Here is a 56,411-nt window from a genome sequence, read left to right as displayed (position 1 = left end):
CCGCTTCGCCATCCGCACCTCCCTCGCCGCTGCCGCCACGATCGGCCTGGCCGGCCTCGGCGCAGGCGCAGCCTCCGCCCACGTCCACGTCAATCCGGACAGCACCGCCGCGGGATCCAGCTCCGTGCTCGGCTTCGACTTCGCCCACGGCTGCGAAGGGTCCCCCACCACCAAGATCGCCATCACGCTGCCCGAGCAGCTGGACGACGCGACGCCTACCGCCCATCCCGGCTGGACCGTGGAGAAGGTGACCGAGAAGCTGGACGCACCGAAGAAGGTCGAGGGCGGAGCCTCCATTACCGAACGCGTCAGCCAGATCGTCTATACGGCGAAGGAGCCGCTCGCGGACGGCGTACGGGACGTGCTCTCGCTGAAGGTTCAGCTGCCCAACGCCGAGGGCGAGACGCTGGCCTTCCCCGTGCTGCAGACTTGCGAAAAGGGCTCCACCGACTGGGCCCAGGTGGCCGAAGAGGGACAGGACGGCCACGAGCTCGAATCCCCGGCGCCGACCCTGACCGTCACCGCGGCGCAGGCCGAAGAACACGGCCACGCCGCGGCGGCGCCCGCCGCCCAGGAAGGCGCTGGTACCGGCACCGAGGCGGCAGCGTCCACCAGTCCGGCGGGCGACGGCGGAGCCGGCGCCGCGGGCTGGGTCGGGCTCGGCGCCGGCCTGCTGGGGCTTGCGGCCGGCGGCACCGCGCTGGCACGGACCCGCGGGCTGAAGAAATAATCCTCTCTTTCGGCGCGTCCCGGGTCCGCGTCCGTTGACTCGGGCCCGGGGCGCGGTAAGGGTGGAGGCATGGTGAAACGAGTTATTGCGCAGGCATCAGCCGCGGTATCGGTAGTCGGTCTGGCCCTCCTGCTCGGCGGCTGCGGCCAGCCTCAGGAAACCCCGGCCGAGACGGCTCCGGCATCGTCGCCTGCCTCCGCTCCTGCGGGGTCCGCCTCGTCCTCCGCGCCGGCCACCGAATCCGCCCCCGGCACGACTGCCGCCGCCCCGGAAACCACCGCGGCCGCTCCGGAAACCACCTCGGCGGCGAAAACCGGCGAGTGCAAGGCCGGCCAGCTGGCGGCGGAAATCCGCACGGAGCCGGGCGGCGGCGCGGCGGGCAGCGTCTACCGCAGCCTCGTCGTCACCAACACCGGCTCGGCCGACTGCACGGTCCGCGGCTATCCCGGTGTCTCCTATGTGGGGGCCGCGGACCAGCAGATCGGCGCCCCCGCGGACCGCGATCCGGCGGCCCAGCCGGTGACCGTGCCGCTGGCCCCCGGCGCCTCTGCCGTGGCCCAATTGCAGCAGACCAACGCGGACAACTACGGCCCCGAGTGCGACCGGACGGACGTCGCGGCGGTGCGCGTCTACCCGCCCAACGACACAGCCTGGCTGGAGGCGGCGCAGCAGACGGTCGGCTGCGCCAATGACGAGATCGTGCTGATGACCGTGGGAACCTTCCAGCCGGCCTGACCCGCCATGCCGCGCCGCCCCGGTTCTCCCGCTGCCGGCGTCCGGGAGAATCCGGATACTGTCGGTCCCCGGGCGTAGGCTGGGCACGATGGGACAGCAGTCAGCCGCCGCAACGGTCTTGGACCGTTTCACGCCGGCCACCCGCGAGTGGTTCGCCGGCGCATTCCGCGCGCCCACGGACGCCCAGGCCGGCGCCTGGCAGGCCGTCTCCGCCGGTTCGCACGCCCTGGTCGTGGCGCCCACCGGTTCGGGTAAGACCCTGGCCGCGTTCCTCTGGGCGCTGGACACGTTCATCGCGAAGGCGGAGGTTCCGCCCGAACTGCCGCTGGAGGACCTCAAGCCCGCCCGGAAGAAGCCGTCCAGGAACACCGGGACGCGGGTGCTGTATATCTCGCCGCTGAAGGCCCTCGGCGTGGACGTCGAACGGAACCTGCGCGCCCCGCTGATCGGCATCACGCAGACCGCCAAGCGCCTCGGCCTGCCGGCTCCGGACATCACCGTCGGCGTCCGCTCCGGGGACACCCCGGCCAATGAACGGCGACGGCTGCTGACCCACCCGCCGGACATCCTGATCACCACGCCGGAGTCCCTGTTCCTGATGCTGACCTCCAAGGCGCGGGAGACTTTGGCGGGAGTGGACACCGTCATCATCGACGAGGTCCACGCGGTCGCCGGCACCAAGCGCGGCGCCCACCTGGCGGTGTCCCTCGAGCGGCTGGACGCAATGCTGCCCGGCCGCGCGCAGCGGATCGGGCTCTCCGCCACCGTGGAACCGCTGGACACCGTCGCCCGGTTCCTCGGCGGCAGCGCGCCGGTGGAAATCGTCGCGCCGCCGGCCACCAAGTCCTGGGACCTGACCGTCACGGTTCCGGTCGAGGACATGACGGCCCTGGCCGCGCCGAGCCAGGAAGAACTCGGCCCGGGCGCCCAGCCGGCGTCGATCTGGCCGCACGTCGAAGAGAAGATCGTGGACCTGATCGCCGCCAACCGGTCGACGATCGTCTTCGCCAATTCCCGCCGGCTGGCCGAGCGGCTCACGGCCCGGTTCAATGAAATCTGGGCCGAGCGGCTGGCCCCCTCCGTCTGGGACGAGGCTGCGCCGCCCTCCCCGGACGGGGCTGCCGGGGACGGAACCGCCCCGGTCCCTGCTCCGGCCAAGCCGCCGGCGCAGATCATGGCCCAGGCCGGTTCGACGTCGGGCGCCGAGGCGGTGCTGGCGCGGGCGCACCACGGCTCGGTCAGCAAGGACCAGCGCGCCCAGATCGAGGATGACCTGAAGACCGGGCGGCTGCGCTGCGTGGTGGCCACATCCAGCTTGGAGCTCGGTATTGACATGGGCGCCGTGGACCTGGTGGTGCAGGTGGAGTCCCCGCAATCGGTGGCCAGCGGCCTCCAGCGCGTGGGCCGCGCGGGGCACCAGGTCGGCGAGACCTCGCAGGGCGTGCTCTTCCCGAAGCACCGCCAGGACCTGGTCAACACCACGGTCACGGTGGAGCGGATGCTCGCGGGCAAGATCGAGCCGCTCTTCATCCCCGCGAACCCGCTGGACATCCTCGCGCAGCAAACCGTGGCGGCCACGGCGCTGGGAAGCATCGACGTGGAGGAATGGTTCGACGTCGTACGCCGCTCCGCGCCCTTCGCCACCCTGCCGCGCTCCGCCTATGAGGCCACCCTGGACCTGCTCGCCGGCCGCTACCCCAGCGACGAGTTCGCCGAGCTGCGCCCGCGGATCGTCTGGGACCGCGTTGCCGGCACTATCGCCGGCCGTCCCGGGGCGCAGCGGCTGGCCGTCACCTCCGGGGGCACGATCCCGGACCGCGGGCTCTTCGGCGTCTACCTGGTCGGTTCGGAGGACCCGGGGACGGTCGGCACCTCCAAGAGCAGGGGCGGCCGCCGGGTCGGCGAGCTCGACGAAGAGATGGTCTATGAGTCCCGGGTCGGCGATGTCTTCGCGCTCGGCGCCACCAGCTGGAAGATCGAGGACATCACGCACGACCGGGTGCTGGTCTCCCCCGCGTTCGGCCAGCCCGGCAAGCTGCCGTTCTGGAAGGGCGACTCCCTCGGCCGCCCGGTGGAGCTCGGCCGGGCCCTCGGCGCTTTCGTGCGGGAAGTGACCGCCGCGGCGCCGGAGCCCGCGCTCGAGCGGCTGCGGGCCAGCGGGCTGGACGACTGGGCCGCGGACAACCTGACCGCCTACCTGGCGGAGCAGCGCCAGGCCACGGACGTCATCCCGAGCGACCGCACGCTGGTGGTGGAGCGGTTCCACGACGAACTGGGCGACTGGCGGGTGGTGCTGCACAGCCCGTTCGGCCTGCCGGTCCACGCGCCGTGGGCCCTGGCCGTGGGCGCCCGGCTCCACCAGCGTTACGGGATGGACGGCTCCGCCATGGCCGCGGATGACGGGATCGTGCTCCGGGTGCCGATGATGGAGGATGAGCCGCCGGGCGCGGAACTGTTCCTCTTCGACCCGGAGGAGCTGGACGCCATCGTGACCGCCGAGGTCGGCGGCTCGGCGCTGTTCGCCTCGCGCTTCCGCGAATGCGCCGCCCGCGCCCTGCTGCTCCCGCGGCAGAACCCGGCCAAGCGCACCCCGCTGTGGCAGCAGCGCCAGCGGTCGGCCCAGCTGCTGGACGTCGCCCGGAAGTACCCCACCTTCCCGATCGTGCTGGAAACCGTGCGCGAGTGCCTGCAGGATGTCTACGACCTGCCGGCGCTGAAGGACCTGGCCGCGGCGATCGGGCGGCGGGAGCTGCGGATGGTGGAGACGGCCACGCCGCAGCCCTCGCCGTTCGCCCGCTCGCTGCTCTACGGCTACGTCGCCTCCTTCCTCTACGAAGGGGACTCGCCGCTGGCCGAGCGCCGCGCCGCCGCGCTCTCCCTGGACCCGACCCTGCTGAACGACCTGCTGGGCCGCGCGGAACTGCGCGAACTGCTGGACGCCGGCATCATCGCCCGGACGGAGCGGGAGCTGCAGCGGCTCACGGAGGACCGGAAGGTGCGCGGCGCGGAGGGCATCGCGGACCTGCTGCGGCTGCTGGGACCGCTAACGACGGCGGAGGTCGCCGAGCGCGTCCGGCCTCCGGAGGCTGAGGTGGCGGAAGGAGCCGGGCCCGGCGGGCCGGAGGCGCTGGAAGGAACCGGCCCCGGGGACATCGGGCCGGAGGCCGCTTCCGCTCCGGCTGGCGCCGCCCATGCCGCCCTTGCCGACGTGGAACCGCTGCTGGCGGAACTCGCGCAGGCCAACCGCGCGCTCAAGGTGGGCATCGCCGGCGTCGAGCGGTGGGCCGCCATCGAGGATGCGGCCCGGCTGCGCGACGCCATCGGCGTCCCGCTGCCCATGGGCGTGCCCCTGGCCTTCATCGAGCCGGTCGCGGATCCGCTCGGCGACCTGGTGGGCCGGTACGCGCGCACGCACGGTCCGTTCACCGCGCCGGAGTGCGCCGAGCGGCTCGGGTTGGGCGTCGCCGTGGTGGACACCGCGCTGCGGCGGCTCCTCAAGGACGGCCGGGTGGCGGACGGGGAGTTCCGGCCGCCGGACAGCGAGCGCCCGCCGCAGCCCGGCGTGACCGAATGGTGCGACGTGGAAGTCCTGCGCCGGATCCGCCGGCGTTCCCTGGCCGCGCTGCGCCAGGAAGTGGAGCCGGTGGAGTCGGCCACGTACGGGCGGTTCCTGCCGGTGTGGCAGAACGTGGGCTCCGGCCTGCGCGGGCTGGACGGCATCGCCACCGTGGTGGACCAGCTCTCCGGGGTGCCGATCCCGGCCTCGGCCTGGGAGCCGCTGGTCCTCGGCTCCCGCGTGGCGAACTACGCGCCGGCGATGCTGGACGAGCTCATGGCCACTGGCGAGGTGCTCTGGTCCGGCGCCGGCTCGCTCCCCGGCAACGACGGCTGGATCAGCCTGCAGCTGGCCGAGAACGCCCCGCTGACGCTGAACCCGCAGCCCGACTTCGAGCCGAGCGTGCTGCAGTACGAGCTGCTGAACGTGCTCTCGGCGCAGGGCCAGTACGGCGGCGGGGCCTTCTTCTTCCGCCAGCTCGCCGACGCCCTCGCCGCTGCCGGCACCCAGGCCCCGGACACCGACGTCGTTACCGCCCTCTGGGAACTGGTCTGGGCCGGGCGGATCACCAATGACACCTTCGGCCCGGTGCGTGCGCTGCTTTCCGGCGGGAGCACGGCGCACCGGCAGCGGCCGTCCGCGCCGCGGGCACGCTCCGCTCGGCTGGGGCGGATCGGGAGGATGCACACGCTCGGCGGGTCCGGGCTGCGGCCGGGCCAGGCGGGCGGCCAGGCGCCGCGGGGGGCGCCCCCGCTGGCCGGCGGGCGCTGGTCGCTCCTGCCCTCCCCCGAGCCGGATACGACGGTCCACGCCCACGCGACCGCCGAACTCCTGCTGGACCGTTACGGCGTGGTGACCCGCGGGTCGGTCGCCGGCGAGGGGGTCCCCGGCGGCTTCGGGCTGCTGTACAAGGTGCTGGCGAAGCTGGAGGAGACCGGGCGCTGCCGCCGGGGCTACTTCATCGAGCACCTCGGCGCCGCGCAGTTCGCGGTCCCGGCCACGGTGGACCGGCTGCGGTCCTTCAATCGGGACGCGCAGCTGGCCGAGCAGCCGCGGGCAGCCGTCGCGCTGGCCGCCACGGACCCGGCGAACCCCTACGGTGCCGCGCTGCCCTGGCCGGCGCAGGACGGCGGGCACCGGCCCGGCCGCAAGGCGGGCGCGCTGGTGGTGCTCGTCGACGGCGAGCTGGTGCTCTATGTGGAGCGCGGCGGCAAGACGCTGCTGACCTTCACCGAGGATCCGGAGGACCTCTCGCTCTGCGCCGCGGCCCTGGTGGCGGTGATCCGGCGCGGGGCCGCGGACAAGATGGCCGTGGAGAAGGTCAACGGCGTCCCGGTGCTGGACACCGAGGTGGCGCGGGCGTTGACCGGCGCCGGTTTCTACACCACGCCGCGGGGACTGAGGTTCCGTGCCTGAAGGAGACACCGTCTGGCGAACGGCGCGGGTCCTGCACCGTGCCCTCGCCGGGCAGGAGCTGACGGCGTCGGACTTCCGCGTGCCGCGTTATGCCACGGCGGACCTGGCGGGCAATACGGTGGACGAGGCGGTCTCGCGCGGCAAGCACCTGCTCATCCGCACCAGCGGTCCGGCCGGCGCCCTGAGCATCCACTCGCACCTGAAGATGGAGGGCAGCTGGCGGATCTACGCGCCGGACCAGCGCTGGAACAAGCCGGCCTTCCAGGCCCGGATCGTGCTGCGGACGGCGCAGGCCACCGCCGTCGGCTTCCTGCTGGGGATCCTGGACCTGCTGCCCACGGCGGAGGAAGGCAGCGCCGTGGGACATCTGGGACCGGACCTGCTGGGCCCGGACTGGGACGCCGCGGAGGCGCTGCGCCGGCTGGTGGCCCGGCCTGAGCGCGCCGTCGGCCTGGCCCTGCTGGACCAGCGGAACCTCGCCGGGATCGGCAATGTCTACCGCGCGGAGCTGTGCTTCCTGGCCCGGGTCCATCCGCTCGCCCCGGTCGGCCGGGTGGCGGAACTGCCCCGGATCGTGCAGCTGGCCAAGACCCTGCTCGAGGCGAACAAGGACCGCAGCCGCCGCAACACCGTCGGTGGGCCGGGCGGCCGGAATGCCAGCCCGGTCTGGGTCTATGGGCGGGCCGGGAAACCCTGCCTGCGCTGCGGGACGCCCGTGGTCCACACCCTGCTGGGGGACACGGAGCTCACCGAGCGCGACCTGTATTTCTGTCCGCGCTGCCAGCCCGAGACCATATGATGAGCAGCAGAAACGTACGAGGGGGACAATGACCTGGGTCGAGACCATTCCGGCCTTTGTGGTGGCCGTGGTGCTCATCTTCGGCCCCGGCCTGCTCTGGGGCGCGGTCCTCGGCCTGCGCCGCCTGACGCTCGTGGCGCTGGCCGGGCCGTTCAGCGTCACAGCGATTGTCGTGGCGGCGGAGCTGGGCAATGCGACCGGGCTGCCCTGGTCCTGGCCGCTGGTGCTGGCCGTCACCGTCCTGGTGGCCGCCGCGCTCTGGCTGCTACGGCGGCTGATGCGGCACCGGCTGCACCACGCCCACGCTGCCGCCGCGAGCCCGGCTCCGTGGCGGACCGTGCTCATCACCTGGGGCGTCTCCGCCCTCCCGCTGGCCGCCTACATGCTGTGGATCATCGGGGCCCCTGAGAACATCGCGCAGTCGCACGACAACATCTTCCATCTGAACGCCATCCGCTACATCGCGGACACTGCCAATGCCTCCTCGCTGGAGCTGGGCTACCTCGGCGCCACCGACGCGGGCATCTTCTACCCGGCCGGCTGGCACGACGTCGTCTCGCTGGTCATGATCACCAGCGGCGCGCCGATTCCGGTGGCCATCAACGTGACGAACCTGGTCATCATCACCGGGATCTGGAGCACCGGCTGCCTCTTCATCGTCAGCCGGCTCACCGGCGAGCGCATGATGCCGCTGCTCGTGGCCGCGGTCCTCAGCACCGCGTACAGCAGCTTCCCGTACCTGCTGCTGGAATTCGGCGTCGTATATCCGTTCATGTTGTCGATTGCAATGCTGCCGGTGGCGCTCGGCCTGGTCATCCAGCTGCTGCGCCTAGGCGTGCCGTCGTCCATTTCGGTGGAGGGCAACCTCGTCCTGCTCGCCGGCCTGCTGCCTGGCCTGGCGCTGGCGCACCCTGCCACCGTCATGGGGCTGCTGGCCCTGGCCACGCCCATGGTCATCGCCGCCGCCTACGGCCTCTACCGCGGCGGCAGCCGCCGGGAGAAGCGCAACGCCGCGCTCGGTGCCGTCGCGTACCTGGTCGTCGCCGGCTTCCTCTGGGGCGTGCTGCGCCCGGCCCGGAGCAGCTCCACCAACTGGGACGACATGGGCAACGCCCTGCGGGCGCTGTACGAGGTCGTGTTCCATGCCCCGCTCGACCACCCGATGGCCATCCTGGTGACCGCGCTGACCATCGTCGGCGCCGCTGTCGTCCTCAACGTCCGCAGGCACCGCTGGACCATCGGCGTCTACCTGGTCGCGGCCGTGCTCTTCGTCGTGGGGAACTGGAAGGAAGCCCCGGAGTTACGCTGGCTCGTCTCCGGCATCTGGTACAACGATTTCTTCCGCATCAGCGCCATGCTGCCGGTGGCCGGCATCCTGGTCGCCGCCCTCGGCGGCGTCGCCCTGGCCGGCACCGCCCGGTCCTTCTTCCGCGCCTGGCTCGCACGCCGCGACAGGAAGCAGCCCCCGTGGCTCCGGCCGGTGGCCGCCGCGGTCCTCACCGTCGTCGCGCTGGCGGTCGCTCCGCTCTTCGCCGCGCAACGCAGCATCCAGGACGCGGAATTCAAGTACCGCTTCACCGGCAACTCGTACCTGCTGACCACGGACGAACTCACCCTGATCAAGCGCATCCCCGAACACGTCCCCCCGGGCGCCGTGATCGCGGGCAACCCGATGACCGGCGCGTCCCTCTCGTACTCCTACACGGACCGTCCCGCCCTGGTGCCCTCCGGCCAGAGCTCCCCCACCCCGGAGGGCCAGCTCATCATGGGCCGGCTCGACGAGATGACCAGGGACCCGGCAGTCTGCAAGGCCGTCCGGGACCAGGGCGTCCGGTACGTCCTGGACTTCGGCAACAGCTCCGTGCACCCGGGCGAGACCTCCGTCGCCCCCGGGCTGCAGGACCTCACCGAGGCCAATGGTTTCAAACTCATCGATTCCCAGGGCCGTGCCGCCCTGTACCAAGTGGTCGGCTGCGGCTAAAGCGCGCGGGCCGAGCCGGTACCCTTGATGGGTGATGGAATCCCCGCTTCCCGTGCGCGATGGCGTCAATGCCACCCGCCTGCGCCTGCCCGCAGCGGGTCCGTGGGAGACGGCGCTGGACTACATGCTGCACCGCTGGGGCCACGTCGACCCGGAGGGGATCCGGGACCGCTTCGACCGCGGCGAGATCGTCGGCGAAGGCGGTGTCCGGCTCGACCGCACCACGCCGCTCGAAGCCCATACCTTCATCTGGTACTACCGCACCCTGCCCGCCGAGGAGCGCCTGCCGGTGGAGCTGGGCATTCTGCACCAGGACGAGAACATCCTCGTCGTGGACAAGCCGCACTTCCTGCCCACCACCCCGGGCGGCACCTACATCCAGGAGTCGGCGCTCGTCCGGCTCCGCCGCCAGCTCGACCTGCCGGACCTGATCCCCATGCACCGGCTGGACCGGCTGACCGCCGGGGTGCTGCTGTTCTCCACCAACCCGGCCACGCGCGGCAAGTACCAGGTGCTGTTCGAGAAGCGCCAGGTTGCCAAGGAATACGAGGCGATCGCCCCCGTCGCCGAGGAGCTGGAGTTCCCGCGGATCGTCCGGAACCGCATGGTGAAGTCCCGGACCTACCTGCTCGCCGAGGTCGTCGACGGCGAACCGAACGCCGAAACCCGCCTGGAACTCACCGCCGAGCACCAGGGGCTGGGCCGCTACCGGCTGCTGCCGCACACCGGCAAGACGCACCAGCTCCGCGTCCACATGGCCTCGCTGGAAATCGGCATCCTCCACGACCCGTTCTACCCGGTGCTGCTGGACAAGGCGCCGGACGACTTCGCCCGCCCGCTGCAGCTGCTGGCCCGCGGCATCGAATTCACGGACCCGCTCACCGGGCGCGCAACCGGTTTCCGCAGCCGGCTCGAACTCTCCGAGTGGACCCGGGCCGCCACCCCGGAGCCTGCCCTGGCGGGCTGACCCTCAGGGGCTGCCGACGCTCAGGGGCTGCTGACACTCAGGGCAATAACGACGGCGGCCCCCGGCCTGGGTGCCGGACGTGCCGGACGTGCCGCGACAGCGGGTATCGCACCACGAGCACCCGCGTGCAGCCGGGGGCTAAGTGGCAAGCTCGGCGTGCACCGAGCGGAATACCTCGGCCAGCCCGGCCGAAAACAGCACGAACTCCACGACCTGCACGCCGCCGTCGTACGCCAAAACCTCCGTCAGCCCGACCCGCGCCACGGTTTCCGGCTGCCAGCCGTAGATGCCGGCACTAATGGCCGGGAACGCGACGGACAGCGCGCCGAGCCGGTCCGCGACCTCGAGGCTGCCGCGGAAGCAGGAGGCGAGCAGCGCCGGATCGGTCTCGCCGGCATGCCGGTTGGGCCCCACGGTGTGGATGACCCAGCGGGCCGGGAGGTTGAACGCGTCCGTGTGCACCGCGCCGCCCGTGGGCAGGCCCCGCGGATAGGCGCCGGTCCGCAGTTCGCGGCAGGCGGCGAGCAGTTCGGGCCCGGCGGCGCGGTGGATGGCGCCGTCCACTCCCCCGCCGCCGAGCAGCGACGAGTTGGCTGCGTTGACGATTGCGTCCACGCGCCGCCGGGTGATGTCGTCTTCGAGGATCCGGATCTCCACGCTCCCCAGTCTGTCACCGTGCCGGGCCGCGGGGTAGATTGTTCGGGTGGAGATCCCCGAAGGGCCGTGGCAATGGCTCTATTACCCGATGACCCTGGTGCTGGTCATCGCGGACGCGCCCGTGCCGGCGTCGCCCTCGGAAGTCCTGGTGATCGGCGGCGGCACGCTGCTGGCCCACGGCGAGCTCCTCCTGCCGCTGGTGGTGCTGACCGCCTTCGCGGGCAGCTTCTGCGGCGACGCGCTGCTGTTCCTGCTGTTCCGGGGCGGCCTCAATACCTGGCTCAACCGCTGGCGTTGGGGCCGGCTGATTGACCGCGGGGTGACCGCGGCACTGCAGAAGGGCGGCGAGTCCTCCACCTACGCCGCCATCGTCGCGGCGCGCTTCATTCCCGGAGGCCGGACCGCGTCGGTCGCCGCCGCCGGGCTGGCCGAGGTGCCGCTGAAGCCGTTCCTGATTTCCTCGGCCTCCGGCTCGGCCATCTGGGCTGCGTGGATGACCGGGCTGGGGCTCGCGAGCGGGCTCGCAACCGACCTGCCGCTGTGGGCCAATGTTGCTCTGGGGACGCTGGTCGGCATACTGGCGGGCACGATCCTTGCCGCCGTCATCCGCCTGCGCCGCCGGCCCGCTGCCCTGCGGGCGGTGCCGGCCGAGGCTGCCGCCGGCGTGCCCGCCGGCCCTGCCACCGTCCCTTCCTCCGGATCCGCCGCCGAGCCGCGGTAGCCGCTTCCGCCGTGTTCCGCCTAGCCCTCGACTCCGTGACGCCCTCGTTCCACCGGCCGGGGGCGTCCTGGCCACGGACAACGTCCGCCGGGCGGCCGTGTCGCTGGGCCTGGTGCTCTGCCTGCTGGCCGGCGCCCGCGGTTCCGGGCTGCTCGGCGGAAGCCCGATCGCGGAGGCCGCGGAGGGAGCCTACGCCGCTGGCTTCACCGTGCTGGCGCCCAACAGCCAGGCGTTCCTGATCTACCTCGGCCTGCTGGCCTTCACCGTATTCCAGTGGCTGCCGGGCCAGCGGACCAGCCTGCGGCAGCGAGCGGTCGGCTGGTATGCGGCCGCCGCGATGCTGCTCCACGCCGCCTGGGTGCCCGCCGCGATGGCAGGCCTGGTGGGCCTCAGCCTGCTCATCATGCTCGCCCTGGCCGCCGCCCTGGCCGGTGCCATCTCGGCTCTGAGCCGCCTGCCAGCGGCATCCCGGACCGAGGCGGTCTTCATGGATGCGCCCCTGGGACTCTACATCGGCTGGATCCTGCTCGCCGCCGGCGCCAACGCGGCGAGCTGGCTGACGGTGCTTGGCGGCGACCTGTTCGGCTGGGGTCCCCATGTCTGGGGCGTCCTCGCGACTGGCTTGGTCGCCTTCGCCGGCGCCGTGGCGGCGATGACCGGCCGCGGCCGGATGTCGGTCGCGGCGGCGCTTTGCTGGGGCCTGTTCTGGCTCGCCGTCGCGCGCGTGCTGGGCCAGCCGGCCTCGGTTCCGGTTGCGGTCACCGCCGGCTTCGGCCTCCTGTTCGTCCTGGTCTGCGGCGGGTCCCGCACGTTCCAGGTCGCCCACGAGGAACGCCGCGCCGTCCGGCGGGGCTACCTGCCCGAGGCCTGACGCCCCGCACCCGTGCGCGGGCCCGGGGCAGCGGCGTAGACTGCCGCGCATGTACACACCGGAGCCCTTTGCCGAGCCCTCCCCGCGCCGCATCCGCGTCCGGCTGGGCGGAACCCTGATCGCCGACAGTTCCCGCGCCCTGCTGCTGGTCCAGTACGGCAAGTCCGGCCTGCCGACCTACTACCTGCCGCTGGAGGATGTCCGTCCGGGCGCCCTGGCGGCGGAATCGACCGAGGGCGGCCAGACCCGCTGGACCGTCACGGCCGGGAACAAGCGCGCCGAGGCCGCGGCCTGGACGTACCCCGACCCGGACGGCCCCACCGCGGCGCTGGCCGGCCACGTCACCTTCTCCTGGCGCCAGCTGGAGTGGTACGAGGAGGACGAGCGCGTCCTCGTCCACGCCCGGGATCCGTACAAGCGCGTGGATACCCTGCGCAGCTCGCGCCGGGTCCAGGTGTACGCCGGGGACACGCTGATCGCCGACAGCGTCCGGCCGCTGCTGCTCTTCGAGACCCACCTGCCGACGCGCTATTACCTGCCCTTCGAGGACGTGCGCACCGAGCTGCTCGAACCCAGCGACACGGTGACCAGCTGTCCGTATAAGGGCGAGGCGCGCTACTGGTCCGTCCGGGCCGGGGACACCTTCGTCCGCGACGCCGCCTGGAGCTATCCGGCGCCGATCCCGGAGAACCCGAAGATCAAGGACCTGCTGGCCTTCTTCAACGAACGCTCCGACCTGGTGGTGGACGGCGAACGCCTCGAGCACCCGGACACAGCCTGGTCGCCGGCGCACTAACGACGGCGGCGCCGGGCTTCCGCCGGTCCCGGGGCGGGTCAGGCCTCCGTCAGGTCAGCGGATGCCAGCGGCCGCGGACCCGGCGCAGCACTGTCAGGTTCCCGCTGTGCGCGACCTCTTCCACGGCGTCCTGCAGATGCCGGGCAGCCCGGAGCGCCTGCCGGTTCTCGTCGTCGTACGCCCCCGGCTCCACCGTGAAGCGCACGGTGATCCGCGGGACTCCGCCCACGACGTCCAGCTGGTGCCCCTCCACCACGTGGGAGGAGCCGACGGCGGCCGTGGCCGCCTCCATAACGCTCGGCGGGGTGTAATCCGGGCGGAGCCCGGTGATATCGAGGCGGGCTCGGAAGGACGGCATGGGCCTACTGTAGCGAACGCCGGCGCCGTGAGCCTGGCGAACCGAGTAGACGGCCGAGCCGCCTGCGCCGTCGGGTCTGTCCCGTCCGCCCGGCGGCCACAACCCCATCGACTGTGCAGCCGACGCCCCTTTCGCGCCGGGAAAGGGCACCTGCTGCACAGTCAGGGGGTGCGGGCCGGCTACTTCCGGTGGATGGACTTGTAGCTCAGGTAGGCGTTCAGTCCCTCGATCCCGTATTCGGTGCCGAGGCCGGAATCGTGCCGGCCGCCGAAGGGTGCCGAGTGGTTCGAGGCGAAGAAATTGATGCCCACCGAGCCGGTATCCATCCGGTCCGCCACCGCCAGCGCCGCGTCCTCGTCCTTCCCGAACACGAGGCCGCCGAGTCCGAACTCCGTGTTGTTGGCGAGCGCGACGGCGTCGTCCACGCCGGAGTACTTCAGCACCGAGATCACGGGCCCGAAGATCTCTTCGCGGGAGATCCGCATGTCCGGGGTGACGCCGGCGAAGACCGTGGGCTCCACGAAGTAGCCGTGCTCCAGTCCGCCGCCGAGCCGGGCCGCGCGGCCGCCGGTGGTGGCGCGGGCGCCTTCGGCCAGGCCGGACTCCACGTACTCGAGCACCGTCCGGTACTGCGAAGCGGTGGCCGCCGGGCCGAAGACCGTGGCTGGATCCAGCGGGTCGCCCTGCCGGCCGGCGGCGATGGTCGCCGTGACCATGTCGACCACCTCGTCGTAGCGCCCGGCTGGCGCGAGGATGCGGGTGGAGATGTAGCAGGTCTGCCCGGTGTTGCGCATGCAGGAACGCACCAGCACCTGCGACATGGCGTCCAGGTCCGCGTCCGGCAGGACCACGGCGCTCGACTTGCCGCCGAGTTCCAGGGTGACCGGGCGCAGCAGCTCGCCGCAGGCCGCGGCGATCTTGCGGCCCACCGGGGTCGAACCGGTGAACGCCACCTTGTCCACGCCGGGGTGCCTGACCAGCGCGTCGCCGAGCCTGCCCGAGCCGGTGACCAGGTTGACCACGCCGGCGGGCACACCCGCGGCGGCCACGGCGTCGACAATGATCCGGAAGGACAGCGGCGTCGGGGACGCCGGCTTCATCACCACGGTGCAGCCGGCCAGCAGCGCCGGCGCCAGCTTGATCACCATCAGGTTGATCGGGAAGTTCCACGGAGCAATCAGCGCGCAGACGCCGACCGGATCCCGGCGGACCACCGACTCGCCCCCGCCGCGCGGGAAGGGCCGCACGTCTTCGCGCTCCAGGTAGTCCCCGAGCGAGGCGAAGTAGCGGAAGATGCCGGCGGCGTTTGCTGCGGCGTCGGAGGATTCGGAGACGGGCGAGCCGTTCTCGCGGCTGTTGGTCAGCGACAGCTCGGTGGCCCGCTTCTCCACCTCGTCCGCGATCCGCAGCAGGCAGGCGGCACGCTCCGAGGGGGCCAACCGCGCCCATTCGCCGTCGAAGGCCCGGCGGGCGGCCGCGACGGCGGCATCGATATCCTCACCGGTGCCGTCTGGCACGGAACCCCAGACCTGGCCGGTCGCGGGGTCGGTGACGTCGTTGCGGCCGGCGCCCGCCGCCGTCGTCCAGGCGCCGTCGATGAACATGTCGTCGACGTGGGTGTACGGCAGCGACAGCGCGGCGCGCGCGTCGATCGCCGGGCCGGAGAACGACGGCGCCTGGCCGGGTGCCGCGGGTGCGGTCTGCTTCGTGGTGGTCATCGGATTACTCCAGTCTTCAGCAGCGCGTTGGAGCGCGCCAGGTCCGCCGTGCCCATCTGCACCGCGGCATCGGTAATGAGTTCCGGGATGATTTCCGCGGCCAGCCGGTCCGTGTAGACGTCCGGGGTCATCCCGAACCAGGACGAAGCCAGCGCGATGCCGGCATGGTCGAACCGCCACAGCCGGTCGGCGTCGCGGACCAGGGCGTCCTCGATCGAGTACGCCACGTGGCGGGTGTCGTGCCCGTCGATGATCTCGCAGACCCGCTCGATGAATTCCGCCGAGTAGCCGAGGCCGGGCAGCACGCGCCGGGCGACCTTGCAGCCCTCGGCCTCGTGCTCGTACCGGATGGCCGCCTTGCGCCAGTCGCCGGTGAAGCCCTCGGACAGGATGCGCGACTCGTCCACGTGCGCCCAGCCGGTGTCGTGCAGCACGATCGTCACGCGCACCAGCTCCGCGTCCGCCTCCGGGTGGGCGCGGCAGAGGCGCTCGGCGTAGGCGAGCGAGATGGGCAGGTGGATGTCGTTGCCGCGGGCGCGGGTCTCGGACACGACGCTCTGCCACAGCCGATCGAGATCCGCCGCGGCCGGGGTCAGCGACGCCGGCGAGGTGTCCACCGGCCCGGTGGCCGGAACCGGACGGACCGGGTGGGCGGCGGCGAAGGCCTCGGCGCGGGGGTCCGACGCGTGGGCGCCGGGGTCCTGCCCGGGCCAGGCCGGGGCGCCGTCGTTGGTTTGCGTCTGCGTTTCGGGAGTGCTCATCTGTTCCTCAGCCGTCCGTGACGATGGTTTTCAGGACCACGGCGGGGTCTGCCGCCGCGTCCGCGGGAATGTTCTGGCCCTTGGCGAGGGCGTTCTTGACCGCCATGAAGTCCAGCGGCGCGTTCACGCAGTCCGCGGCGATGATCCGGCCGTCCCGGTAGTACAGGACGGAGAACTTGCCGCGCTCGTCGTCGCGCCGGACCACGGTGCTGTCGTAGCCGAGCGTCAGCCCGGCGATCTGGAGTTTCAGGTCCGCCTGGTTGGACCAGAACCACGGGATGCCGGCGTAGTCCTCGCTGCGGCCCATCAGCGAATAGGCGGCGACCTTGGCGTGCTCGATCGCGTTGTTGACGCTCTCGAGCCGGATGCGCTCGCCCTCGGGCGCGCCGGGCAGCGGGTTCGGGATGTTGGCGACGTCCCCGACGGCCACGGTGGTGCCGTCCGAGGCCACGGCATGCCGGTCCACGACGATCCCGTTGTCCACGTCGAGGTCCAACTGTTCAGCCAGCTCGGTGTTCGGCACCACGCCAATGCCGACCAGCACCAGCTGCGCGGGCACCACGGTGTCGTCGGAAAGTTCGACGCCGGCCACGCGGCTTGGGTCCTCGGCCGGCGCCAGGCGGTTCATCCGGGCATCCAGCCGGATGTCCAGCCCGCGTTCGCGGTGCGCGTTGAGGAAGTACCCGCTGGTTTCTTCGCCGACCGCGCGGCCGATCAGCCGCGGCCCGTACTCCAGCACCGTGACGGCCTTGCCCATCTTGTGCAGGCTGGATGCGGCCTCGAGCCCGATGAATCCGCCGCCGATGACCACCGCCTCGCGGACGCCGTCCAGCTGCGCCTTCAGGGCCAGCGCGTCGTCCGCGTTCCGCAGGTACACCACGCCATCCAGCTCCGCGCCGGGCAGGTCCAGCTTCCGGGCCCGGGCGCCGACGGTCAGCGCCAGCCGCTTGAAGGGGAACCGCGTGCCGGAGGCGGCATGCGCCACGCCGGAGCCGTCGGCTTCACGCTCGATCCGCTCGATCCGCTCGCCCTTGACCAGGGCGACGTTGTGCTCCTGCCAGTACTCGTTGGAGCGGAAGATCAGCGACTCGCTCTCCACCGTGCCCTGCAGGAATTCCTTGGACAGGGCCGGGCGCTGGTACGGCCGGTGGTCTTCCTCGCCGAGCAATGTGATGTGCTCGTCGAAGCCCAGCGCCCGCAGCGACACCGCCAGCTGCACGCCGGACTGGCTCGCCCCGATGATCAGCAGCCCCGTGCGCACGGCGCCCGCGGCGCCGCCATCCGCAGCGGCGGAGTGTTCCGCCGTCGCGCTTGTCTTGGTGGCGTCCATGGTCAGACCTGGGCTTCCGGCGTGGTCACGTACAGGTCCGTGTCTTCGGCCAGGCGCAGCTGGCAGGACAGGCGCGAGTTGTCCTCGCGGTCCACGACGGTGCCGTAGAGCATCTCGTCCTCCATCTCCTCCATCTCGGGGAGCTGGTCGAGGCAGTCCTCGCGGACGAAGACGTGGCAGGTGGCGCAGGACAGCGAGCCGCCGCATTCGGCGACGATGCCGGGCACGCCGTTGCGCACCGCGGTCTCCATGACCGAGTCGCCGACGTTGCCTTCAATGTCGCGGACGGCGCCTTCAGCGTCGGTGAAATGAACCGTAGGCATGGGGATCTCCTTCTCGGTTGTGTAGGTCTAGATGAACTGCCGGCCGCCGTCGACCACGAGGGTCTGGCCGGTGATGTAGGAGGAATCGGGTCCGGCGAGGAACAGCGCGGCGCCGACGATGTCTTCGGGCTGGCTGGCCCGCTTGAGGGCGCCGCGGTCCACGCCGTAGTTCTCCGCGTTTTCCATCAGCGAGTAGCTGGCCTCGGTGAGCGTGAAGCCCGGAGCGATGGCGTTGACCGTGATGCCGCGCCGGCCGAGTTCCTTGGCCAGCACCCGGGTCATCGCGACCACGCCGCCTTTCGAGGCCACATAGTGGAGCCACTGCTCGGAGCCGGAGAAGATCGTCGCCGAGGAGAGGTTGATGACGCGGCCGCCCTCGGCCAGGTACTTGCTCGCGGCGCGGGTGACCAGCCACGGACCCTTGAGGTTCACGTTCATCACCAGGTCCCACTCGTCCGGGTCGATCTCCTCGAAGGGGCTGCGGGTCACGGTGGCGTAGATCGCGGCGTTATTAAGGACGACGTCGATCCCTCCGTCGCCGAATTCGGCGCACCTTTCGGCGAGGGCCGTGGTGGATTCGGCGCTGGTGACGTCGGCCTCGAAGGCTGCCGCCTCGGCACCGGTTTCGCGGACGAGGCGGGCGGTCTCCTGGGCGCCGGAGAGGTTCACGTCAGCCACCGCCACGCGGTAACCGCGGCCGGCGAAGCCGAGGGCGAAGGCCCGGCCGAGTCCGCCGGCGGCGCCGGTGATCAGCACCGTGCGCGCGCCCTGCTGTCCGGGGGCGGTCGGGGTGGTTTCCTGCATCATGTCAGATCTTTCGGTAGGGGCCGGACCGGGGCGATGGGGGTAACGCCCCGGTCCGGCGGGGAACGCCTGGCCGCTTGGGGGGACGGCTCAGACGTGGCTGTGGCTGTGCGCGCCCGGGCCGGCGATGGCCGGCTCGCCCGCTTCCTCGGCGTCCAGGATCTGGACGGTGCCCTTGGTGCCGTCCACCCTCAGGCGCTGGCCCGTCTTGATCGTGGTGGATCCGGACCCGGTGCCGGTGACCGCGGGCAGCCCGTACTCGCGGCAGACGATCGCGGCGTGGCTCATCATGCCGCCGATGTCCGTGACGGTGGCCTTGATCTTGCCGAAGATCGGGCCCCAGCTCGGCGCGGTCACGGTGGCCACCAGGATCTCGCCCTGCCGGACCTCGGAGAGCTGGTCCGAGTCCGTCACGACGCGGGCGATGCCCTCCACGACGCCCGGGGAGGCCGCCATGCCGCGCAGGCCGCCGCCTTCGACTTCCTCGCCGGCGCCGAGCCACTGCTGGACCTGCTCGGTGGTGATGCCCCAGAGCATCCGGGTGAACGGCTCGGTGATGGAGGCCGGCGGGGTGTTCAGCGCCGGCTGCGGGCGGGCGGTCTTGAGCGCGTCGATGATGCCGCGGCGGCGTTCGATCTCCTCGGGCCAGTAGGTCGGGCCGATCGGCTGCGCGCCGACGCCCCAACCGGTGACCAGGTCGAAGAGCGCGTCGCGGACCTCGTTGCGGCCCAGGTAGAGCAGGTCGTCCGGCTCGTTCCAGAAGCCCTCAGCGTGCATCATCCGGGAGAGCTCGCGGATCTTGCGCCAGAAGACGCCCATGGTCCAGTGCTCGATGTAGAAGTTGTGGTTCTCCACGTACGGGTACGCGGTGGCGGCCAGCTGGCGCTTGGCGTCGAAAACGGCCTGGGTCTCGCCCTCGAGCAGGTCCCGGTATTCCTCGACGATGCGGTCCTTCTCAGCGATCAGCTCCTCGGTGGGCCGCATGATCTCCTGGCCCTCGTCGAGCCGGCGGATGTAGTCGGCGATGTAGCCGAGCGGGATCTCCTGGTGTTCCTTCCAGTACTTGTCGTGGCCGTAGAAGCCGTTGCCCACGGTGAAGTTGAACCACGGGTCCTGGGCTTCCCCATACTGCTTGATCCACCGCTCGCCCCCGCTCGAGGCGCGGACCGCGCCCAGGGTGGCTTCGACGTCGTCGGTGTTGGCGAAAGCGGACTGGATGCCCAGCTCCACGGCCAGCTTGGCCAGCTGCTTGAGCTCGTCGTCCGGGCGGAACAGTTCCATATCCACGCCCTGCACCATGGTCGCGATCGACTGGTCCGGGATGTTCGGGAAGACTTCCTTGCAGAAGTTGAAGAAGTCCAGGTAGGCGATGTAGCCCAGGTTCAGGAACTCGAAGTGGTACTGCCAGTTCTGGTAGGCCAGCTGGATCAGCCGATCGTAGTTCTCCAGCAGCACCTCCGAGCCGTCCTTGGCCTTGCCGGTGGTGATGTCCTCCATCGGGACCATGTCAGGCAGCTTGCCGAAGGACAGCGTCTCCATCTCATCGATGGTGCCGCGGACCTTGACGTGCCACTGCTTGAGCAGCTCCTCCCAGTTCTGGAAGTAGTGGCCCACACGCTGTTCGAACAAAGGCACGCGCGCGGCGATCTGGTCCTCGGGAACCGGGATCGGCGACATGTACAGGTAGCCAAGATGGATGCGGAACTCGATGCCGTTGGCGTTCGGGATCATCAGGTGCCGGGCGTTGTACTGGCCCAGGCACTTGACCGCGAACTCGCCGCCGATCGTCTCGAACGGCTTGAAGACCGTGGGCCAGTGCTGGCTGTCGCAGAACCAGAACTTGGCGTCCTCGGCTTCCTTGAGCTTGTCCTGGAAGACCAGGTAATACGGGTACAGCTTCTCCCAGCCCTCGGCGCCGGCGGGAACCGGCAGCTCGGAAGGCTTCGGGAACGACTTCATGGACATGGGCGTCCTTTCGGTGCGGGCTCGACGTCGGCCCTGGCTGGCAATTCAGTGCAGTGATGCGATGGCGCTGTGGTGCTGGTCGGAGGTGGTGCTCAGGAGGTGCGCCCAAGCGGTGCTGCGCACGCTGGCCGGCTCACGCTGTCCGGCTTACGCGGTGGTCTTGAGCAGCGAGGCGGTGATGCTGCCCAGGCTGAAGCCGGTGCCCGCGGCCGGGGTTCCGGAGCCGGCGCCGCCGCTGAGCGTGCCGCCGCCGGAAGCGGGGATGCCGAGCGAGGCCGCGTAGCCGCCGGTGGAGGCCTTGGGGGCGGCCGGCTTGGACGAGTGCACGGTTTCCGGGCGGGACTGCAGCAGCAGCAGGTTCTCGCCGTCGGGCAGGTCTGTGTCCAGCGCCCACTCGATGTCCTGCGGACACTTGTAGTGCTTCTCCGCACGCTTGGCCATGGAGGCAACCGCGGCGAGTTCATCGTCCGTCAGGCTGCGGCGGCCGCGGCGCTCGTCATCGACCTCGCGCTCCACCAGGGTGTGGGCGGAGCGGTCCGGGACCAGTTCGGCATGCTTGTCGCCGAGGTGTTCGCTAACGACGGTCAGGGTCACCTTGTCCAGCACGATGTTGTCCGGCGTGACCTGGCCGGAGACGACCATCTCGCCGACGCCATAGGAGGAGTCGATGGTGATCTTCGAGCGGTCCCCGTTGGCCGGATCGAGTGTCATCGCGACCCCGGAGACCTTCGAGTTGACCATCTTCTGGACCACGACGGCCATGGACAGGCCCTCATTGGGGATCCCGTTCTTCAGCCGGTAGATGATGGCCCGGGCCGTGAAGAGCGAGGCCCAGCACTGGCGGATGTGGTCGGTGACGGCCTTCGCGCCCTCGAGCCACAGATAGGTGTCCTGCTGGCCGGCGAAGGAGGCGTCCGGCAGGTCCTCGGCCGTGGCGCTGGAGCGGACCGCCACCGGGACGGCTTCCTCGAACCGGGCCATCAGCGCCTCGTAGGCCGCCAGCGTCTGGGCCCGCAGGCTCTCCGGCACGGGCTTGGAGCAGATATCCGCGCGGATGCCTGCCGATACCTTCTCCATCTCGGCAACATCTTCCGGATCCAGGCCTGCCAGGAGGTCGTGGATCTCCTGCGTGATGCCGGCCTCGGACATGAACTCGTCGAACGCGGCGGTGGTGACGACGAAGCCTGGAGGGACCGGCATGCCGGCCGAGGTCATGGTGACCAGGGACGAGCCCTTGCCGCCGAGCGCCTCAAGGGTGGGCTCGATGCCGCCGTCGAAGAACTGGATGTACTGGTTGCTTTCCATGGTGCTTAGACCTCCCAAGCCACGGGGACGGATTCGGGGACGCGGAAGGAGAGGTTCTCGCGGAACTCGATCGCTTCCGGGTGGTCCAGCTTCAGGTTGGGTGCCAGCCGGACGATTTCCTCCAGCGCGATCTTCGCCTGGAGCTTGGCGAGCATGTTGCCGAGGCAGTAGTGGATGCCGTAGCCGAAGGAGAGATGCTCGCGGGCGTTGGGGCGGGAGATGTCGAACTCCTCGCCGCCGGTGAAGCGGGTTTCGTCGCGGTTGGCCGAGCCCATCAGCAGCAGCAGGCCGGCGCCCTCGGGGATCTTGACCCCGCCGACCTCCGCGTCCGTCAGCGCCTTGCGGCGCCAGCCGACGATCGAGCCGGAGTAGCGCAGGACCTCGTCGATCGCCGCCGGGATCTTCTTGGGATCCTCCACCAGCTGCTGCCACTGCTCCGGGTGGGCCAGCAGCACGCGCACTGCATTGGAGATCAGCGTGGTGGTGGTCTCGTGGCCGGCGAAGAGCATGCTGTAGAGGACCGAGGCGATTTCGTGGTCGGTGATCTCGGCGCCGTCCTGCTGGGCCTTGACAAGGTCCGCGGTGAGGTTGTCGCCGCCCTCCTCGTGGGCCACCCGGACCAGCCGCAGGCATTCCTGCCAGTACTCGACCAGGTTGTGTGCGTGCGGGATCTGCTCCTCGTCGGACAGGTCGCCCCAGGTCATCGCCGCGCGCGAGTCGCTCCAGCGCTTGAACTTGTCCACCTGCTCCACATCCGCGCCGATCAACGTCAGGATGGTGACCGTCGGGACGTCGTAGGCCAGGTCGCGGAAGATGTCGCCGCGGCGCTCGGGGTTGGCCAGCATCCGTTCCAGCTGGTCCACGACGTTCTGCCGGATGAACGGCTCCAGCACCTTGAACCGGCGCGGGGTGAAGGCCTTCTGGACCACGGAGCGGATCCGGGTGTGCTCCGGCGGGCGCCGGGCGGAGAGGCCGGAGTAGGCGGTGAAGCCGCCCTCTTCCATGATCTTCCTGGCGGCCGGGCCGCGTTCGCGCACCGGCGCCTGGGCGTTCTCGCTGGAGAAGGTCTCCCAGTCATCGAAGACGGCCTTGATGTCGTCGTAGCGCGTGACCACGTAGTAGCCGATGCGCTCGTCGAACATGACCGGCTGCTCGGCCCGGAGTTCGGCGTAGGCCGGGAACGGATCCTTCATCTGGAACGGCTGGTAGCCGTGGTGCCCGGCGGGGGCCTCGGCGCCGTGGCCGAACGGGCAACGGGGGGCCGTCTCAGTCGAGGGTGACATCTGTGCTCCTTGGATATCGTCTCCCGCGTCCGGCCGGGGGTGCCGTCGGCGGTTCGTTCGCTATCCAGTGTTGCGCACATCACGCTGTAACGCGTACCACATCCTTCCACTCAGTAGAAACCGGATTACCAGGCGGTAGCTGCGCAGGGCGGCGGGGTCAGCGCCGGCTCATGCCAAGCAGCGATTCCAGCGGGATGTGCGCCGTCGCCCGTTCGATCTGGGCGGATACTCCCCGCAGGACCGGCAGGTGCCGGGTCATCGAGGCGGACTGCGCCGAGGCCAGCACGAGCCCGAGCCCGGCCCCGATCCGCTTCGTATGGAAGACCGGGACGGCGATCGAGCAGGACCCCAGCCGCACCTCCTCCAGGGTGGTGGCGTAGCCCTGCTCGCGGATCTGCACCAGCTCCTCGGCCAGCCGGCGCGGATTGGTATGCGTGTGCGCGGTGGCCTGCTCCAGCTCGCGGTGCAGGTACGCGTCGCGGACCCATTCCTCTTCGAAGGCGAGGATCACCTTGCCCACCGCCGTGGCGTGCATGGGCAGCCGGCCCCCGACCCGGGAGGCCCGCGGCACCCGCTTGGTCCCGTAGATGCGCTCGATGTAGAGCACCTCGTTGCCGGCCCGGACGGCCAGCTGCGAGGTCTCGCCGGTCAGCGAGAAGAGGTCCTGCACGAACGGCCGCGCGGCCTCGCGCAGCTGCCGTCCCGTGTTCTGCGCCAGTTCCCAGATCCGGATGCCCAGCTGGTACCGGCCCGTGGCGCTGCGGGAGAGGAAGCCCCAGTCGGTGAGTTCGGTGACCAACCGGTGCGTGGTGCTCAGCGGCAGCCCGGAGCCTTCGGCAATTTCGGTCAGGCTCAGGGCGCCGCGAGACTTCTCGAACGCCTCCAGGACGGCGAGGACCTTGGACGTCACTGTCCGCCCGGGTTCCCGGTTTCCGCCCGCCACGCAGCCTCCTTCTCCGTTGCCGTCTTCGCCGGCACGACGAGTCTAGCCGCGGACAATGCCCAGGCGCGGCCCTCCGACGGAACGCTGATCAGCTCCGGGTCAGCTCCCGGCGAGCAGCTCCTGTCGTTCCGGCCACTGGGTCACGGACTCCAGCGCGGAGAGCGCCCGGGCGATTGTCGACGCCTCCTCGGTGAACAGGTGCCCGTGCACGCGCTGGCTGCACAGCCTCAGCGCCTGCCCGCGCTCCAGCCCGAACCACTCCATGACGGTGTCGATGCCGTGCGGGCTCAGCCGCCAGGTCTTGTCCGAGTCCTTCACGATGGCGTCCTCAATGGACAGCGCCTCCTTGCGCGAGTCGTGGCCGTCGATGATCTCCAGGATCTGCGGCACCCGCGCGGCATCCCAGCCCGCCTGCTCCAGGATCCCGGCGGCCAGCCGGGCGCCCTCCTTCTCGTGCAGCAGCACCAGGTCGGGCCGCCCGCCGCCGGGCGCGATGGCCGCCAGCACTTCCTCCGGCGGCACCTGGGACCAGCCGATATCGTGCAGCATCATCGCGGGAAGCACGACGGCGGCATCCGCCTCGGGGTGCGCGTGCAGCAGGGTGCGGGCCAGGCCCAGGGCGTAGAGCGTGTGGGCATCGTTGTCCCGCACCGCCAGCAGCGGCGCCGCCAGCTTCCACACTCGGGCCAGCTCGGGCTCCAGCGTGATGACGCCGTCCGGCTCCTCTTCGATCCCGGCGGACACGTCGCTGCCGAAATGGTTCGCGGCCGGCCTCATCTTCGTCATGCCCTCACGGTGGACCATGAGGCCCCGCCGCGCAACCCGCGTCTTCCGCTGGCCGGAACCCTCCTCCCCCATCGACTGGGCAGCAGAAGCCCTTTTCCGCGCAGAAACGGGCACCTGCTGCACAGACGACGGGCAAGGGGCGGGGAGCAGCGCCTACTTGGGCGCCATCCGGATGGCCCCGTCGAGCCGGATGGTTTCGCCGTTGAGCATGGCGTTGTCGACGATGTGGGCCGCCAGGCTGGCGTACTCCGCAGGCCGACCGAGGCGGGAGGGGTGCGGGACCTGGTGCCCCAGCGATTCCTGTGCCTCCCGCGGCAGGCCGGCCATCATCGGCGTTTCGAAAATGCCGGGGGCAATGGTCACGACCCGGATCAGCGAGCGCGCGAACTCGCGGGCGAGCGGCAGGGTCATGGCGGCCACGCCGCCCTTCGAGGCGGCGTACGCGGGCTGGCCGATCTGCCCGTCGAACGCGGCGACGGAGGCGGTGTTGATGATGACGCCGCGTTCCGGCCCGCCGGTTTCGGTGGCCACCGGCTCGGTTTCCGCTATCGCGGCGGCCGCCAGCCGGACCACGTTGAAGGTGCCGACCAGGTTGATCTGCACGACCCGGGCGAAGTCGGCCAGCGGCAGCACCCCGTTGCGTCCCAGTACCTTTCCGGGCGTGCCCACGCCGGCACAGTTGACCGCCACGCGCAGCGGCCCGAGTCCCGCGGCCGCCTCGACCGCCGCCTGGACATCCGGCTCGCTCGTCACGTCGGCGGGCACAAAGAGCGCCCGTTCGCCGAGTTCCTTCGCGTAGGCCTCGCCGGCGGATTGCGGCAGATCCACCAGCACCACCCAGGCACCGCCGTCGTACAGCCGCCGGGCGGTCGCGGCCCCCAGGCCCGACGCGCCTCCGGTGATCAGGGCTACGGCTCCGGTCAGCTCCAAGGTTCCTCCTCGTTCGGCGGCTTCGGCCGTTCCTGGCGGCCGCACTGCCAGCATAGTGTGGCCCGGCCCACGGTTCCGGCACGCCGGTGGAAGGAACCGGCCGGAAACAGGCCGGCGATACCAGCCGGGGAACCCACGGCCAAGGCCCATCGCCTCTCCGGCAGGCGGCGGCCGGCCGTTAGGCTGGGGCCATGGCTGCCGAAATCCGTCCGCCCGCCCCTCCGTCACCCGGCACCACCCGGTCGTCCGGCCGCGCGGACGAGGCCGCGGACGCCGTCATCCGCCACTTCGGTTACCGGCTCTTCGGCCTGCCCTTCACGCACATCGGCGCCGTGCGTCGGCCCGCCGCCGGGATCTGGCCCTTCGGGCGGCCCTGGCACTACTGGTGGCAGGCGCACTTCCTCGACTGCCTGGTGGACGCGGGCTGGCGGGAGCTGGAGCGGGGCCAGCATTACCAGGGCGGCGTCGGCCTGAGCGCCGGGGCGCTCGGCGCGCGGCTCCTGCGCACCATCCGGCTGCGCAACCTGCTGCGCTTCACGAACTCCTACTACGACGACATGGCCTGGCTGGCCCTCGCGGCCGGGCGCCTGGACGCGCTGGCGGAAGCGGCCCGGAAGCCGCGCCGCTGCAACCGTGCGGCGCTGCGCGCGCTGCGCCCGGCGCTCGAATCGGCGCACACAAAGGACCTGGGCGGCGGCCTGTTCTGGAGCACCCAACGGGATTTCAAGAACGTCCCGGCGACGGCGCCGGCGGCGCTCTTCTTCGCCCGCTCCGGGCAGCGGGAGCGGGCCGAGGAGCTCGTGGATTGGCTGCGGGAGAAACTTTACGACGGCGGTGCCGGGCTCTACCTCGACGGGCTGCGGCTGCGCGGCGACGAGGCGGTGCTGGTGTCCGACATCTACACCTACAACCAGGGGCCGGTGCTCGGGGCGCTGCTGGAGCTCGGCCGGCCGCAGGACCTGGACCATGCCGCGGCGCTGGTAGACGCGGTCGCCGGGCGGCTGACGGTGCGGCACGAGGACAGGCCGGTGCTGCGGACGCACGGGGACGGGGACGGCGGGCTCTTCACCGGCATCCTGGCCCGTTACCTGGCGCTGGCCGCGAACTCGGCCCGGCTGCCCGAGGCCACGCGGACGCTCGCCCGGTCGCTGGTGGCGAACACGGCGGATGCGTTCTGGGCCGGCCGCCGGATCGAGAACCACCGCAGTTGGGAGGTGCTGGTCTTCGCCAAGGATCCGGTGCTCCCGGCCAAGAGTTCCTATCCGCCCGGGGAACCCGTGGAACTGTCCACGCAACTGCAGGCCTGGATGGTGCTGGAGGCCGCGGCCGCGCTCGATTGACGTCATTACGTAACATCCGTGTTGTGTATTGGGTCTGCGGTGGTCCACAATGACTGGGCAAGCGAAGGCTTGCCTTACTCCCACAGCGGGGTCCGGCCGGGCCCGCTGCGGACCGCATTCCCGAAAGGCTTTCCATGAAGATCCGCTTCCCGAAGTTGCCTGCGGCCGCCATCGCCGCGGCGGCGGCCCTCACGCTCAGCGCCTGCGGCTCCGGCTCCTCGGCCCCCGAGGGTTCGTCCGCTGCCGAAGGCTCGGCCGGCGAACTCACCATCTACAACGCCCAGCACGAGTCCATGACGCAGGCCTGGATCGATGAGTTCACGGCCGAGACCGGCATCAAGGTCAACGTCCGCCAGGGCAGCGACACGGAGATGAGCAACCAGATCATCCAGGAAGGCGACGCCTCCCCCGCCGACGTGTTCATCACCGAGAACTCCCCCGCGATGACGCAGGTGGAGAACGCCGGGCTGTTCACCGAGGTCTCCCCCGCGGTGCAGGAGAACGTGCCGGAGCAGTACCGCCCGTCGTCGAACATGTGGACCGGCGTCGCCGCCCGCTCCACCGTCTTCGTCTACAACAAGGACGCGGTCAAGGAAGGCGACCTGCCGGCGTCGATCATGGACCTGGCGAAGCCGGAGTGGGCCGGCAAGTGGGGCGCGGCCCCCGGCGGCGCCGACTTCCAGGCGATCGTCTCCGCCATGCTCGAACTCAAGGGCGAGCAGGCCACGGCCGACTGGCTCAAGGCGATGAAGGAAAACGCCAAGATCTACCCGAAGAACGGCGCGGCCATGAAGGCCGTGAACGCCGGCGAGGTCGACGGCGCCGTCATCTACCACTACTACTACGCGGCGGACCAGGCGAAGACCGGCGAGAACTCCGGCAACGTTGCCCCGCACTACTTCAAGAACGAAGATCCGGGCGCATTCGTGAGCATCTCGGGCGGCGGCGTGCTGAAGTCCTCGGACAACCAGGAGGCCGCCATGCAGTTCCTGGAGTTCATCACCGGCAAGGAGGGCCAGGAACTCCTGGGCACCGGCGAGGACTACGAGTACCCGGTGGGCAAGGACGTCGCCCCGCGCGAGGGCCTCGTCCCGCTGGACGAACTGCAGGCTCCCCCGGTCGACGCGGCCAAGCTGAACAGCCAGAAGGTCGTCGAACTGATGACCAACGCAGGTCTCCTCTAAGCCGGAGTAGTCTATTTCGGTGAGCATTTCCCTACCGGTAGCCGGGGTCCGATGACCCCGGCTACCGGCACTTCCAGCGCCCCCTCCAACATCCGGTCCAAGGCGCGGGGCACCCGCTCCCGCCCGCCGGCGCCCGTGGTGGCCGCCGCCGTCGTTATTTCCCTGGCGACGCTCATCCCGCTGGGCTTCGTCATCATCATGACCGTCGCCACCGGCTGGGACACGGCCGTGAAGCTGGTCTTCCGGCCGCGCGTGGGCGAGCTGCTGTTCAACACCGTGGGCCTGGTGCTGGCCACCATTCCGCTGTGCATCGTCATCGGCGTCGCCGCGGCCTGGCTGGTGGAGCGCACGCAGCTGCCGGGCGCCCGCTTCTGGTCGCTCGTCCTCGCGGCACCGCTGGCCGTGCCCGCGTTCGTCAACAGCTACGCCTGGGTCAGCACCATCCCGTCGCTGGGCGGCATCGCCGGCGGCACGCTGGTCTCGGTGCTCTCCTACTACCCCCTGGTCTACATTCCGGCCGCCGCCGCGCTGCGCCGGATGGATCCCGCGCTGGAGCAGTCGGCCGCCTCGCTGGGCCTGGACCGCTGGCGGGCGTTCTTCCGCGTCATCCTCCCCCAGCTCTGGCTGCCGATCACGGGCGGCTCGCTGCTGGTGGGGCTGCACCTGCTGGCCGAATTCGGCGCCTTCTCGATGATCCGGTTCAACACGTTCACCACGGCGATCATGGAGCAGTACCAGTCCACCTTCAACGGCGTGGCCGCCAACATGCTGGCCAGCGTGCTGGTGCTGCTGTGCCTGGCCATGCTGCTGTTCGAGTCCCGCATCCGCGGCAACGCCCGCTACGCCCGGATCGGCTCCGGGGTGGCCAGCCGCCCGCCCATCCTGCCGCTCGGGCGCTACCGCCCGGTCGCCGTCGTCGGTGTCCTCGCCCTGGCCGCGCTGGCGCTTGGCGTGCCGCTGGGCAACGTGGTGCGCTGGCTGGTCGCCGGCGGGGCGGACATCTGGGACCTGCCGGAGATCGCCCACACGCTGGCACAGACGCTCGCCTTCGGCCTGGCCGGGGCGCTGCTGACGGTGCTGCTGGCCTTCCCGATCGCCTGGCTCGCGGTGCGTTATCCGAGCTGGTTCACCAAGCTGCTCGAGGGCACCAACTACATCACCTCCTCGCTGCCCGGGATCGTGGTGGCACTGGCGTTCGTCACCGTGGCCGTCGGCTACCTGCGGCCGCTGTACCAGACGGTTCCGCTGGTCATCGCCGCGTACGTGCTGCTGTTCCTGCCGCGCGCGCTGGTCAACCTGCGCGCCGGGCTGGCGCAGGCCCCGCGCGAGCTGGAGGAGGCGGCGCAGTCCCTGGGCAACCCGCCGCTGAAGACGTTCTTCCGGGTGACCCTGCGGCTGACCGCGCCGGCGGCCGCAGGCGGCGCCGCGCTGGTGTTCCTGGGCATCGCCAACGAGCTGACCGCCACGCTGCTGCTGGCCCCCACCGGAGTCAACACCCTGGCCACCCGGTTCTGGTCGCTGAGCTCCGAAATCGACTACGGCGGGGCGGCGCCCTACGCGCTCATCCTGATCCTGCTCTCGCTGCCCATGACGTACCTGCTGTACACCCAGTCGCAGAAGGCGGCCGGCCAATGACCCTTGGAAGGAGCTGCGCCCCGTGAGCCCGGCCTCGGCTGATACCCCCACCCCGGACAGCCATCTCATCATCGACAACGTCACGAAGTCCTTCGGCAGCACCCAGGTCCTGCGCGGCGTGAGCCTCTCGGTGCACCGGGGAATTACGACGGCGATCGTCGGGCCCTCGGGCAGCGGCAAGACGACGCTGCTGCGGCTGATCGCCGGGTTCGAGGCGCCCGATTCCGGGTCCATCATGCTCGACGGCAAGGTGGTGGCCGACGGCACGACGCTGGTGCCCGCGCACCGCAGGAACGTGGGCTATGTGGCTCAGGACGGCGCCCTCTTCCCGCACCTGAGCGTCGGCGAGAACATCGCCTTCGGCCTGGACCGGCGTAAATTCGGCGGCCGCTCCGCCGTCCGGAACCGGGTGGCGGAGCTGCTGGCGATGGTCTCGCTGGATCCCGACTACGCCGACCGGCGGCCGGACGAACTCTCCGGCGGCCAGCAGCAGCGCGTCGCCCTGGCCCGGGCGCTGGCCCGCGAACCCGAGCTGATGCTGCTGGACGAGCCGTTCAGCGCGCTGGATGCGGGCCTGCGCGTTGCCACCCGCAAGGCCGTGGCCGCCACCCTGGCCGCCGCCGGCGTCACCACCATCCTGGTCACGCACGACCAGGGCGAGGCGCTCTCCTTCGCCGACCAGGTGGCCGTCATGCGCCGCGGGGTGCTGGCCCAGATCGGCAACCCGTTCGTGGTGTACACCCGGCCGAGCGACCGGGAGACCGCGGAGTTCCTGGGCGATGCCGTGATCCTGGACGCGGACCTGCAGGGATCGCTGGCCACCTGTGCCCTAGGCGGCATCCCGGTGCGGCGCCCGACCTGCCAGGGCCGGGTCCACCTGATGCTGCGTCCCGAGCAGATCCGCATCGCCGAAACCGGCGCCATCCGCGGCACCGTGCTGGAGACCGACTTCTTCGGCCCCGAGGTCACGGTCAAGCTGGAACTTCACGGCCCCGCAGCCAACAACGGGCACAAGCAGACCATCACCATCCGGCATTGGAACGCGACCCTGACCAAGCCCGGCACCGAACTGTACCTGCGCGTGATCGGCGAAGGCGTGGCTTTCCCGGCTTGATTCCCAGGCCCGTTAGCACAGCCCGAAATCTGTTGGCCAGTAATGGCTCGATAGAGGCCCCATTCCAGCCATTTCGGGCCAATACATTGCGCCGGTGCACTTTCCCGCCGGCGGTTCGATTTCCCGGCGGCTGGATTCCGGTCCCGCGGCTGACCGGGTGTCCGGCAACCCGGCGGCCCTTCGACTATGGCTTCTTCCGCTGCGGATGCGGCGCCTCGTGCCGGGCCAGCATCTCGACGAAGCCGGCGATCTTCCTCTCCCGCGCTGCCGCCGTGCGCAGCTGGCTGAGCCGGAAAATGAGCGCGAAGCGGTTCTGCGAGGTCAGCACGTCGAACATCGCCTGCGCCTCCGGGACGGCCGCTATCGCCGCGGCCAGGTCCTCGGGCACTTCCGCGGTGGCCGGCCCGGCATAAGCCAGCTCCCAGCGCCCGTCTGCCTTGGCCGAGGCAACCGCCGCGCGGCCGGCATCGCGCATCCTCCCGGCGGCCTCCAGCCGCTCGACCCGTTCCACGTTCCGCAGCGACCAGACGCTGCGCTTGGTCCGCGGGCCGAACCGCTGGAACGAGGACTCGCCGTCGCGCCGGCGGGCCTGTCCGTCGATCCAGCCGAAGCACAAGGCCTCCTCGAGGGCCCCGGCGTAGTCCAGCGCGGTCACGTTGCCGCCCTTCTTATGCAGCACCAGCCAAACCCCGGCCGACGCCACATGGTGCTCTTCCAGCCAGGCGCGCCAGGCACCGGAGTCGGGCAGCAGCAGTTCGGGAAGTTCCGCAGGCATGGACAAACACTAGCGGCGGATCCGGCCTCCGCACCATAGGCTGGAAGCACGCGAGGCCGGAAGCAGGCGCCGGCTTCGAAAGCACACTATGCGCAACTCGGATGCGCCCACGATGCAACCCAGGAGGAGCCATGCTGCGAGTCCGCCCGGTCCACTACACATCCCGCCCGGAGGAGTTCAGGCAGCTGCTGACGGCGCTCGGCATGGCCGTCACCGCGGACTACGGCACCTGGATCGAGCTAGACGCCGGCCACGGACGCCTGGCCCTGCATGCCATGCCCGCCGCTTCCAGCTCGGATGCCACCACCGCCCTCGGCTTCGAGGCCCGGGACCTGGAGACCTTCCGCCGGCGGACCGAGGAGGCCGGTAGCCATGCCGCGCCCTTCTCCGCGGACCACGGCGTCCGCGTCAAGGTCGTGCCGCCGGACGGCCTCGAGTTCATCGTGGACCCCGTCAACGAGTCCGCCGACGAGCACAACGCGGACCCGGCGCTGACCGTGGCCGCGGTCTGGCTTACCCCGGACGTCGCCGGAGCCGCCAAGGTGCTCGCGGACATCGGCGCCCGGGAACGCAGCTCGGGCCCCGATGCGGCGGACTTCACCGCCAAGAACGGCGGCGCAGTGCACGTGCGCCGGGCGCAGGCGCCGGACGCGGATCTGGCCTTCGAGTACGACGGCGACCTGGCGGCCCTGCGCGGCAAACTCGCCAATGCGGGGCTGGCGGCAACCCTGTCGGATACCCCGGCCGGGCCTGTGCTGGAAGTGCCGGACCCGGACGGACCTGAGGCCGCCGGCGGAGGGAAACTACGCATCACCCGCCCCCGCTGAGGCTTACGCTCTCGGGGGAAACCGCGTTGCCACCGGCGGTTCCGGCGTGACCTCGACCTCAGCCGTGCGATACAACAAGTACATGAATGTGCGCACTCCGGACCCGAACCCAGGCTGGCTCTCCGAAGAGGACCTCTACGAAGCCAGGCGGCGGCTGCCCATGGTCTACGTGGAGGCCATTCCGGTCCGGCTGGATGCCCTGGGCTACGTCACCGACGTCGGCCTCCTGCTGCAGGCCTCTGATGAGGGCCAGATGGTGCGTTCGTTCGTCTCGGGCCGCGTAATGTACCGCGAGACCATTCGCGCCGCGCTGATCCGGCACCTCGAAAAGGACCTCGGGCCGCTCGCCTTCCCCCAGCTGCCGGCTTCCCCCATCCCGTTCACTGTGGCCGAATATTTCCCTTCCCCGTCGGAGACCGGCCTGACGGACGACCGCCAGCACTGCGTCGCGCTGGCCTACCTCATTCCCGTCACCGGCGAGTGCGACCCGCGGCAGGACGCACTGGAGCTGACCTGGATGAGCCCCGAAGACGCCCTCAGCCCGGAGGTCCAGTCGGAGTTCACCGGCGGCCGCGGCAACCTCCTGCGCCAGGCCCTCGCGCACGCCGGCTGGTGCCGCTGACGGAACAAGCGGCAGATTTCCTAACCACATCCCCGCCGCGCGGCGCAACTTCGGAAAACGAGGTAACGAATCCATATACTGTGGTCTGAGCCTGAGCCAGGGAGGACCGGATGACCGATCAGCAGCGAACGTATGTCCATACGATCAAAGCGGAGATGATCGCACCCGGGCACATGTTCCTCCGCCGCGGAGGAAAGCATTCCGCGGAGGTGGCGGGCACCGCCGTCGTCAATGACGATTTCGGCAGCCCTGCCCTGGTCATCGCCACGCTCACGGACGGCAAGAAGGTGCGGATCGCCCACGGCTCCAGCCTCCGGGTCGCTTCCACCCGCCCGGGCCCCGGTCCCGCCAGCGCACTGGCGCTCGACGACCTGGAGCTGATCCCCGCCGAGGAGGGCACGCCGGAGGCCGTGATTGTCGACGTCGCGCGTGCACACCCCAAGGACATGGACATCCAGCGCATCGCGGCGCGGCTGAGCAAGGGCCTGAACATCAAGTCCGGCAGCAACCTGCAGGACGTGCGGGACCTGGCCCACCGTCTCTTCGTCTACGTGGATGACCGGGACAACGCCCTGCGGGTCTGCCAGCTGATCACGGATGTTCCCTTCGACGGGAACTTCGGGCGCTGGAAGTCGATCCAGGGTGCCCTGGCGATGTCGGCCTTCATCCAGCACGAGGCAGGCGAGACCGAGGAATCCGAGCGGCTCGCCAAGGCGATGCGGGCCCCGGACGAGGTCGAGGAGAAGGACCCGCTGCGGGCGAAGATGAACGCCATCGTGCTGCAGCGCCAACTCAACGAGCCGAACCTCTACGACAAGGAAATCCACCGGGCCATGGCCGCGACGGACAAGTCCGCCGAGCGGGACTGGCGGGTCGAGCGGCTGGCCGTGCTGACCTACCTGCGCACGCACGGCGGATCGGAGACGCTGGAGCCCGCCGAGCTCGAGCGCCGCATCGCCAACGAAATCGTCGCCGTCCGCGCCCTCAACGAACAGCTCACCGCGGGCTAAGCGCCAGCCGGCCGCACTGAGCCGGGCTCTGGCCAGCCCCGAGCGGCCGGGAGTAGAGTCGGCTGACATGACGGAGAACCGTAATCCGCTGAGCGTCCATATCAATGCCGATGCCCAGCAGGTCTGGGTCATGTTGCGCGAGCCGAGCAGGATTGCGCAGTGGCACGGCTGGGAGCTGGACAGCCTCGAGGACGAGATCAACGAAATCTACTTCACGAATGCGACCGAGGGTGCCGACCACCGCAGGCTCGTGACCAACGGCGGCGACACGTTCACCCTCGAGCCGGTGGGCGACGGCACGCAGGTCACGCTGGAGCGCGGAGCGATCGAGCCGGGCTCCGAGATGGCGGACTGGGACCAGGACATCACCGAGGGCTGGACCAGCTTCCTCCAGCAGCTGCGCTTCACGCTCGAGCGGCACCCCAACACCCCGCGCCAGACCACGTACTTTGCATACGATGCGGTGCCGGAGGGTGGCGTCCTAGCCAGCCTCGGCCTGGCGGACATGCCGGAGCCGGGCGAGGACTACGAAGCCGAGCTGAGCACCGGCGAAACCATCAGCGGCAAGGTCTGGTTCCGCACGGACACGCAGCTCGGCCTGACGGTTCGGGCCTATGCGGAGCACGGTGACGGCCTGCTGATCGTCGCCGCCCAGCCCAGGCAAGAGCGGTTACGGCCCGACGGCGGCACGCAGGTCCTGATCACGAGCTACGGCCTGGGTGCCAGGCGGCTGGGCGAGATCCGAGGCGCGTGGGATTCCTGGCGCACCAGGCACTTCCCCTCCTCGGAGGAGCTGACGGTGGGCCGGCCGCTCTGACATCGGGCCCAGCCGGCGGCTAATCCTGTGCGGGGTTCTGCCCGCGGCTCTTGAGGAACCGGCGCCGGTTCTTCTCCCGCAGGGTGCGCTGGTGCATGAGGTAGACGAGGCTGATGCCCACCAAGGCTCCGATCGCGGTCTGCAGCGCGCGGTCCACCATCAGCTCCTGCGGATTCGTCGGCGCCGCCAGTTCCGTCATGATCAGCGCCAGCGGCGTGATGAAGATCAGGGCCAAGGCGTAGTGCCGCAGGACGAACATTTCGGCCGCGAACTGCAGCACGATCACCATCAGCACCAGGGCCCACGGCGCCGGATGGGGCGCCAGCAGCAGGCCCGCCGCGACCACACCGGCGAAGGTTCCCAGGATGCGGTGCACGCCTTTTTTGATCCGCTGGGCCAGGCTCGGACCGGCTATCGGCGCCACGGCCGCGACCATGGCCCAGTAGTTGTGCCCGAGGCCGACCATCGTGGCGATGGTTCCGGCGGCGAGCGCCGCGGCCGCGTTCGCAGCTGCCTCGACCCGGAACTCCCGCCAGTGGTCGGGTGTCAGGATGCGCTTGGGCGGCGGCGCCATCGATGTCCGCCAGGCGGGCCGCAGCCGGCTGCTGATCCCGATCAGCATCGCCAGGAACACACTGACCAGGCCGGTCAGCATCGCCTGCCACAGCGGGGGCGTCGGCTGGATAGACCCGATGGCCGCGTAGCCGAAGGTAAAGAAGATCACGCCCGCCGGCCGCAGGCCGAAGTAGTTCACCGCAAGGGACAACAACCCGGCCACCACGGTGGTGCCGATGACGATGCCCCAGGGGCCGGCGTCGGCCGCTGCCGTCAGGGCACCGGCCAGCATGACCAACAGGATCAGCACACCGAACTCGGCTTGGTGCCGCAGCCTCGCTCCATGGGCTTCGCCGCGGCCGTAGATCCCGGTGAATGCACCGAAGGCGGCAAAAACCATCAGGTCGAAGCGGTCCATCGCGAGCAGGGCGAGCAGCGGCAGGCCGACGCTCGCGGCGCAGCGGATCCCGACGATGTGGTCCTGCCGGGCGGGGCCGACGCGGAAGAACTCCCGCACATGCTCTTTCAAACGCTGAACCTGCTTCCGGTCGAACGGATAATGCCACTATGGCCGCACCGCCTGATGTCGGCCAGCGTTTCCGTGCAAGGCCACTGCCGTCTGTGGCGGGCGCGGCAGCGGGGCGGGAAATGCACGGCGGCAGGCCGTGACGGCGGCGCCGGCGTCGAAGCGGGCCGGGCAAAACACGCCCGCACCGCAGGCAGGGGGCACTTGCCACTCTACGGCCGCTTTGCGCAGCCGAGGCGGGGAGAGTGCGATTCTGTGAGGACCCGAACAGGGCGCGGTGAGCCCGGTGACACCGGCCGAGCCGGCCCGGGCGATACGGCAGAATGGATGGGTGCCCCAGTCTGACTTTTCCTTCACCGTTGGCAACCGCCTGACCGACACCGCCGGCCCGACCGCCAGCCACATCGAAGCCAACGGCGGTGAGTTCAACGGACGCACCGGCACTATCACCACCCCGCACGGCGAGATCCGGACGCCCGCGTTCATCGCTGTCGGCACCAAGGCCACCGTGAAGGCCGTGCTGCCCGAGTCCATGAAGGACCTCGGCGCCCAGGCGCTGCTTGCCAACGCCTACCACCTGTACCTGCAGCCCGGAGCGGACGTGCTGGACGAGGCCGGCGGGCTCGGCAAGTTCATGAACTGGGACGGACCCACCTTCACGGATTCCGGCGGCTTCCAGGTGATGAGCCTGGGCTCGGGATTCAAGAAGGTGATCAACATGGACGCCGCCGCCGCCGATTCCGGCGCGGATGACCGGGTCGCCGCCGGCAAGGAGCGGCTGGCGCACGTTGACGACGACGGGGTCTGGTTCAAGTCCCACCTCAACGGAGACCGCCACCGGTTCACACCGGAGATCTCGATGCAGGTCCAGCACCAGCTCGGCGCCGACATCATGTTCGCCTTCGACGAGCTGACCACCCTGATGAACTCCCGCGGCTACCAGGAGTCCAGCCTGGAACGCACCCGGCTCTGGGCCGAGCGCTGCGTAGCCGAACACGAGCGCCTGACCGAAGAACGGTCGCACCGGCCGTACCAGGCACTGTTCGGCGTGATCCAGGGCGCCCAGTACGAGGACCTGCGCCGCAAGGCCTGCCGCGACCTCGGGTCCATGAACTTCGACGGCTTCGGCATCGGCGGTGCCCTGGAAAAGGAGAACCTCGGCACCATCGTGCGCTGGTGCAACGAGGAACTGCCCGAGGACAAGCCGCGCCACCTGCTGGGCATTTCCGAGCCGGACGACATCTTCACCGCCATCGAGAACGGCGCCGACACCTTCGACTGCGTCTCCCCCACGCGCGTCGCCCGCAACTCGGCCTTCTACACCCCGGACGGGCGCAAGAACCTGTCCAACGCCCGGTTCAAGCGCGACTTCACCCCGCTCGTGGAGGGCTGCGACTGCTACGCCTGCGCCAACTACACCCGCGCCTACATCCACCACCTCTTCAAGGCCAACGAGATGGTCAGCCACACGCTGATCTCCATCCACAATGAGCGGTTCATCGTGAAGCTCGTGGATGACGCCCGCCTCGCGATCGACGACGGCCGCTTCTTTGATTTCAAGAGCGAAGTGCTGGGCCGGTACTACACCTGAGCCGGCGCTGCCGTCGGTACCTGCGGAACAACAGCCACAAACCAATAGCGACGACGGCGAGCAGCACCACCACGAGCAGCGGCACCAGGACGGCCGCCAGCGACAGCGAGAGGCTCGCCGTGTCCTCGACCGTGCTGGCCACCGGGGCCGCTGCGCCCACCGTCGCCGCGTTCAGGACCGGCCGCGCCATCATCTTTACCACGTGCACCGCGAACGCAATCCCGATGCCGAGCGCCACCGGCACCCACGCCGTACCGCCGAAGAACGTGTCGGGGTCCGAGACCCTGACCGTTTCCGACGAAATGCCGCTGCTGAAAACGATGCCGCCGGCGGCCGGGCGGATCACCGTCTGGATCCAGTCATTGAAGCTGTCAACCACGGGAATCTTGTCCGCCGCGATCTCCAGCACCAGGAGCACGCCGATGATCAGCAGCACCCAGCCGTTCGCCAGCCAGTCCCATTGTGCCGGCAACTGGACCAGGTCCGTGTAGCGGTCCAGCAGCCCGAGGATGAGCATCGGAATGTACGCATTCAGACCCGCCGCCGCTGACAGCCCGGTACCGGTCAGGATCTCCAACATAGGTCAAGGGTATGCCTGTGGGGGCGGACTGCCGGGGGCCACTGGGCAAAACGTTGGTGGCGCCGACTAGAGTGCAGGGATGGACGACAAAGCGGTTCTTCACCACTACCTGCAATCCCGGCGCGCCGACCTGCTCGCGAAGCTCGACGGCCTCGGCGAGTATGACGTCAGGCGGCCCCTGACCCCGACCGGCACCAATCTCCTTGGGCTGGTGAAGCACGTGGCGAGTGTCGAGCTCGGCTACCTGGGCGAGGTCTTCGGGCGTCCCGCCGACCGCGCCCTGCCGTGGTTCGACGATGATGCGGAACCGGACGCGGACCTGTGGGCCGCCGCGGATGAGACGCGCGAGGAGATTATCGGGCTGCACCGGTTCTCGGCCGCACACAGCGATGCCACCATCGAAGCGCTGCCGCTCAACGCCGTCGGCGAGGTTCCGTGGTGGCCGGAAGAACGCCGGCGCGTGACCCTCCACCAGATCCTCGTGCACATGTGCGTCGAGACGGCCCAGCACCTCGGCCACGCGGACATCCTCCGCGAGCTGATCGACGGCAGCGCAGGGCAGCGTCCCGGTGATCCAAACCTCTCAGTGCGCAGCGCGGACGAGTGGTCCGACCATCGGGCGCGCATCGAGGCTTCCGCACGGCAGGCCGAAGAGGCTGCCCGGCAAGCCGAGGAGGCGGCGCAGCTCGCCTAGGCCGCCGCCCCGTACGAGGGCTCGCGCCGCTTGACCGCGCCGATCACCGTCGTCGTAACGGGCACGAAGAGGAACTCGACCAGCGTCTTGTAGACGAACCCGACCACCACGTAGTTCACGAAGGTGCCGAAGTCCCCGATGCCGATGACGGAGGCCGCAATCGAGCAGAAGATCAGGGTGTCGGCGAACTCGCCCACGCCGGTGGAGCCCATCAGCCGAGCCCACAGCCGCTGCTCGCCGAAACGCTCCTTCATCCGCACCAGGACCCAGGAGTTCAGCGTCTGGCCCACCAGGAAACCGAGCAGGCTTGCCAGCACGATCAGCGGCACCGGCCCCAGTGCCCCCTCCAGCGCCGCCTGCTTGGACGCACCGAACTCATCGTCGAACCCCGGGAGCATGATGATGACCCAGTAGCACAGCGACGCGAACACGGAGAGCGCGAACGTGGTCACGATGGCCCGCCGCGCCACCCGGAAGCCGTAGACCTCGCTGACCACGTCGCCGAGGATGTAGGCAAGCGGGAAAAGGAAGAAGCCGCCGTCCGTGACGATGGGACCGATCACCACGCCCTTCGCGGCGCCGATGTTCGAGAGGATTAGCACCACCGACATCGCCGCCAGCATGATGCCGAAGTAGGGGCTGCCGATCGACGCGAAGCGGGCGCGGGAATGGGTGGACTTTTGCAGGTCTTGCATGGAGGGCACCTTCGAAAGTAGTGGTTCGCGCAACGCAAGGCAGGTCCGTAGGGTCCTTAGCGGGCGTCCGCTGTATTAGCACTGGGCGGCCCGTCTGCACCGGACCGCCTCCAATTCTCCCACGGCTGCTTGCAGACCTTCTTCCGCAGCTTTTTGCGCACACCCTTCCACAGCTTCTCCCGCACCCTTGCGATCTGTCCGGCGCCACTTATTCTGGACTTACGCAACCAACCCGGGCGGACGTTCCGGACAGTCGGGGGCCGCAGTGGCGCTGCCGCCGGGTGCTGTGCAGGGTGGACCCGGCCGCAAGAGGGAGCAAGCCATGACGCAGGACAACGACGACGGCGCCACGCCTTCCCGCCGCGAGCCGCCGGAGATTCCCCTCGACCCCTCGGGGCGGGTCCCGATCGAGCCGCTGGGACCGATTCCGTCGACGGCCGGCGTGCCGCTCGAGGCGGACGAAGAGTTCGCTGACGAGCTGCTCGGCGCCCGCAATCCCCGCCACCGCGTCACATTCGGCCCCCTGGCGTTTTTCACCGGCTTCCTCGCCGCCATTGCGACGTTCTCCCTCGCCGTCATAATGATCTCCGTGCTCGGCGGAACCTTCAGCTGGCGCCAGGTCCTGCCCACATTCGGCATGGCCATCGTGGTGCTGCTCTATGCCGGAGCCATCGGCCTGGTCGTCGGCGCCCCCATCGCCTTCCTGCTGGGCCTGGCCCTCCGCCCGGTGCGTAACCAAGGCCTGCACGTGCTGGCCTTCTTCGTGGTCATCTCCTCCGTGGCCTGGCTGATCTTCAGCGCCATGTACGGCGGAGCGGCGTGGGAAACCGTCTGGTTGTCCTGCCTGATCGGCGCCTGTGCGGCGGTGGGCCGGGCGTCCGTCTGGAAGCTCGTGGACGTCTACGACTAGCACCGGATCCTCCCCTGCCCGTTTCATTTCCGATCCCGGCTATCGCTCGCCCGGCTTGCCCGGTTTCACTCCTACCCCGGCTGATGTGGACAATGGAGGCATGTCTGTTTCAGCTGGAACCTCCGCCCCACGTCCCGCCGTCACCCTGACCATCGCCGGCTCGGAAGCCACCGGCGGCGCGGGCGCGCAGGCGGACCTGAAGACCTTCCAGGAGCTGGGCACGTACGGCATCACCGCACTGACCTGCATCGTCGCCTTCGATCCGAAGGACAACTGGAACCACCGGTTCACCCCGGTGGACGCCCAGGTCATCGCGGACCAGCTTGAAGCCATCCAGACCTGCTACGCCGGCAGCCTGGACACCGTCAAGATCGGCATGCTCGGCTCGCCCGCCACCATCAAGACCGTCTCGAGCGCCCTGAAGTCCCAGCAGTGGAAGAACGTCGTGCTGGATCCCGTGCTGATCTGCAAGGGCCAGGAGCCGGGGCACGCGCTGGACACCGACCAGGCCCTCAAGGCGGAAGTTCTGCCGCTGGCCACCTTCGTGACGCCCAACCACTTCGAGTCCGAATCGCTGTCCGGCATGGCGATCAACGACCTCGAAGACCTCAAGGAAGCCGCCCGCCTGATCCATAAGGCCTCCGGCGCCGTCGTGCTGGCCAAGGGCGGCGTGCGGCTGGAAGGCCCCGACGCCCTGGACGTGTACTACGACGGCGAGACCCTCGAGGTCCTGAGCGCGCCCAAGGTCGGCGAAGTTGCCGTGTCCGGCGCCGGCTGCTCCCTCGCTGCCGCCATCACCGCCGAGCTCGCCAAGGGCGCGGCACCGCTGGAGGCAGCCAGGACGGCCAAGACCTTCGTCACCGAGGGCATCAAGGCCCGCGTCTCCTCCAACGCGCCGTTCGATGCGCTCTGGCAGGGCTTCGCCGGCTAGCAGGACCTCCCCTCCCCGCGGTCCAGCCCCGGGCGCACATCCCGCCCTGCCCTGTACAGCTTCACCCTTTCAAGTTCCGCAAACCAGCACGTCATGGGCGTGCATGACGGTTAAACCTGTACAGCAGGGCCTAAACATGGACAGCCCTGCCGCCCGCCCGGATTCCCAGAAAGCCAGCATGCTTAGCTATGGTCGCTGTATGCGCACCAAAGTCGTATTCTTCGCGGCCCTGCTCGTGCCGCTGCTGGCCGGATGCGGACTGAAGATTCCCTCCGATCCGGAAGGGACGCTGGACCGCGTGGCCGGCGGCACCATCAGGGCGGGCATCTCGCACAATCCCCCGTGGACCGAGACCGGCACCGGGTCAGCCTCGGCCGGCACCGGTTCAACCAGTACCGGCGCCGGCACCGGTTCAACCAGCACCGCCCCGGGCGGCACCGAGGCGGAACTCGTCCGCGCCTTTGCCGCCGAGCACAACGCCCGAGTCGAGTGGGTCTCCGGCGGCGAATCCAACCTCGTCAGGCAGTTGGAACGCGGCGAACTGGATCTGGTCGTCGGCGGCCTGACAAAGGATTCGCCGTGGTCCAAGCACGCCGCCCTGACGCAGCCGTACTTAGAGACCAGCAATGCCCAGGGCGACAAGGAACAGCACGTCGTGGCCGCCCGGATGGGCGAGAACGCGTTCCTGGTGGAGCTGGAACGGTTCCTGAGGGAGGAGGCCCGATGACGGCGCGCTTCGGCCGCACCGAACTGCCCGAGGACCTGGAGCGCGTGCTGCGCAAGGCCGTCCGGCTGCAGTGGACCACTCTCGCCGTCCTCGCCGTCTCCGTCACCCTGGTGTTCCTGACCATGGGGAACTCGCAGGCGATGAAGGCGGCGTGGATCGAGGACATGCTCTCCTTCGCGCCGCCGCTGGCCTTCCTGATCGCGGTGCGGATCATCAACAAGCCGCCGTCCGAAGGCTACCCATACGGCTACCACCGGGCCACCGGCATCGGCCACCTGGTTGCCGCCGTGGCCCTCTGCGCGATGGGCGTCTTCCTGCTGATCGACTCCGGCATGGGCCTGCTCAAGGGCGAGCACCCGCCCATCGGCTCCGTCGAGCTGCTCGGCGAGACCGTCTGGCTTGGCTGGCTGATGATGGCGGTCATGGCCGTCACGGCGGTCCCGCCCGTGATTCTCGGCCGGATCAAGATCAAGCTCGCCAAGGACCTGCACAATAAGGTGCTCTACGCCGATGCGGACATGAACAAGGCGGACTGGATGACCGCCGTCGGCAGCATCCTCGGCGTCGCCGGCATCGGCATCGGCCTCTGGTGGGCGGACGCCGCAGCAGCAATCTTCATCGCCGCCAGCATCCTGCACGACGGCTGGAAGAACATGCGCGGAGCGGTGACCGACCTGATGGACACCCGGGCCATGACTTTCGACGACGGCAAGCCCCACCCGCTCATCAAGAGGGTCGACGACTACCTGCGCGACCTGCCGTGGGTCGAATCCGCCGGCTCGCGGGTGCGGGACCAGGGACATGTCTTCCACGTCGAGGCGTTCGTGGTGCCCCGGGACCAGCTGCCGCCGCTTCAAGCGCTCGAAGCGGCCCGCGACGGGTGCATCGACCTGGACTGGAAAATCCAGGACCTCGTGATGGTGCCCGTCGCGGAGCTTCCCGCCGAGGTGGGCGGGCGGCGCCAGCATCAGTCGGAGCGAAGCCTCTAGCCGCGTCAACGGCGGGCGCTAACGGCGGCGGCGCCTCCCCGGGCGCACATCCCGCCCACGTCAGCCGCGTCACAGTCCGGGGCGGATGCCGGCTTCGGCCCCGCCGCGGATAGTCTTTACGCCGGGCGAATCCGAGGTGGTGCAATGGCGACGGCAACAACAGCGATGACGAAACAGCGCGTGGACGCGGCGTGGATCGTCGTCGTCCTCGCCGGAATCACCGCGGCCATGCACATCTGGAAGCTCCCCGCCGCCGTCCCGCTGATCCAGGCCGAACTCGGCCTGTCGCTGGTCCAGGCGGGGCTGCTCCTCGGCCTGGTCCAGGTGGCCGGCATGGTGGGCGGACTGGCCGTCTCCCTGCTCGCCGAACTGATCGGGGCGCGCCGCTGCCTGCTGATCGGGCTCGGACTGCTCTTCGCTGGCTCCCTGATCGGCGGTTTCTCCACCGGCGCCGGCCTCCTGATGGCCTGCCGCGCGATCGAAGGGGCCGGATTCCAGCTCGCGACCGTCGTGGCGCCCGGACTGATCCGCGCCAACACGCCGCCACGCCGGATCAATACCGCCGTCGGCTTCTGGAGTGCTTACCAGGGCTGCGCCACCTTCGTCGGACTGATGGCGAGCGCGCTGATCCTGCAGGTCACCGGCTGGCAGGCCTGGTGGTGGATCATGGCCGCCGTGACCCTGCTGCCGGTGCCGCTGATCCTGAAGTTCGTTCCCCGCGACCCGCCGCGCGACGGCAGCGGCGCCGGCCCGGCCACCAGGCGGATCGGCGTGACAGTCCGCTCGCCCAAGCCCTGGATCGCCGGCCTGGTCTTCGGCTGCTACACCATCCAGTGGATGGCCGTCGTCGGCTTCCTGCCGACCATCTACGAGCAGAACGGCGTCACCGGCATCTGGCCGGGCGTGCTCAGCGCCGTGGTCGGCGGCCTCAACGCGGTCGGCGCCGTCGCCACCGCCCCGCTGCTGCAGCGCGGCGCCACCCCGCGGCAGCTGATCATTCCCACCTTCGCCTTCATGGGTACGACGTCGTTGCTCACCTTCGGCGCGGACTGGACCGGGGTGCCGGGCGGGACCGCGCTGCAGTTCGCGTGCGTCGCCGCCTTCTCGCTGACCGGCGCCGTGGTTCCGTCGACCCTGACCCGGCTCGCCGTGGACCTCGCCCCGCCCGGCGGCTCCGCCCCGGCCGCCATGGGCCTCATGCAGCAGATCTTCAACGTCGGCAACTTCACCGGCCCCGCCCTGGTCGCCTGGCTCGCCACCGCCACGGGCGGCTGGAACTCGACCTGGTGGATGACCTGCGGCTTCGCCACGCTCGGGGTCCTCCTGAGCCTGTACCTGAGCAGGCGCCGCCTCGGCCTGGACTTCGCGCACCGCTGAGGACTGCTCGGGCGTAGGGTGGGCTTAGGCCCGCTGCCCCAGCCGGCGCGGGCCGGACAGTAGTCCGACCCTCGAGAAGGAGCATCCATGAACCCGAACGAGAAACTGCACCCGGAGCACGCCGACGAGCCCGATACCTCCGGCGCAGGCACGGACCGCACCGACGAAGTCCACGAGGGCAACATCCCCGTGAAGGGCAGCGAAGCCAAGGCCGACGAACTGGCCAAGGAGGCCTACGGGGACAAGGACGCCGACGGCGAGGGCGACACGCCCAACGTCCCCTTCCCCGGCTAGCTCCCCAACGCAGCGACGGCGGCACCCAACCGGGTGCCGCCGTCGTTATTGCCCTGCGGCCTCACGGCCTGCCGGGCGCCACGCCGCCGAGGAATCAGACGGTGCGGGTGGCGACCTCTGCGTCGAGCCGCGGCAGCCGCGGGAACCACGGGTTCTCGCCCGGGGTTCCGACATTGACGACCATGAACGCCTTCTGGCTGGTGCCCGCGTTGAAGTCGGCGTCGATACCGGCCGCGTCGAAGCCACCCATGGGGCCGGCGTGCAGGCCCACGGCGCGGACGGCCTGGATGAAGAAGCCCGACTGCAGCCACGCGTTGTTCTTGCCTACCTCGGCGCGCATGGCGGCGTTGTCGTCGAACATGGCCTTGCGCTCGGCGGCGTGCGGGAAGAAGGTGCCGAAGTGCTCGTGCCAGTCGGCGTCGTAGCTGAGGATCGCGACCATCGGAGCCGTGCGGGTCTTGTCCCGGTTGCCCTCCGCCATGTGGCCGGCCAGGCGTTCGCGCGCTTCCGCGGAGCGGACCCAGGTGATGCGCAGCGGCTGGTTGTTCATCATGGTCGGGGCCATCTTGGTGAGTTCGTAGATAGCCTCCAGCTTCTCGTCGGAGACGGGCTCGGCGGAAAAGGTGTTGGCGGTGCGCGCCTCGAGGAACAGGTGGTCCGCGGCGGTGCGGTCCAGTGCCAGCTCGTCGGTCAGGTTGGTTTCGGTGGTTGCGAGGCTCATTCAGGCTCCTTAGCTGCGGTTCGCTTCTCTCCGAGATAACGACGGCGGTGCGCGGCACCATTCCGTGCGGGGCGGTGATCTGGCTCACGGCACACTCCCGCGCTGCAACGCGGGGTTCGGCGAAGCGCGGCGCCGGTCTACCATCATCGGGTGAGCATCCGAGTCCGCAGCATCCATTTGGCGTGGATCGTCGCCGCCCTGACCATGCTGGCCCTGGTTGCGGGGGCCGCCTTCCGCTCGACCACCGGGGCCCTGTTCCAGCCGATGGAGACCGAGTTCGGCTGGAGCCGCTCGGGGACCAGCGGCGCCGTGACGCTCAACCTGATCGTGTACGGGCTGACGGCGCCGTTCGCCGCCGCGGCCATGGAACGCCTCGGCGTGAAGCGCGTGGTGCTGGCCGGCCTCGGGCTGACGGCGCTGGGCAGCGGGCTCACCGTATTCATGACCTCGCTCTGGCAGCTCTGGCTCCTCTGGGGCCTGTTCGTCGGGGTCGGCACGGGCGTGATGGCGCTGGTGTTCGGCTCCATCGTGGCCAACCGCTGGTTCGTCCGCCACCGCGGCCTGGTGATGGGCATCTTCTCCGGCGGCAACGCCTGCGGACAGCTGATCTTCCTGCCGCTGATCGTGGCCCTGGCCGAGCACGAGGGCTGGCGCGCCGCAGCCCTCGTGACCGCCCTGGTGGCCGCGGCGATCATGCCCTTCGTCGCGCGCTACTTCGCCGACAGCCCGCATGCCGTGGGGCTCCGGCCGTACGGAGAGGATCCGGAGAATCCCGTGCCGGCCCCGGCCAAGCCGCAAATCTCCCCCGCCCGGCTGGCGCTGCGGGTGCTGCGCGAGAGCCTGGCCCGGCGTCCGTTCTGGATCCTGCTCTTCACTTTCTGGGTCTGCGGCTGGTCCACCAACGGCCTGATCCAAACCCACTTCATTCCCGCGGCGCATGACCACGGGATGCCGGCGACGACGGCGGCCGGCCTCCTGGCGCTGATCGGGGTCTTCGACCTGATCGGCACCGTGGCCTCGGGCTGGCTGACGGACCGGTTCAATCCGGCCATGCTGCTGGTCTGCTACTACGGGCTCCGCGGCCTGTCGCTGGTCTTCGTCAACTCGCTGCTGGGACCGAGCATCGAACCGCCGCTGTGGGTCTTCATCGTCTTCTACGGCCTGGACTGGGTCGCCACGGTGCCGCCGACCGCGGCGCTATGCCGCGAGCACTTCGGCATTGAACGCGCCGGCGTCGTTTTCGGATGGGTCTTTGCCTCCCATATGGTCGGCGCCGGCGTGGCCGCAGCCACCGCCGGCTGGCTGCGGGAAACCACCGGCAGCTACCACCCGGCCTGGATCTCGGCCGCCGTGCTCTGCTGGCTGGCCGCGGCCTCCCTGTTCTGGCTGCGCAAGGCCCCAGTGCGGCAGGAAAGCCGGCCCTCGGCCGACCCGGTCCACTAACCCGCCCGCGCCGACCCGACCGGCACGTCGGCCGCCGCTGCCCGTAGCCGACCCGCCGGTGACCGGCCGCCACCCCGCCGACCCGCCGCCCCGCCGGTGACCGGCCGCCACCCCGCCGACCCGCCGCCCCGCCGGTGACCGGCCGCCACCCCGCTGGTCAGGCCGGGTCGACGTCCACGGGCAGATGCAGCGGACCGCGGAGGATCGGGCTGGGCCGGTACGGCGGCGGGTCTTCGGCCAACCGCGGATTCCGGATCCGACGCGCGAACTCCGTGAGCGCGACCTGGGTCTCGAGCCTGGCGAGCGGGGCACCGAAGCACAGGTGGATGCCGCTGCCGAACCCCAGGTGCTGGTTGTCCGGCCGGTCCGGAATGAACCGGTCGGCCTCGGCGAACCGGCCCGGGTCCCGGTTGGCTGCGGCCAGGACCAGGGTGACCGGAGAGCCGGCGGCAATCGTGGTGCCCGCTATCTCTATGTCGTCCAAGGCCGTCCTGATCGGCACGAAGTGCACCGGCGGCTCGAACCGCAGCAGTTCCTCGGTCATGGGGATGGCCAGCTCGGGATCCTGGCGCAGCCGGTCCAGCTCCCGGGGATGGCGGAGCAACGTGAGGATCCCGTTCGAGATGAGATTGACGGTGGTTTCATGGCCGGCGATGAGCAGCAGCAGCCCGGTGCTCGCCAGCTCCCCGGTGGACAACCTGCCCTCCGGGCCGTCGTCGGTCACCATCGCCGAGAGCAGGTCGTCCCCAGGCGACTTCCGATGACGCTCCACCAAATTGCTGATGAAGTTGAACAGCTCGGTGCTGGCTTCCTTCCGCTTCTCCTGCTGCGTTTCGGGATCCAGGCCGGGGTCGATGGTCTCGATCGCCAGGTCCACCCACTTCCGGAATTCGGACCGGTCTTCCGGCGGCACTCCCAGCAGCTCGCAGATCACCGAGACGGGAAAGGGGTAGGCCAGCTCGTCGACGACGTCGATCCGGCCTTTTCCTTCCATGCCGTCGATCAGGCCGGTGACGATCTCGATCATCCTCGGCTCCAGGCCTGCGACCCTTGCCGGCTGGTGCGGGGGTCCGAAATGCCGCATCGCCAGCCTGCGCTGCCGGTCGTGTTCTGGAGGATCCATTTGCAGGAAGCTCGGCTGCATGTCCTCGGAGAGCTCCTCCATCGCCGCCGCGAACTGCGGGTTGTGGCTCGGATCCGAACTCAGCCGCGGGTCGTGCAGCAGCGCAAGGTTCTCCGCATACGTGCTGACCAGGTAGCTGCCGTCCTCCAGGCGGCTCACCGGGGTGCGGCGGAGCTCTGCGTAGAGGGGGTAGGGATCCGGGCGGCGGGAGTAGTCCAGGACCTGTTCCCAGGGGGTCGGCTCGGCCATGGCGGCGGCTCCTTGATGGGCGGGAGGACGGGACGGTTGGGGAACGCCGCCGCGAACGGCTGGTGTCCTTCCGCTTCGTCGATCTGTTGGAAGGCCGGCGGGAACGCAGCCCCCTGGCGGATGAGTCGTTCGTAGAAATCCAGCCACTTGTTCTGGTTGAAGCCCACTGCCCCGACGATGCGTCCGTCGCAGCCGTAGGCGGCAACGAACCTGCGCGGCTCCACCGAGCCCTGGGCAATCACGACCTCCGTACCGAGGGAAGGCACCCCGACACTCTTGATTTCGCAGCCGAACTGGGTGGACCAGAACATCGGCATGGCCAGATGGGGCAGTTGGGCGTCCGGCCGGCTGACCAGGTTGTGCGCGGCGGTCGCGGCCTGCGCGACGGCGTCGCCCCAGTGCTCGAGCCGGACAAACCAATTGCCGAAGAACGGGTGGGCCGAGCAGGCAACGTCACCGGCCACGAAAATGCCCGGCACAACATTGCCGTCGGCGTCCAGGGCCCGGCAGCCGGCGTCGCAGGCGACGCCCCAGGGACCGTACGCCAGCGGTGAACCTACCAGCCATTCGCTATTGCTGATGCCGCCGAGAGCCGCGACCGCAATATCGGTTTCGAGGACCGTCCCGTCCGACAAGTGCGCCTTCCGCAACCGCCCGGCATCGTCGCCCTCCAGCGCCAGGACCCGGACGCCGCAGCGCAGATCGACGCCGTTGTCGCGCTGCATCCCGCCGGCGATCGCCCCAATCGCCTCGCCGAGGGCCGCGCGCAGCGGCGCCGGCCCGGCCTCCGCCACGGTTACGGGCAGGCCGAGTTCGCAGCAGGCGGAGGCGATCTCGGAGCCGATGAAGCCTGCCCCGATCACCAGCACGCGGTCCGGCTTGGCGGCGAGCCGCCTCCGCAGCCGGGCGGCATCCTGGCTCGTCCGCAGCGTCAGCACGCCATCCAGCCCCGCCTCCGCCGCATTCGGCCAGGGCCGTGCCCGCATGCCCGTCGCAATCAGCAGCCGGTCGAAGCCGATGCCTCCGCCGTCCGCCAGCTGCACCCGCCGGCCGGCCACGTCCAGCCCCGTAGCAGCCACGCCGAGCCGCCACTCCGCGTCGACCCCGAGTTGCCGGGGCAGCGCGGTCCGGTCCGGGCGGACCCAGCCCGACAGCACCTGTTTGGAAAGCGGCACCCGGTCATACGGCTCGTACGGTTCGTCGCCGACCAGCGTCAGCTTCCCCTCGAAACCCTTCCGGCGCAGACTCTCCGCGGCGCGCAGCCCGGCCAGGGACGCGCCGACGATCACGATGCTGCCAGTCAACAGGCCACCGTCGTCCTTCCCGGAATCCTCCGATTGCCCGGTCACAGCGCGCCCCGACGCCAACGGTCCCCCGGTCGGCCGTTCCAGGCTCCGTGGCTGGTCCAGCTCAATCGCCTGGACCGGGCATGCGGCCGCCGCCCGCAGGATGCCCTTGCGCTGCCCGTCGTCCGGGTCCGGATCATAGACCAGCGCCTCGTCGCCCTGCATGGTGAAAACACCCGGGGCCAGGAAGGCGCACTGGCCATAACCCTGGCATTTGGTGAGGTCGACGACGAGTCGCATGCCGGAATTCCCCTTTTGGCGGGAACCGCCCGGACAGGCGGAGGCTTATGGAGTGAATCGAGCTTAAGCCCGTTCCCCGCGGCGGCGGAAGGGCCCATGCCCCGACCGAACGGGCGTGGCCGGCACAACGGCGGTGCCCCGCTCCGCACACTCAGGCAAGCCTGCACGCTAAGGCCAGTCCGCACCTCTCTGGCCCGGCCCGCCCCCTCAGGCCCGGACCACCGGCAGCTCCGACCAGTTCGTGGTGTACTTCGGCGAGGAGAACTCGCGCTTCATCGACCACGCTGCCGGCTCGGCCATCCCGCCCTGCCCCAGCCCGATGGCCGCCTCCCCGAACTTCGCCCGGACGCTGCCCAGCAAGTCCCCGATGTGCCGCTGTTCCAGCTCGCTGACGAACGGGTCGAAAGCCTCCTGCGCATCCGCGGGCTCCAGCCCGCTGAACAGCACGCCCGCGCGCACGTATTTCTGCCCCGGCTCGAAACACCCCCGCATCGCGGCCACGGCAGCCCGGGTGAGCTGGATCGGATCCTGTGTGGGTGCCGGCAACTGCACGCTCGCGGACGGAAACGACGACTCGCCCCCGGAGAAGCGGCTGGTCCCCGCCGTCACCGTCAGCACTGTCGCCCGCAGGCCGTCCTCCGCCATCCGCGCCGCCGCGCGCTGCGCGTAAACCGCCATCACCTGGTCCATCTCCTCGGACGAAGTCACCGGCGTGGAAAAACTGCGCGAGAACATGATCTGCTGCTTGTCGGCCCGCTCATCGATCGGCGGGATGCACGGCGTCCCGTTCAGCTCCAGCACCGTACGCTGCAGCACCACGGAGAACCGCTTCCGGATCATCAGCGGATCCGCCGCCTTCAGGTCCGCGATCGAATCGATCCCCAGCGCCGCCAGCCGCTCCCCGGTCCTCCGCCCCACGCCCCAGAGACCGGTGGCCGGAACGCGGGACTGGATCCGCTCGATCTCGCCCGCCGGCATCGAGTCCAGCGAGCAGACCCCGCCCATCCCCGGATTGCGCTTGGCGATATGGTTGGCGAACTTTGCGAGCGTCTTCGTCGGCGCCACCCCGACACAAACCGGGACGCCGACATACCGGCCGACGGCGGCACGGACCCGGGCGGCAGTCTCCCGCAGCTGCGCCTCGGTGCCCGGCAGACCAAGGAAACACTCATCGATCGAGTAAACCTCCTGCCACACGCCGAACCTGCCGAGCACCTCCATCACCCGCGCACTCAGGTCCCCGTACAACTCGTAATTGCTCGAACGCGCCACCAGCCCCCAGCGCCGCGCCAGCGGCGCCACCTGGAACCACGGCGTCCCCGTCGCGATCCCCAGCGCCTTCGCCTCCTGGGACCGGGCCACCACGCAGCCGTCGTTATTGGAAAGAACGACGACGGGACGGCCTTCCAGCCTCGGGTCAAAGACGCGTTCGCACGAGACATAGAAGTTATTCACATCCACCAAGGCGATCCGCCCGGCGGACGGGGCTCCCTGTTCTGGGGACGGGTTTCCGAGGCGCCGGGACGGGCTTCCCGGACCCGACGATGCACCCCCCGCCCGCGGCCGGCCGTCCTTTGGCCAAGCCCCGCCGTCAGACATGGTGCAGGCAGCGGGTGACGACGCCCCAAATGTGCAGGTCCGCAAGTTCCGGAACCTCGGTGGGGACACCGCCGTCGTCCGTCTGCAGGCTCACCCTCCCATGGCCCGTGCGAAGCCGACGCACCGCCAGCTCCCCTTCGAGAACGGCAATGACGACGGATCCGTCCCGCGGCGTCAGCGAACGGTCCACGATCAGTTCGTCCCCGTCGCTAATCCCGGCCGCAGCCATCGAATTGCCGGACACCCGCATGATGAACGTGCTCGTGCGGTCCCGGATCAGGTGCCTGTTCAGGTCGATACCGCCGTGGAAGTAGTCGCGGGCGGGAGAGGGAAAACCGCTGGCCTGGGCCGTCGAACCGGCCTCGGAGGAAGGCAGCGACGCGCCGTCGAAATGTCCCGCCGGATCATCCACTGCGCACCGCCTTCGAATATGCGTTCGACACTCTACGATACCATCGGACTCCCCCGTTTTGGGCATGTCTGGCACCGGCACCCGGTCGTAGAATTGCGGCATCACTAGCACCAAGGGACAGTCTGGCAACATCCACCTCAGTAGGCCGGGAGGCAGGCAATGGACTTTTGGGACAACTTCTGGGACGTCATCTGGTGGTTCTTCTGGTGCTTCGTCTTTGTCTCTTACCTGTTCGCCCTGTTCGGCGTCATTACGGACCTGTTCCGCGACCGGTTCCTCAGCGGATGGTGGAAGGCGGTCTGGATTTTCTTCCTGATCTTCGTGCCGTTCCTGACCGTGCTGATCTATCTGATCGCCCGCGGCCGTTCGATGGCCGAACGGTCCCGCGAGGCCGCCCACGCCCAGGCCGAGGCGACCGAGGCCTACATCCGCCAGACTGCGGGGACCAGCGCCAGCGCGGCCGATGAAATTGCCAAGGCTCAGGAACTGCTGGACCGCCAGCTGATCCGCCCCGATGAGTTCGAGAGGATCAAGGCCAAGGCCTTGGCCTAACCGCCTCTCCCCGCCTCAGCCGCTCAGGCCGGGTGCCCGCCGGGCGCCCGGCCTGCTGGCTGCTCCGGCGGCGGAAGAAGAGATTCCGGCGAGCGCAGCGGGGCTTCGGCAGGCGAGCCGGGAGCGACGGCGTACTCCGTGCCGTCAATCGTCAGCCGGACCTCGGCGTCGGGCTCCATGGCGGATGAACCAGTGCCGGCGTCGGTGACGGCGTCGAGCAGCCGGACTACGGTGCCCGCGGGGGTCGTTTCCACACCGAAGCGGCGCCCCCGCCACTGGAAGCGGAAGGCGATGCGCGCCAGCTGCGCGGGCAGCCTCGGGGCCAATTGCAGCTTGCCGCCGTCGACCTGCAGCCCGCCGAGACCACAGGCGAGGGCGAGCCAGGCCCCGGCGAGCGAAGCGAGGTGCAGTCCCTCCTCACTGTCGTGTTGCAGATCCTGCAGGTCCACCAGGGCTGCCTCGCGCAGATAGGCGAGCGCCAGGTCCAGATGCCCGGCCCGGGCGCAGACCACTGCTTGCGCGGCAGCGGAGAGCGAGGAGTCCCGGACCGTGCGGCGCTCGTAGTAATCCAGGTTCCGCGCTGTCTCTTCCGGGGTGAAGTAATCGGCGCACCACCAGAGCGCGAGTTCCAGGTCTGCCTGTTTGACGACCTGGCGGCGGTAGATCTTGGCGTAGTGCTGGTGGTCCTGGACCGGATAGGCATCCTGCCGGCCTTCGAAGTCCCACTCCCGATAGGTAGTGAACCCCTCGTTGGCCGGGTGCACTTGGAGCACCTTGTCATAGGGGATGTACATCGAATCCGCAGCCTCCCGCCAGACCTGCGTCTCTTCCACCGGCACTCCGAGCCGCCGCCTTGATTCCGGATCGGCGTCGCAGGCGTCGGCCGCCCATCGCAGGTTCCGTCGCGCCATGAGGTTGGTGAAGACGTTGTCATCCACCACGCCGGTGTACTCGTCCGGGCCCGTCATGCCGTACAGGTGGCAGCGCCCCTCGTGGTCGCGGTGCAGCATGCTTGTCCAAACCCGGGCGGTTTCCGTAAGGAGCTCCAGGCCGCCGACATCCGCCACGTTTCCACCTGTGGCGTCCGCCCAGAACGCGAAGGCCCGGGCGACATCGGCGTTGATGTGTGCCGCAGCGGTGCTGGCCGGCCAATAAGCGGATGCCTCTCCGCCGTCGATGGTGCGCCAGGGGAAGGAGGCTCCTTCCAAGCCCAGGACCTGTGCGCGCTTCCGCGCCCGGTCCAGTCCCGACGATCGCCAGCGGAGCATCCGCCCGGCGTCCTGCGGACGCAGCAGGGCCATCGCGGGGATCAGGAAGCCGTCGATGTCCCAGAACGTGTGGCCGCTGTAGCCGTAGCCGGTCAAACCCTTGGCCCCAACCGGTGCTCGGTTGACGCAGGCCGACGCCTGCAGCAGCTGGAAAAGGTCGAAGCGCAGCGCCTGCTGGAGTTCCGGGTCCCCGTCGATCTCCACGTCCGAGGCCTCCCAGAAACCGTCGAGGACCCGGCGCTGCTCAGCCACCAGCCCTTCCCAGCCCAAGTGCCGCGCCCCCTCAAGCGCTGCCGAGGCTTGGTCCCGCAGGTCCCGAGCTGGATCTTCACGGGACCAGGCATGGCTCACATACTTCACGAACCCGGCGCTTCCACCCGGCCGCAGCTCGGCCGTGATGCTTGTGGCGATCTGGTCCTCGCTGTCCGTGGTGTGGACGTCCGCATCCTCCGGCAGGACAAGCTCATGCCCAACGGCGGCCGCGACGCAGATCCCGCTTTCCCGTGTGCGGTGCACCAAGTGGCCGCCGCTTGCCTGCGAGTCGCGCAGGCAAGGCTCGCAGGGGCTGCCCAGCGCCTCTGCCACGCGGGGATCGCTGTTCTCGACCGAAGGCGGCGTGCCGTTGACCGTGAGCTCCGAGCGGATCGCGATCTGCACCGGCTGGTCCACGGCCTGCACTTCATAGCGGATGGCTGTCGCCGAGCGGTGGGACAGAGACACCAGCCGGGTGGACACCAGCCGCATCCGCGCGCCCGCCGGTGTCCTCCACTCAACTTCGCGCCGCACCGTGCCGTCCCGCAGGTCGAGCACACGCTCGTGCCGTGTCGGCGAGGCATCGCGCACGTCCAGTGGAACGCCGTCGACCTGCAGCCGGATCACAGTGCCGTCCGCCACGTCGATCATGGCCTGGCCGTGCTCCGGATGCCCGTATCCGCCCTCCGGGTAGGACAGCGGGTGGTATTCGAAGACGCCCGCCAGGAACGTCCCGCGCGAAGCGCTCGGCTGCCCCTCGTCCAGGACGCCGCGGAAGCCGACGTGCCCGTTGGCCAGCGCGAAGACCGACTCCGCCACTCCGAGGGTTTCCGGGTCCAGTGAGTCTTCGCGGACCTGCCAGGGATGCGTCGTGAAGGTTTTCTTAGCCATCTGAATTACGCTATCGTGTTCCGCTGGCTGCCTCCTCATGGGCCTGGCAGGCCGCGGCACGCAGGCGGCCTGCCTCGAGTTCCGGCCTTCCGCCCGGCCGCCGGACAACATCGGCAGCGGCCGCGGCTGCCCACCATGCGGACAGTTCGGCCGTTTCTCCTGCCAGCAACGCCATCGCTAGGCCCGCTATGAAGGAATCACCCGCACCCGTCGTATCCACCGGCTCTTCACCCAGCAGCGGCAGGACAACATGCCCGCCGGACCACGCGACCACGTCACCCTCCCCGGCCACGGACAGCGCAGCCATGCGGGGGCCCTCCGCGAGCAGTTCCAGGGCGGCGCGAACCGCCTCCTGCACACCGTCCGGTTTCCACCCGACCAATGCCTCGGTTTCCGCCGAGTCCGCGCGCACGACGTCGGCACGATCAAACACCCGGCGCCGGGTCTCCTCGTCTTGGGGAGCCCCATCGGCCACGACCAGCGCATTTTCCCCGCAGGCATCAAGCGCGGCCGCCACGGCGGGACCGGGCTGCTGGAGCTGGATGAGGACAGCATCCGCGGACCTCAAAATCCCGCGGCTCGCCTCCACGTCCGCAGCGCCAAGCAACACACCCTCGTCGACGCTTTCAATCAGCCTCCGGACCCCAGGCGGACCGACGAGGTCCAGCAGCAGCGCGGTCTGCGCACCGTCACGCCGCACCACTCCGCCGACGCCCATGCCGTCGTCGCCAGCCTGCTCGAGGACCTCGCTCCCCGGAATGTCCTCCCCGACTACTCCAATCAGCTCGACCCGTGCGCCGAGCTGGCGGCATGCCACGCCCTGGTTAGCGCCCTTGCCGCCCAGCAGCTCTCGGCGCCCGCGCACCGGCGCCGAGCCTCCCTCCTCCGGCACCTCGTCGATAGACAGCACAAGGTCCCGCGCCACCTGTCCCACGACGACGACCAGCGGCTCGCGCGCCCCGCCCTGTCCCGCCGTAGCGCCAATCGGCTGCTGCAAAGCACTCCCCTCGGGCCGTTATCAGGTAACAGCATCATTGTGCCCCGCAGCCCCCGCGGGATGGGTGAATTCACGGACATCGGGACCAGGCCAAAAGCCCGACGGCGGGACTAACTCCGCGGTTATCCCTAGCCTGTGGATACCCGCCGAGACTGCTCCGAAATCCCTCGGCACCAGATACGCACCCCGAATAATGTCGTAGGCAGCTCATAGTGTTGGTGCATGGAGGACTTCGGGAAGCATCGGTCGGGGAAGCGGCAGGTCAACGCCGCCTTCGATGCTGTCCGGGGTGGGCGTTCTTCCCGTTTTGAGTACCACTTGCACAGGGCGCTGCTGGAGGAATGCCTGCGGCGGATGTATCCGGACCTGGCCCCTGGTGCCGGACAGCAA

51 protein-coding genes (1 of these 51 running past the window's edge) are annotated in these 56,411 nt (G+C 70.0%); 27 read left to right on the top strand and 24 right to left on the bottom strand.

Translation table 11 applies throughout. The features are described from left to right. The 6 genes from WFH44_RS19820 to WFH44_RS19795 form a co-directional block, all read left to right on the top strand. Positions 1 to 730: the 3' portion of a YcnI family copper-binding membrane protein gene (locus tag WFH44_RS19820; RefSeq protein WP_336716142.1), read on the top strand. The gene continues 11 nt to the left of window position 1, outside the view; 730 of the gene's 741 nt are visible here — the last part of the coding sequence; its start codon lies beyond the left edge, outside the window; the stop codon is at positions 728 to 730. Positions 731 to 799: 69 nt separating this feature from the next. Beyond that, positions 800 to 1,465: a DUF4232 domain-containing protein gene (locus WFH44_RS19815; RefSeq protein ID WP_336716140.1), complete on the top strand. Its 666-nt coding sequence runs from the start codon at positions 800 to 802 to the stop codon at positions 1,463 to 1,465. An 88-nt stretch (positions 1,466 to 1,553) separates the two neighbouring features. Beyond that, on the top strand, positions 1,554 to 6,437 hold the full coding sequence (locus WFH44_RS19810; protein WP_336716139.1) for an Lhr family ATP-dependent helicase: 4,884 nt from the start codon (positions 1,554 to 1,556) through the stop codon (positions 6,435 to 6,437). Then, positions 6,430 to 7,236, top strand: coding sequence for an Fpg/Nei family DNA glycosylase (locus WFH44_RS19805; RefSeq protein ID WP_336716138.1), 807 nt, complete (start codon positions 6,430 to 6,432; stop codon positions 7,234 to 7,236). Before WFH44_RS19810 ends, WFH44_RS19805 begins: the two co-directional genes overlap by 8 nt. Positions 7,237 to 7,264: 28 nt before the next feature. Further along, entirely contained in the window at positions 7,265 to 9,217 is a 1,953-nt protein-coding gene (locus WFH44_RS19800; RefSeq protein WP_336716136.1) for a DUF6541 family protein, read from the top strand. Between the two features lie 34 nt (positions 9,218 to 9,251). Further along, positions 9,252 to 10,184, top strand: a complete 933-nt coding sequence (locus WFH44_RS19795) for an RluA family pseudouridine synthase (RefSeq protein ID WP_336716134.1) — start codon at positions 9,252 to 9,254, stop codon at positions 10,182 to 10,184. 138 nt (positions 10,185 to 10,322) lie between these two features. Here the strand turns inward: WFH44_RS19795 and WFH44_RS19790 are convergent, their stop codons facing one another. Continuing rightward, entirely contained in the window at positions 10,323 to 10,841 is a 519-nt protein-coding gene (locus tag WFH44_RS19790; RefSeq protein ID WP_336716131.1) for an O-acetyl-ADP-ribose deacetylase, read from the bottom strand. Between the two features lie 46 nt (positions 10,842 to 10,887). On the opposite strand from WFH44_RS19790, the gene WFH44_RS19785 reads away from it, so the two are divergent. From WFH44_RS19785 to WFH44_RS19775, 3 genes are all read left to right on the top strand, one after another. Next, entirely contained in the window at positions 10,888 to 11,562 is a 675-nt protein-coding gene (locus tag WFH44_RS19785) for a DedA family protein (protein ID WP_336716129.1), read from the top strand. Between the two features lie 97 nt (positions 11,563 to 11,659). Continuing rightward, entirely contained in the window at positions 11,660 to 12,433 is a 774-nt protein-coding gene (locus WFH44_RS19780; RefSeq protein WP_336716128.1) for a tryptophan-rich sensory protein, read from the top strand. 49 nt (positions 12,434 to 12,482) lie between these two features. Beyond that, on the top strand, positions 12,483 to 13,229 hold the full coding sequence (locus WFH44_RS19775; protein WP_336716126.1) for a DUF427 domain-containing protein: 747 nt from the start codon (positions 12,483 to 12,485) through the stop codon (positions 13,227 to 13,229). Between the two features lie 49 nt (positions 13,230 to 13,278). Here WFH44_RS19775 and WFH44_RS19770 read toward each other — a convergent pair whose 3' ends face one another. The 12 genes from WFH44_RS19770 to WFH44_RS19715 all read right to left on the bottom strand — a co-directional run bounded on the left by WFH44_RS19770 (position 13,279) and on the right by WFH44_RS19715 (position 25,735). After that, complete coding sequence (locus WFH44_RS19770; protein WP_336716124.1) at positions 13,279 to 13,587, bottom strand: hypothetical protein; 309 nt, start codon at positions 13,585 to 13,587, stop codon at positions 13,279 to 13,281. Between the two features lie 179 nt (positions 13,588 to 13,766). After that, complete coding sequence (locus WFH44_RS19765; RefSeq protein WP_336716123.1) at positions 13,767 to 15,305, bottom strand: aldehyde dehydrogenase family protein; 1,539 nt, start codon at positions 15,303 to 15,305, stop codon at positions 13,767 to 13,769. Next, on the bottom strand, positions 15,302 to 16,066 hold the full coding sequence (locus WFH44_RS19760) for an HD domain-containing protein (protein ID WP_336716121.1): 765 nt from the start codon (positions 16,064 to 16,066) through the stop codon (positions 15,302 to 15,304). The genes WFH44_RS19765 and WFH44_RS19760 overlap by 4 nt, the downstream gene beginning before the upstream one ends. 7 nt (positions 16,067 to 16,073) lie before the next feature. After that, positions 16,074 to 17,396, bottom strand: coding sequence for an NAD(P)/FAD-dependent oxidoreductase (locus WFH44_RS19755; RefSeq protein ID WP_336716120.1), 1,323 nt, complete (start codon positions 17,394 to 17,396; stop codon positions 16,074 to 16,076). Positions 17,397 to 17,398: 2 nt separating this feature from the next. Next, the gene (locus WFH44_RS19750; RefSeq protein ID WP_336716118.1) at positions 17,399 to 17,719 is read right to left on the bottom strand and encodes a 2Fe-2S iron-sulfur cluster-binding protein; all 321 of its coding nucleotides are present in this window, start codon (positions 17,717 to 17,719) and stop codon (positions 17,399 to 17,401) included. Between the two features lie 27 nt (positions 17,720 to 17,746). Beyond that, a complete protein-coding gene (locus WFH44_RS19745; RefSeq protein WP_336716117.1) occupies positions 17,747 to 18,526 on the bottom strand; it encodes an SDR family NAD(P)-dependent oxidoreductase in 780 nt (259 codons plus the stop codon). Positions 18,527 to 18,613: 87 nt separating this feature from the next. Then, complete coding sequence (locus tag WFH44_RS19740) at positions 18,614 to 20,488, bottom strand: PEP-utilizing enzyme (protein ID WP_336716115.1); 1,875 nt, start codon at positions 20,486 to 20,488, stop codon at positions 18,614 to 18,616. A gap of 147 nt (positions 20,489 to 20,635) precedes the next feature. Then, entirely contained in the window at positions 20,636 to 21,793 is a 1,158-nt protein-coding gene (locus WFH44_RS19735) for a PEP/pyruvate-binding domain-containing protein (RefSeq protein ID WP_336716113.1), read from the bottom strand. A 5-nt stretch (positions 21,794 to 21,798) separates the two neighbouring features. Then, positions 21,799 to 23,076, bottom strand: coding sequence for a cytochrome P450 (locus WFH44_RS19730; protein ID WP_336716111.1), 1,278 nt, complete (start codon positions 23,074 to 23,076; stop codon positions 21,799 to 21,801). A gap of 157 nt (positions 23,077 to 23,233) precedes the next feature. Then, positions 23,234 to 24,019, bottom strand: a complete 786-nt coding sequence (locus tag WFH44_RS19725; protein ID WP_336716109.1) for an IclR family transcriptional regulator — start codon at positions 24,017 to 24,019, stop codon at positions 23,234 to 23,236. A gap of 99 nt (positions 24,020 to 24,118) precedes the next feature. Further along, positions 24,119 to 24,805, bottom strand: coding sequence for an HD domain-containing protein (locus WFH44_RS19720; RefSeq protein WP_336716108.1), 687 nt, complete (start codon positions 24,803 to 24,805; stop codon positions 24,119 to 24,121). Between the two features lie 153 nt (positions 24,806 to 24,958). Then, positions 24,959 to 25,735, bottom strand: coding sequence for an SDR family NAD(P)-dependent oxidoreductase (locus WFH44_RS19715; protein WP_336716107.1), 777 nt, complete (start codon positions 25,733 to 25,735; stop codon positions 24,959 to 24,961). 191 nt (positions 25,736 to 25,926) lie between these two features. On the opposite strand from WFH44_RS19715, the gene WFH44_RS19710 reads away from it, so the two are divergent. The 4 genes from WFH44_RS19710 (at position 25,927) to WFH44_RS19695 (ending at position 31,008) form a co-directional block, all read left to right on the top strand. Continuing rightward, positions 25,927 to 27,075, top strand: a complete 1,149-nt coding sequence (locus WFH44_RS19710) for a glycoside hydrolase family 76 protein (protein ID WP_336716105.1) — start codon at positions 25,927 to 25,929, stop codon at positions 27,073 to 27,075. A 134-nt stretch (positions 27,076 to 27,209) separates the two neighbouring features. After that, positions 27,210 to 28,259 (top strand): iron ABC transporter substrate-binding protein, encoded by a 1,050-nt coding sequence (locus WFH44_RS19705; RefSeq protein ID WP_336716103.1) that lies wholly within the window; start codon positions 27,210 to 27,212, stop codon positions 28,257 to 28,259. Between the two features lie 51 nt (positions 28,260 to 28,310). After that, positions 28,311 to 29,894 carry an ABC transporter permease gene (locus tag WFH44_RS19700; RefSeq protein WP_336716101.1) on the top strand — a complete coding sequence of 528 codons (1,584 nt, stop codon included), beginning with the start codon at positions 28,311 to 28,313 and terminating at the stop codon, positions 29,892 to 29,894. Between the two features lie 22 nt (positions 29,895 to 29,916). Beyond that, a complete protein-coding gene (locus tag WFH44_RS19695; RefSeq protein WP_336716099.1) occupies positions 29,917 to 31,008 on the top strand; it encodes an ABC transporter ATP-binding protein in 1,092 nt (363 codons plus the stop codon). Between the two features lie 184 nt (positions 31,009 to 31,192). On the opposite strand, the gene WFH44_RS19690 is transcribed toward WFH44_RS19695, so the two are convergent. Then, positions 31,193 to 31,783, bottom strand: a complete 591-nt coding sequence (locus WFH44_RS19690) for a YdeI/OmpD-associated family protein (protein ID WP_336716097.1) — start codon at positions 31,781 to 31,783, stop codon at positions 31,193 to 31,195. A 131-nt stretch (positions 31,784 to 31,914) separates the two neighbouring features. On the opposite strand from WFH44_RS19690, the gene WFH44_RS19685 reads away from it, so the two are divergent. The 4 genes from WFH44_RS19685 to WFH44_RS19670 all read left to right on the top strand — a co-directional run bounded on the left by WFH44_RS19685 (position 31,915) and on the right by WFH44_RS19670 (position 35,059). Then, the gene (locus tag WFH44_RS19685) at positions 31,915 to 32,610 is read left to right on the top strand and encodes a VOC family protein (RefSeq protein ID WP_336716096.1); all 696 of its coding nucleotides are present in this window, start codon (positions 31,915 to 31,917) and stop codon (positions 32,608 to 32,610) included. 82 nt (positions 32,611 to 32,692) lie between these two features. Next, complete coding sequence (locus WFH44_RS19680; RefSeq protein ID WP_264796712.1) at positions 32,693 to 33,232, top strand: NUDIX hydrolase family protein; 540 nt, start codon at positions 32,693 to 32,695, stop codon at positions 33,230 to 33,232. Between the two features lie 110 nt (positions 33,233 to 33,342). Beyond that, entirely contained in the window at positions 33,343 to 34,242 is a 900-nt protein-coding gene (locus WFH44_RS19675; protein WP_336716094.1) for a DUF6707 family protein, read from the top strand. A gap of 67 nt (positions 34,243 to 34,309) precedes the next feature. Continuing rightward, a complete protein-coding gene (locus tag WFH44_RS19670) occupies positions 34,310 to 35,059 on the top strand; it encodes an SRPBCC family protein (protein WP_336716092.1) in 750 nt (249 codons plus the stop codon). A 19-nt stretch (positions 35,060 to 35,078) separates the two neighbouring features. On the opposite strand, the gene WFH44_RS19665 is transcribed toward WFH44_RS19670, so the two are convergent. Then, positions 35,079 to 36,143 (bottom strand): FUSC family protein, encoded by a 1,065-nt coding sequence (locus WFH44_RS19665; RefSeq protein ID WP_336716090.1) that lies wholly within the window; start codon positions 36,141 to 36,143, stop codon positions 35,079 to 35,081. A 310-nt stretch (positions 36,144 to 36,453) separates the two neighbouring features. On the opposite strand from WFH44_RS19665, the gene tgt reads away from it, so the two are divergent. Next, positions 36,454 to 37,731, top strand: coding sequence for a tRNA guanosine(34) transglycosylase Tgt (gene tgt, locus WFH44_RS19660; RefSeq protein ID WP_442892941.1), 1,278 nt, complete (start codon positions 36,454 to 36,456; stop codon positions 37,729 to 37,731). On the opposite strand, the gene WFH44_RS19655 is transcribed toward tgt, so the two are convergent. Beyond that, positions 37,697 to 38,311, bottom strand: a complete 615-nt coding sequence (locus WFH44_RS19655) for a DUF4126 domain-containing protein (protein ID WP_336716086.1) — start codon at positions 38,309 to 38,311, stop codon at positions 37,697 to 37,699. The two genes, tgt and WFH44_RS19655, sit on opposite strands and share 35 nt — an antisense overlap. Before the next feature lie 79 nt (positions 38,312 to 38,390). Between WFH44_RS19655 and WFH44_RS19650 the strand changes: the two genes are divergently transcribed. After that, the gene (locus WFH44_RS19650; RefSeq protein WP_336716085.1) at positions 38,391 to 39,005 is read left to right on the top strand and encodes a DinB family protein; all 615 of its coding nucleotides are present in this window, start codon (positions 38,391 to 38,393) and stop codon (positions 39,003 to 39,005) included. Here WFH44_RS19650 and WFH44_RS19645 read toward each other — a convergent pair. Next, a complete protein-coding gene (locus WFH44_RS19645) occupies positions 39,002 to 39,700 on the bottom strand; it encodes a queuosine precursor transporter (protein WP_336716082.1) in 699 nt (232 codons plus the stop codon). The two genes, WFH44_RS19650 and WFH44_RS19645, sit on opposite strands and share 4 nt — an antisense overlap. A gap of 322 nt (positions 39,701 to 40,022) precedes the next feature. Between WFH44_RS19645 and WFH44_RS19640 the strand changes: the two genes are divergently transcribed. The 6 genes from WFH44_RS19640 (at position 40,023) to WFH44_RS19615 (ending at position 44,928) form a co-directional block, all read left to right on the top strand. Further along, entirely contained in the window at positions 40,023 to 40,610 is a 588-nt protein-coding gene (locus tag WFH44_RS19640; protein ID WP_336716080.1) for a hypothetical protein, read from the top strand. A 100-nt stretch (positions 40,611 to 40,710) separates the two neighbouring features. After that, the gene (locus WFH44_RS19635; RefSeq protein ID WP_336716078.1) at positions 40,711 to 41,541 is read left to right on the top strand and encodes a hydroxymethylpyrimidine/phosphomethylpyrimidine kinase; all 831 of its coding nucleotides are present in this window, start codon (positions 40,711 to 40,713) and stop codon (positions 41,539 to 41,541) included. Between the two features lie 199 nt (positions 41,542 to 41,740). Beyond that, positions 41,741 to 42,268, top strand: a complete 528-nt coding sequence (locus WFH44_RS19630; RefSeq protein WP_336716076.1) for a transporter substrate-binding domain-containing protein — start codon at positions 41,741 to 41,743, stop codon at positions 42,266 to 42,268. Continuing rightward, a complete protein-coding gene (locus WFH44_RS19625) occupies positions 42,265 to 43,257 on the top strand; it encodes a cation transporter (protein ID WP_336716074.1) in 993 nt (330 codons plus the stop codon). The genes WFH44_RS19630 and WFH44_RS19625 overlap by 4 nt, the downstream gene beginning before the upstream one ends. 144 nt (positions 43,258 to 43,401) lie before the next feature. Next, positions 43,402 to 44,634 (top strand): MFS transporter, encoded by a 1,233-nt coding sequence (locus WFH44_RS19620; protein WP_336716072.1) that lies wholly within the window; start codon positions 43,402 to 43,404, stop codon positions 44,632 to 44,634. A gap of 87 nt (positions 44,635 to 44,721) precedes the next feature. Next, on the top strand, positions 44,722 to 44,928 hold the full coding sequence (locus WFH44_RS19615; RefSeq protein WP_336716070.1) for a hypothetical protein: 207 nt from the start codon (positions 44,722 to 44,724) through the stop codon (positions 44,926 to 44,928). A gap of 94 nt (positions 44,929 to 45,022) precedes the next feature. On the opposite strand, the gene WFH44_RS19610 is transcribed toward WFH44_RS19615, so the two are convergent. Continuing rightward, positions 45,023 to 45,649 (bottom strand): malonic semialdehyde reductase, encoded by a 627-nt coding sequence (locus tag WFH44_RS19610; RefSeq protein WP_336716068.1) that lies wholly within the window; start codon positions 45,647 to 45,649, stop codon positions 45,023 to 45,025. 150 nt (positions 45,650 to 45,799) lie between these two features. Here WFH44_RS19610 and WFH44_RS19605 point away from each other — a divergent pair, with 150 nt between their 5' ends. Beyond that, positions 45,800 to 47,092 (top strand): MFS transporter, encoded by a 1,293-nt coding sequence (locus tag WFH44_RS19605; RefSeq protein ID WP_336716066.1) that lies wholly within the window; start codon positions 45,800 to 45,802, stop codon positions 47,090 to 47,092. Positions 47,093 to 47,249: 157 nt separating this feature from the next. Here WFH44_RS19605 and WFH44_RS19600 read toward each other — a convergent pair whose 3' ends face one another. The 4 genes from WFH44_RS19600 to WFH44_RS19585 all read right to left on the bottom strand — a co-directional run bounded on the left by WFH44_RS19600 (position 47,250) and on the right by WFH44_RS19585 (position 52,061). After that, entirely contained in the window at positions 47,250 to 48,464 is a 1,215-nt protein-coding gene (locus WFH44_RS19600) for a cytochrome P450 (protein ID WP_336716064.1), read from the bottom strand. Further along, positions 48,371 to 50,050 carry an FAD-dependent oxidoreductase gene (locus WFH44_RS19595; RefSeq protein WP_336716063.1) on the bottom strand — a complete coding sequence of 560 codons (1,680 nt, stop codon included), beginning with the start codon at positions 50,048 to 50,050 and terminating at the stop codon, positions 48,371 to 48,373. Before WFH44_RS19595 ends, WFH44_RS19600 begins: the two co-directional genes overlap by 94 nt. A 207-nt stretch (positions 50,051 to 50,257) precedes the next feature. After that, the gene (locus WFH44_RS19590) at positions 50,258 to 51,511 is read right to left on the bottom strand and encodes a Y-family DNA polymerase (protein WP_336716061.1); all 1,254 of its coding nucleotides are present in this window, start codon (positions 51,509 to 51,511) and stop codon (positions 50,258 to 50,260) included. Between the two features lie 130 nt (positions 51,512 to 51,641). Beyond that, entirely contained in the window at positions 51,642 to 52,061 is a 420-nt protein-coding gene (locus WFH44_RS19585; protein ID WP_442892939.1) for a LexA family protein, read from the bottom strand. 159 nt (positions 52,062 to 52,220) lie between these two features. Between WFH44_RS19585 and WFH44_RS19580 the strand changes: the two genes are divergently transcribed. Then, positions 52,221 to 52,613, top strand: coding sequence for a hypothetical protein (locus WFH44_RS19580; protein WP_336716059.1), 393 nt, complete (start codon positions 52,221 to 52,223; stop codon positions 52,611 to 52,613). Between the two features lie 23 nt (positions 52,614 to 52,636). Here the strand turns inward: WFH44_RS19580 and WFH44_RS19575 are convergent, their stop codons facing one another. After that, positions 52,637 to 55,024: a glycoside hydrolase family 65 protein gene (locus WFH44_RS19575; protein WP_336716057.1), complete on the bottom strand. Its 2,388-nt coding sequence runs from the start codon at positions 55,022 to 55,024 to the stop codon at positions 52,637 to 52,639. 10 nt (positions 55,025 to 55,034) lie between these two features. Beyond that, entirely contained in the window at positions 55,035 to 56,021 is a 987-nt protein-coding gene (locus WFH44_RS19570; RefSeq protein WP_336716056.1) for a PfkB family carbohydrate kinase, read from the bottom strand. Between the last annotated feature and the right edge of the window lie 390 nt (positions 56,022 to 56,411).

The organism is Arthrobacter sp. USHLN218, from assembly GCF_037144715.1.
Taxonomy (GTDB): domain Bacteria; phylum Actinomycetota; class Actinomycetes; order Actinomycetales; family Micrococcaceae; genus Crystallibacter.
Note: the sequence above shows the minus strand (reverse complement) of the source record. Positions and strands in the feature narration are given on the sequence as shown.

Excerpts from the sequence above, each read along its gene's own strand:
- WFH44_RS19815 (WP_336716140.1), top strand. The coding sequence starts at position 800 with ATGGTGAAACGAGTTATTGCGCAGGCATCAGCCGCGGTATCGGTAGTC.
- WFH44_RS19810 (WP_336716139.1), top strand. The coding sequence starts at position 1,554 with ATGGGACAGCAGTCAGCCGCCGCAACGGTCTTGGACCGTTTCACGCCG.
- WFH44_RS19800 (WP_336716136.1), top strand. The coding sequence starts at position 7,265 with ATGACCTGGGTCGAGACCATTCCGGCCTTTGTGGTGGCCGTGGTGCTC.
- WFH44_RS19795 (WP_336716134.1), top strand. The coding sequence starts at position 9,252 with ATGGAATCCCCGCTTCCCGTGCGCGATGGCGTCAATGCCACCCGCCTG.
- WFH44_RS19775 (WP_336716126.1), top strand. The coding sequence starts at position 12,483 with ATGTACACACCGGAGCCCTTTGCCGAGCCCTCCCCGCGCCGCATCCGC.
- WFH44_RS19770 (WP_336716124.1), bottom strand. The coding sequence starts at position 13,587 with ATGCCGTCCTTCCGAGCCCGCCTCGATATCACCGGGCTCCGCCCGGAT.
- WFH44_RS19765 (WP_336716123.1), bottom strand. The coding sequence starts at position 15,305 with ATGACCACCACGAAGCAGACCGCACCCGCGGCACCCGGCCAGGCGCCG.
- WFH44_RS19760 (WP_336716121.1), bottom strand. The coding sequence starts at position 16,066 with ATGAGCACTCCCGAAACGCAGACGCAAACCAACGACGGCGCCCCGGCC.
- WFH44_RS19755 (WP_336716120.1), bottom strand. The coding sequence starts at position 17,396 with ATGGACGCCACCAAGACAAGCGCGACGGCGGAACACTCCGCCGCTGCG.
- WFH44_RS19750 (WP_336716118.1), bottom strand. The coding sequence starts at position 17,719 with ATGCCTACGGTTCATTTCACCGACGCTGAAGGCGCCGTCCGCGACATT.
- WFH44_RS19745 (WP_336716117.1), bottom strand. The coding sequence starts at position 18,526 with ATGATGCAGGAAACCACCCCGACCGCCCCCGGACAGCAGGGCGCGCGC.
- WFH44_RS19740 (WP_336716115.1), bottom strand. The coding sequence starts at position 20,488 with ATGTCCATGAAGTCGTTCCCGAAGCCTTCCGAGCTGCCGGTTCCCGCC.
- WFH44_RS19735 (WP_336716113.1), bottom strand. The coding sequence starts at position 21,793 with ATGGAAAGCAACCAGTACATCCAGTTCTTCGACGGCGGCATCGAGCCC.
- WFH44_RS19730 (WP_336716111.1), bottom strand. The coding sequence starts at position 23,076 with ATGTCACCCTCGACTGAGACGGCCCCCCGTTGCCCGTTCGGCCACGGC.
- WFH44_RS19720 (WP_336716108.1), bottom strand. The coding sequence starts at position 24,805 with ATGACGAAGATGAGGCCGGCCGCGAACCATTTCGGCAGCGACGTGTCC.
- WFH44_RS19710 (WP_336716105.1), top strand. The coding sequence starts at position 25,927 with ATGGCTGCCGAAATCCGTCCGCCCGCCCCTCCGTCACCCGGCACCACC.
- WFH44_RS19705 (WP_336716103.1), top strand. The coding sequence starts at position 27,210 with ATGAAGATCCGCTTCCCGAAGTTGCCTGCGGCCGCCATCGCCGCGGCG.
- WFH44_RS19700 (WP_336716101.1), top strand. The coding sequence starts at position 28,311 with ATGACCCCGGCTACCGGCACTTCCAGCGCCCCCTCCAACATCCGGTCC.
- WFH44_RS19690 (WP_336716097.1), bottom strand. The coding sequence starts at position 31,783 with ATGCCTGCGGAACTTCCCGAACTGCTGCTGCCCGACTCCGGTGCCTGG.
- WFH44_RS19685 (WP_336716096.1), top strand. The coding sequence starts at position 31,915 with ATGCTGCGAGTCCGCCCGGTCCACTACACATCCCGCCCGGAGGAGTTC.
- WFH44_RS19680 (WP_264796712.1), top strand. The coding sequence starts at position 32,693 with ATGAATGTGCGCACTCCGGACCCGAACCCAGGCTGGCTCTCCGAAGAG.
- WFH44_RS19675 (WP_336716094.1), top strand. The coding sequence starts at position 33,343 with ATGACCGATCAGCAGCGAACGTATGTCCATACGATCAAAGCGGAGATG.
- WFH44_RS19670 (WP_336716092.1), top strand. The coding sequence starts at position 34,310 with ATGACGGAGAACCGTAATCCGCTGAGCGTCCATATCAATGCCGATGCC.
- WFH44_RS19655 (WP_336716086.1), bottom strand. The coding sequence starts at position 38,311 with ATGTTGGAGATCCTGACCGGTACCGGGCTGTCAGCGGCGGCGGGTCTG.
- WFH44_RS19650 (WP_336716085.1), top strand. The coding sequence starts at position 38,391 with ATGGACGACAAAGCGGTTCTTCACCACTACCTGCAATCCCGGCGCGCC.
- WFH44_RS19645 (WP_336716082.1), bottom strand. The coding sequence starts at position 39,700 with ATGCAAGACCTGCAAAAGTCCACCCATTCCCGCGCCCGCTTCGCGTCG.
- WFH44_RS19640 (WP_336716080.1), top strand. The coding sequence starts at position 40,023 with ATGACGCAGGACAACGACGACGGCGCCACGCCTTCCCGCCGCGAGCCG.
- WFH44_RS19635 (WP_336716078.1), top strand. The coding sequence starts at position 40,711 with ATGTCTGTTTCAGCTGGAACCTCCGCCCCACGTCCCGCCGTCACCCTG.
- WFH44_RS19630 (WP_336716076.1), top strand. The coding sequence starts at position 41,741 with ATGCGCACCAAAGTCGTATTCTTCGCGGCCCTGCTCGTGCCGCTGCTG.
- WFH44_RS19625 (WP_336716074.1), top strand. The coding sequence starts at position 42,265 with ATGACGGCGCGCTTCGGCCGCACCGAACTGCCCGAGGACCTGGAGCGC.
- WFH44_RS19620 (WP_336716072.1), top strand. The coding sequence starts at position 43,402 with ATGGCGACGGCAACAACAGCGATGACGAAACAGCGCGTGGACGCGGCG.
- WFH44_RS19615 (WP_336716070.1), top strand. The coding sequence starts at position 44,722 with ATGAACCCGAACGAGAAACTGCACCCGGAGCACGCCGACGAGCCCGAT.
- WFH44_RS19610 (WP_336716068.1), bottom strand. The coding sequence starts at position 45,649 with ATGAGCCTCGCAACCACCGAAACCAACCTGACCGACGAGCTGGCACTG.
- WFH44_RS19600 (WP_336716064.1), bottom strand. The coding sequence starts at position 48,464 with ATGGCCGAGCCGACCCCCTGGGAACAGGTCCTGGACTACTCCCGCCGC.
- WFH44_RS19595 (WP_336716063.1), bottom strand. The coding sequence starts at position 50,050 with ATGCGACTCGTCGTCGACCTCACCAAATGCCAGGGTTATGGCCAGTGC.
- WFH44_RS19580 (WP_336716059.1), top strand. The coding sequence starts at position 52,221 with ATGGACTTTTGGGACAACTTCTGGGACGTCATCTGGTGGTTCTTCTGG.
- WFH44_RS19575 (WP_336716057.1), bottom strand. The coding sequence starts at position 55,024 with ATGGCTAAGAAAACCTTCACGACGCATCCCTGGCAGGTCCGCGAAGAC.